The 57,671-nt window shown below is 58.1% G+C and carries 49 protein-coding genes and 3 pseudogenes (1 of these 52 running past the window's edge); 29 read left to right on the forward strand and 23 right to left on the reverse strand.

Annotated features, from left to right (window positions below; genetic code table 11):
• A pseudogene (locus tag KVT38_RS04275) lies at positions 1-221 on the reverse strand (LLM class flavin-dependent oxidoreductase); the annotation flags it as partial.
• Positions 222-645: 424 nt separating this feature from the next.
• The gene (gene hprK, locus KVT38_RS04280; protein ID WP_217592458.1) at positions 646-1,560 is read right to left on the reverse strand and encodes an HPr(Ser) kinase/phosphatase; all 915 of its coding nucleotides are present in this window, start codon (positions 1,558-1,560) and stop codon (positions 646-648) included.
• 217 nt (positions 1,561-1,777) lie between these two features.
• On the opposite strand from hprK, the gene KVT38_RS04285 reads away from it, so the two are divergent.
• A complete protein-coding gene (locus KVT38_RS04285; RefSeq protein ID WP_217592459.1) occupies positions 1,778-2,614 on the forward strand; it encodes an imm11 family protein in 837 nt (278 codons plus the stop codon).
• Between the two features lie 55 nt (positions 2,615-2,669).
• On the opposite strand, the gene KVT38_RS04290 is transcribed toward KVT38_RS04285, so the two are convergent.
• The 3 genes from KVT38_RS04290 to KVT38_RS04300 all read right to left on the reverse strand — a co-directional run bounded on the left by KVT38_RS04290 (position 2,670) and on the right by KVT38_RS04300 (position 5,504).
• Positions 2,670-3,941, reverse strand: coding sequence for an MFS transporter (locus tag KVT38_RS04290; RefSeq protein WP_254638982.1), 1,272 nt, complete (start codon positions 3,939-3,941; stop codon positions 2,670-2,672).
• A gap of 142 nt (positions 3,942-4,083) precedes the next feature.
• Positions 4,084-4,812 carry a glycosyltransferase family 2 protein gene (locus KVT38_RS04295; protein WP_217592460.1) on the reverse strand — a complete coding sequence of 243 codons (729 nt, stop codon included), beginning with the start codon at positions 4,810-4,812 and terminating at the stop codon, positions 4,084-4,086.
• Positions 4,812-5,504 (reverse strand): glycosyltransferase family 2 protein, encoded by a 693-nt coding sequence (locus tag KVT38_RS04300; protein WP_368859050.1) that lies wholly within the window; start codon positions 5,502-5,504, stop codon positions 4,812-4,814. The genes KVT38_RS04295 and KVT38_RS04300 overlap by 1 nt, the downstream gene beginning before the upstream one ends.
• Positions 5,505-5,893: 389 nt before the next feature.
• Here KVT38_RS04300 and KVT38_RS04305 point away from each other — a divergent pair, with 389 nt between their 5' ends.
• From KVT38_RS04305 to KVT38_RS04345, 9 genes are all read left to right on the forward strand, one after another.
• Positions 5,894-7,516, forward strand: coding sequence for an extracellular solute-binding protein (locus tag KVT38_RS04305; protein ID WP_217592462.1), 1,623 nt, complete (start codon positions 5,894-5,896; stop codon positions 7,514-7,516).
• 93 nt (positions 7,517-7,609) lie between these two features.
• The gene (locus KVT38_RS04310) at positions 7,610-8,515 is read left to right on the forward strand and encodes an ABC transporter permease (RefSeq protein ID WP_217592463.1); all 906 of its coding nucleotides are present in this window, start codon (positions 7,610-7,612) and stop codon (positions 8,513-8,515) included.
• On the forward strand, positions 8,509-9,372 hold the full coding sequence (locus KVT38_RS04315; RefSeq protein WP_217592464.1) for a carbohydrate ABC transporter permease: 864 nt from the start codon (positions 8,509-8,511) through the stop codon (positions 9,370-9,372). Before KVT38_RS04310 ends, KVT38_RS04315 begins: the two co-directional genes overlap by 7 nt.
• A gap of 47 nt (positions 9,373-9,419) precedes the next feature.
• Entirely contained in the window at positions 9,420-11,681 is a 2,262-nt protein-coding gene (locus KVT38_RS04320) for a helix-turn-helix domain-containing protein (protein ID WP_217592465.1), read from the forward strand.
• A gap of 80 nt (positions 11,682-11,761) precedes the next feature.
• Positions 11,762-12,763 (forward strand): zinc-dependent alcohol dehydrogenase, encoded by a 1,002-nt coding sequence (locus KVT38_RS04325; protein WP_217592466.1) that lies wholly within the window; start codon positions 11,762-11,764, stop codon positions 12,761-12,763.
• An 84-nt stretch (positions 12,764-12,847) separates the two neighbouring features.
• Positions 12,848-13,783, forward strand: coding sequence for an AraC family transcriptional regulator (locus tag KVT38_RS04330; protein ID WP_217592467.1), 936 nt, complete (start codon positions 12,848-12,850; stop codon positions 13,781-13,783).
• Positions 13,784-13,911: 128 nt separating this feature from the next.
• Positions 13,912-16,266 carry an alpha-L-rhamnosidase-related protein gene (locus KVT38_RS04335; protein ID WP_217592468.1) on the forward strand — a complete coding sequence of 785 codons (2,355 nt, stop codon included), beginning with the start codon at positions 13,912-13,914 and terminating at the stop codon, positions 16,264-16,266.
• Between the two features lie 207 nt (positions 16,267-16,473).
• The gene (locus tag KVT38_RS04340) at positions 16,474-17,052 is read left to right on the forward strand and encodes a TetR/AcrR family transcriptional regulator (protein WP_217592469.1); all 579 of its coding nucleotides are present in this window, start codon (positions 16,474-16,476) and stop codon (positions 17,050-17,052) included.
• A 106-nt stretch (positions 17,053-17,158) separates the two neighbouring features.
• Positions 17,159-18,283: an NADH-dependent flavin oxidoreductase gene (locus KVT38_RS04345; protein WP_217592470.1), complete on the forward strand. Its 1,125-nt coding sequence runs from the start codon at positions 17,159-17,161 to the stop codon at positions 18,281-18,283.
• Positions 18,284-18,321: 38 nt separating this feature from the next.
• On the opposite strand, the pseudogene KVT38_RS34650 reads toward KVT38_RS04345, so the two are convergent.
• The 4 genes and pseudogenes from KVT38_RS34650 to KVT38_RS04365 all read right to left on the reverse strand — a co-directional run.
• Positions 18,322-18,432, reverse strand: a pseudogene (locus KVT38_RS34650) (MFS transporter); the annotation flags it as partial.
• Between the two features lie 149 nt (positions 18,433-18,581).
• Positions 18,582-18,962: a hypothetical protein gene (locus tag KVT38_RS04355; protein ID WP_306795286.1), complete on the reverse strand. Its 381-nt coding sequence runs from the start codon at positions 18,960-18,962 to the stop codon at positions 18,582-18,584.
• Positions 18,963-19,163: 201 nt separating this feature from the next.
• Positions 19,164-20,021, reverse strand: a complete 858-nt coding sequence (locus tag KVT38_RS04360) for a hypothetical protein (protein ID WP_217592472.1) — start codon at positions 20,019-20,021, stop codon at positions 19,164-19,166.
• A gap of 63 nt (positions 20,022-20,084) precedes the next feature.
• Entirely contained in the window at positions 20,085-20,795 is a 711-nt protein-coding gene (locus KVT38_RS04365; protein WP_217592473.1) for a VOC family protein, read from the reverse strand.
• A 155-nt stretch (positions 20,796-20,950) separates the two neighbouring features.
• Here KVT38_RS04365 and KVT38_RS04370 point away from each other — a divergent pair, with 155 nt between their 5' ends.
• The 7 genes from KVT38_RS04370 to KVT38_RS04400 all read left to right on the forward strand — a co-directional run bounded on the left by KVT38_RS04370 (position 20,951) and on the right by KVT38_RS04400 (position 29,452).
• Positions 20,951-21,658 carry a MerR family transcriptional regulator gene (locus KVT38_RS04370; RefSeq protein WP_217592474.1) on the forward strand — a complete coding sequence of 236 codons (708 nt, stop codon included), beginning with the start codon at positions 20,951-20,953 and terminating at the stop codon, positions 21,656-21,658.
• A gap of 38 nt (positions 21,659-21,696) precedes the next feature.
• Positions 21,697-22,653 carry a helix-turn-helix transcriptional regulator gene (locus KVT38_RS04375; protein ID WP_217592475.1) on the forward strand — a complete coding sequence of 319 codons (957 nt, stop codon included), beginning with the start codon at positions 21,697-21,699 and terminating at the stop codon, positions 22,651-22,653.
• 63 nt (positions 22,654-22,716) lie between these two features.
• A complete protein-coding gene (locus tag KVT38_RS04380; protein ID WP_217592476.1) occupies positions 22,717-23,211 on the forward strand; it encodes a GyrI-like domain-containing protein in 495 nt (164 codons plus the stop codon).
• Positions 23,212-23,406: 195 nt separating this feature from the next.
• On the forward strand, positions 23,407-25,695 hold the full coding sequence (locus KVT38_RS04385; RefSeq protein WP_217592477.1) for a helix-turn-helix domain-containing protein: 2,289 nt from the start codon (positions 23,407-23,409) through the stop codon (positions 25,693-25,695).
• 144 nt (positions 25,696-25,839) lie between these two features.
• The gene (locus tag KVT38_RS04390; RefSeq protein ID WP_217592478.1) at positions 25,840-27,486 is read left to right on the forward strand and encodes a type 2 periplasmic-binding domain-containing protein; all 1,647 of its coding nucleotides are present in this window, start codon (positions 25,840-25,842) and stop codon (positions 27,484-27,486) included.
• 109 nt (positions 27,487-27,595) lie between these two features.
• Positions 27,596-28,561: an ABC transporter permease gene (locus KVT38_RS04395; protein WP_217592479.1), complete on the forward strand. Its 966-nt coding sequence runs from the start codon at positions 27,596-27,598 to the stop codon at positions 28,559-28,561.
• Positions 28,562-28,576: 15 nt separating this feature from the next.
• Positions 28,577-29,452, forward strand: coding sequence for a carbohydrate ABC transporter permease (locus KVT38_RS04400; protein ID WP_217592480.1), 876 nt, complete (start codon positions 28,577-28,579; stop codon positions 29,450-29,452).
• Between the two features lie 137 nt (positions 29,453-29,589).
• Here KVT38_RS04400 and KVT38_RS04405 read toward each other — a convergent pair whose 3' ends face one another.
• Both KVT38_RS04405 and KVT38_RS04410 read right to left on the reverse strand, forming a co-directional pair.
• Positions 29,590-30,000 (reverse strand): toxin-antitoxin system TumE family protein, encoded by a 411-nt coding sequence (locus KVT38_RS04405; RefSeq protein ID WP_217592481.1) that lies wholly within the window; start codon positions 29,998-30,000, stop codon positions 29,590-29,592.
• On the reverse strand, positions 30,000-30,683 hold the full coding sequence (locus KVT38_RS04410) for a helix-turn-helix domain-containing protein (RefSeq protein WP_254638994.1): 684 nt from the start codon (positions 30,681-30,683) through the stop codon (positions 30,000-30,002). The genes KVT38_RS04405 and KVT38_RS04410 overlap by 1 nt, the downstream gene beginning before the upstream one ends.
• Positions 30,684-31,002: 319 nt before the next feature.
• Between KVT38_RS04410 and KVT38_RS04415 the strand changes: the two genes are divergently transcribed.
• Entirely contained in the window at positions 31,003-31,578 is a 576-nt protein-coding gene (locus KVT38_RS04415; protein ID WP_217592483.1) for a riboflavin biosynthesis intermediates N-glycosidase, read from the forward strand.
• Positions 31,563-32,402 (forward strand): TIGR02452 family protein, encoded by an 840-nt coding sequence (locus KVT38_RS04420; RefSeq protein WP_217592484.1) that lies wholly within the window; start codon positions 31,563-31,565, stop codon positions 32,400-32,402. Before KVT38_RS04415 ends, KVT38_RS04420 begins: the two co-directional genes overlap by 16 nt.
• Positions 32,403-32,573: 171 nt before the next feature.
• Here KVT38_RS04420 and KVT38_RS04425 read toward each other — a convergent pair whose 3' ends face one another.
• From KVT38_RS04425 to KVT38_RS04455, 7 genes are all read right to left on the reverse strand, one after another.
• Positions 32,574-34,103, reverse strand: coding sequence for a vWA domain-containing protein (locus KVT38_RS04425; protein ID WP_217592485.1), 1,530 nt, complete (start codon positions 34,101-34,103; stop codon positions 32,574-32,576).
• 225 nt (positions 34,104-34,328) lie between these two features.
• Positions 34,329-36,092, reverse strand: coding sequence for a cache domain-containing sensor histidine kinase (locus KVT38_RS04430; RefSeq protein ID WP_217592486.1), 1,764 nt, complete (start codon positions 36,090-36,092; stop codon positions 34,329-34,331).
• 19 nt (positions 36,093-36,111) lie between these two features.
• Positions 36,112-36,909 carry a response regulator transcription factor gene (locus KVT38_RS04435; protein WP_217592487.1) on the reverse strand — a complete coding sequence of 266 codons (798 nt, stop codon included), beginning with the start codon at positions 36,907-36,909 and terminating at the stop codon, positions 36,112-36,114.
• 81 nt (positions 36,910-36,990) lie between these two features.
• Positions 36,991-38,616, reverse strand: coding sequence for an extracellular solute-binding protein (locus KVT38_RS04440; protein WP_483298158.1), 1,626 nt, complete (start codon positions 38,614-38,616; stop codon positions 36,991-36,993).
• Between the two features lie 24 nt (positions 38,617-38,640).
• On the reverse strand, positions 38,641-39,534 hold the full coding sequence (locus KVT38_RS04445; protein ID WP_217592488.1) for a carbohydrate ABC transporter permease: 894 nt from the start codon (positions 39,532-39,534) through the stop codon (positions 38,641-38,643).
• Positions 39,535-39,558: 24 nt separating this feature from the next.
• The gene (locus KVT38_RS04450; protein WP_217592604.1) at positions 39,559-40,419 is read right to left on the reverse strand and encodes an ABC transporter permease; all 861 of its coding nucleotides are present in this window, start codon (positions 40,417-40,419) and stop codon (positions 39,559-39,561) included.
• A 115-nt stretch (positions 40,420-40,534) separates the two neighbouring features.
• Positions 40,535-41,659 (reverse strand): family 10 glycosylhydrolase, encoded by a 1,125-nt coding sequence (locus KVT38_RS04455; RefSeq protein WP_217592489.1) that lies wholly within the window; start codon positions 41,657-41,659, stop codon positions 40,535-40,537.
• Between the two features lie 201 nt (positions 41,660-41,860).
• Here KVT38_RS04455 and KVT38_RS04460 point away from each other — a divergent pair, with 201 nt between their 5' ends.
• The 3 genes and pseudogenes from KVT38_RS04460 (at position 41,861) to KVT38_RS04470 (ending at position 43,592) form a co-directional block, all read left to right on the forward strand.
• Positions 41,861-42,355, forward strand: coding sequence for a MarR family winged helix-turn-helix transcriptional regulator (locus tag KVT38_RS04460; RefSeq protein ID WP_217592490.1), 495 nt, complete (start codon positions 41,861-41,863; stop codon positions 42,353-42,355).
• A gap of 41 nt (positions 42,356-42,396) precedes the next feature.
• Positions 42,397-43,158 (forward strand): annotated as a pseudogene (locus KVT38_RS04465) (SDR family NAD(P)-dependent oxidoreductase).
• On the forward strand, positions 43,155-43,592 hold the full coding sequence (locus tag KVT38_RS04470; protein WP_217592491.1) for a VOC family protein: 438 nt from the start codon (positions 43,155-43,157) through the stop codon (positions 43,590-43,592). Before KVT38_RS04465 ends, KVT38_RS04470 begins: the two are co-directional and overlap by 4 nt.
• 300 nt (positions 43,593-43,892) lie before the next feature.
• Here KVT38_RS04470 and KVT38_RS04475 read toward each other — a convergent pair whose 3' ends face one another.
• The 3 genes from KVT38_RS04475 to KVT38_RS04485 form a co-directional block, all read right to left on the reverse strand.
• On the reverse strand, positions 43,893-44,882 hold the full coding sequence (locus KVT38_RS04475; protein WP_217592492.1) for an aldo/keto reductase: 990 nt from the start codon (positions 44,880-44,882) through the stop codon (positions 43,893-43,895).
• A gap of 107 nt (positions 44,883-44,989) precedes the next feature.
• Positions 44,990-45,820, reverse strand: coding sequence for an AraC family transcriptional regulator (locus KVT38_RS04480; RefSeq protein WP_217592493.1), 831 nt, complete (start codon positions 45,818-45,820; stop codon positions 44,990-44,992).
• Positions 45,821-45,839: 19 nt separating this feature from the next.
• Positions 45,840-46,565, reverse strand: a complete 726-nt coding sequence (locus KVT38_RS04485; protein WP_217592494.1) for a 3-ketoacyl-ACP reductase — start codon at positions 46,563-46,565, stop codon at positions 45,840-45,842.
• A 198-nt stretch (positions 46,566-46,763) separates the two neighbouring features.
• Between KVT38_RS04485 and KVT38_RS04490 the strand changes: the two genes are divergently transcribed.
• From KVT38_RS04490 to KVT38_RS04510, 5 genes are read left to right on the forward strand one after another with little or no spacing between them, the layout of a single operon-like run.
• The gene (locus KVT38_RS04490; RefSeq protein ID WP_217592495.1) at positions 46,764-48,218 is read left to right on the forward strand and encodes a spore germination protein; all 1,455 of its coding nucleotides are present in this window, start codon (positions 46,764-46,766) and stop codon (positions 48,216-48,218) included.
• A 22-nt stretch (positions 48,219-48,240) separates the two neighbouring features.
• Positions 48,241-49,434, forward strand: coding sequence for a Ger(x)C family spore germination protein (locus KVT38_RS04495; RefSeq protein WP_217592496.1), 1,194 nt, complete (start codon positions 48,241-48,243; stop codon positions 49,432-49,434).
• On the forward strand, positions 49,434-49,667 hold the full coding sequence (locus tag KVT38_RS04500) for a hypothetical protein (RefSeq protein WP_217592497.1): 234 nt from the start codon (positions 49,434-49,436) through the stop codon (positions 49,665-49,667). Before KVT38_RS04495 ends, KVT38_RS04500 begins: the two co-directional genes overlap by 1 nt.
• A 12-nt stretch (positions 49,668-49,679) precedes the next feature.
• On the forward strand, positions 49,680-50,774 hold the full coding sequence (locus tag KVT38_RS04505) for a GerAB/ArcD/ProY family transporter (RefSeq protein ID WP_217592498.1): 1,095 nt from the start codon (positions 49,680-49,682) through the stop codon (positions 50,772-50,774).
• A 46-nt stretch (positions 50,775-50,820) separates the two neighbouring features.
• Positions 50,821-54,039, forward strand: coding sequence for an ATP-binding protein (locus KVT38_RS04510; RefSeq protein ID WP_217592499.1), 3,219 nt, complete (start codon positions 50,821-50,823; stop codon positions 54,037-54,039).
• Between the two features lie 171 nt (positions 54,040-54,210).
• Here KVT38_RS04510 and KVT38_RS04515 read toward each other — a convergent pair whose 3' ends face one another.
• On the reverse strand, positions 54,211-55,065 hold the full coding sequence (locus KVT38_RS04515) for an SDR family NAD(P)-dependent oxidoreductase (RefSeq protein ID WP_217592500.1): 855 nt from the start codon (positions 55,063-55,065) through the stop codon (positions 54,211-54,213).
• Positions 55,066-55,249: 184 nt separating this feature from the next.
• Here KVT38_RS04515 and KVT38_RS04520 point away from each other — a divergent pair, with 184 nt between their 5' ends.
• Positions 55,250-55,717, forward strand: coding sequence for a MerR family transcriptional regulator (locus KVT38_RS04520; RefSeq protein ID WP_217592501.1), 468 nt, complete (start codon positions 55,250-55,252; stop codon positions 55,715-55,717).
• A gap of 73 nt (positions 55,718-55,790) precedes the next feature.
• On the opposite strand, the gene KVT38_RS04525 is transcribed toward KVT38_RS04520, so the two are convergent.
• Positions 55,791-56,789: a phosphotransferase enzyme family protein gene (locus KVT38_RS04525; protein WP_217592502.1), complete on the reverse strand. Its 999-nt coding sequence runs from the start codon at positions 56,787-56,789 to the stop codon at positions 55,791-55,793.
• A 195-nt stretch (positions 56,790-56,984) separates the two neighbouring features.
• On the opposite strand from KVT38_RS04525, the gene KVT38_RS04530 reads away from it, so the two are divergent.
• Positions 56,985-57,671 carry the 5' portion of a class I SAM-dependent methyltransferase gene (locus KVT38_RS04530; protein ID WP_217592503.1) on the forward strand. The gene runs 63 nt beyond the window's last position, so only the first 687 of its 750 coding nucleotides appear in the window; its start codon is at positions 56,985-56,987; its stop codon lies off the right edge, out of view.

A 57,671-nucleotide genomic window follows, 5' to 3' on the forward strand; every position in this document is an offset into this window, starting at 1 on the left:
AAGCGGTACAGGAAGTGCGGGATCGACTTTTCGCTGATGGTGAGGCCGTCGGCGATGAAGATAAAGTCGAATTTGCCTTGCTCGGCCAACTGCGCCTGCTCCAGATAACGAGGCCAGTTGATGCTCGCGTCCGACGGAATGTCGGGATGCCTCCACGCCGACATGCTCGATCCTACACCATGCAGCACGGCGCCCAGCTTCAGTTGTCTGTTTTTTCCCATATTCGAATCCCCCTCGAGTTTAAAATTGATAATTCCAGTCTGTGAAGTCAGATTAATAGTTAATATAAGGGTTGAACGCGGATTTGCGTAATAGAAAAATCAAATCGGCGCATTCAATAAATCGATTCGAGGCGCCGAGCGAGGATACGGAGACAAAGAAGCCGCCCCGCAAATCCGTATGGATTGCGTGACGGCTTCTTCATTATGCGTGCGGTGCGGGAGGAGCGCTCTAACGTTCCTGAGTAGGAACGCTTGCGGTCGCGTTGGCCTAAATGCGCCCGATTGTTCTTGAATAGGAACGATTGAGATCCGCGGTTAATCCAGCACGATCAACTGTTCCTGAGCAGGAATGTTTGTGCTCCGTGGTGACTCAAGCGCAACCAAGTGTTCCTGAACAGCAGCACTTGCGATCCGCACGGGCTTCTCACTGCATGCTGTTATGGATCCGCTGCATGAACTCCTCCGCGGCGCTGTAGCCGAGCTGCTTGAGGTACCAGTTGTTCGCGGCGGCCTCGATGAGGCCGGCGACGTCGCGTCCGGGTTGCAGCTGGATCTCGATGTACGGGATCTGCACGCCCAGGTATTCGGAGAACTTCGGTTCGAGCTCCAGCGCGTTGCTGAGCTCGCCGTCCCGCCAGGTCGCGAGCTCGATGTCGAGCACGATGCGGGTCTCGTCCTGGAACGCCCGGCGGCCGTACTGCCGCACGACGTTGATCAGACCGACGCTGCGCAGCGCGAGGAACTCTCGCGTCGTCTCGTTGTGCGAGGCGAGCAGCAGCGACGGACCGAGCTTCTTGAGGACGACGACGTCGTCCGCCACGAGCCGGTGGCCCCTGCGGATGAGCGTGTGCGCCGTCTCGCTTTTGCCGATGCCGGACTTGCCCCGCAGCAGCACGCCGATGCCCGACACGTTCACGCAGACGCCGTGGATCGATTGCTCGGGCGCGAGCGCCTTGACCAGATAGCTGTCCAGCTTCGCGATGAACTCGGTCGTCGGCTCGCCCGTCCGCAGCAGCGGGATGCCCTCCTCGTCGCAGAACTTTTTCAGATAAGGAAGCTCCTGCTGACCCGCGGTCACGATGAAGCATGGCGGGTGATACTTGACGATGTTGCCGATATGAAGCAAGCGCTCTTCGACGCTAAGCTGCAGCAAATACGTAATCTCCTTGCGGCCGAGCACCTGTACGCGCTCCATCGGGAAAAACTCGAAGTAGCCGACGAACTCCAGGCCCGGACGATGCGCACGCGAGCGAGTGATCTCCCGGTCCAGGCGGCCGGCGCCGGCCAGCACCTCCAGCTTGAATTGATCCGCGAGACTCTGTACGGTGATGGACTTCACGCGGCAACCTCCTTTGAATGCGTCGTATATCATACTCTACCCGATGTATTCCCCGGCGGGAAGGGTTATTCCTGCGAAAGGCGGCAGAACGATAGGCATGAATATCGAAATTGAACATTTATTCGCTATTCCACTTTCGTCCGTAACCCGACAATAATATGAAAGGGTGTTGCAATTCGGTTACATGCAGTAAAAATGTACTGAAATGAGGAGTGTTTTGAGAGTCTACCAACTAAACTCAGACAATCAAGACCAACTATTTTACGATAATATGGAGCATAATTACCCCATTTACTTTGCAAATCAGTTTAATGGCGTGCCTGTTGAACGTTGGGGAGAATTGAAGTTCCACTCCACTAAAGGTCTAGATCTAGACATGATCGCTTTATCAGCCGGAACGCTGGCGCTCAGTAAGAAAGCCATAATGGCGACTCAGGATTTACTTGCTGATCAAGTCGAGACTCTTCCGCTCGAACATGACTCTCTGGAACTATTCGCTATCAATGTTTTAAATGTTGTTCCGGCACTGGATAGGAGCCGATCCGAGATCAGATTATGGCCGGATGGAGGGATAAGAATGATAACTCGGTACGCCTTTTCACAAGAAATGATCAAGGATTGTGCGATTTTTAAAGTCCCTGAATTTATATCGACTTACATCTTCGTTACCGAAGCTTTCCGCGAACGCGTTCTCCAGCACAACCTAACCGGCTTCCGCTTCATTGAGCTGTGGGACTCGGAAGCTAATCCAGCAGCCAAAGAGATGCAGCGCCAGCGTTACTTGGAGCGGCTCGCCGAGATCGAACGGACCAAGGGACCGGAATATAGCTTCGCCGAGGTCACAGAACGAATGCGTAAGGAAAACAAGGCTGCCATCAGCGGAAAGCAGAAACTCCAGTTGGACGAGAACGATTCCTTATTAATTGGAGACCTGCTGGAAGATACGCTGACTTACGCATGGATGGATCCTATTTATATCCCGCCGATATTTCTGGGTATGAAGTGGCATCTGGTAGAGAAAGAGCCTGAATTAAAGCTTGGCAGGCAGAAGTAAATGTTATAACCCGTTACGGGTTTCGTAACGGGTTTACCGATTCCTGCAAACCCCCCTACGCCCCCAACGAACGCCCCGCAGGGCGGGAACCGCCCCGGCGATACCAGAGCATCACGGGGAGCAGCAGCAGGGCCAGCGCGCCGCCCGCGAGCGAGAGTGCGGCGAAGCTCGACAGGGCGACGACCGCGCCGGACAGGGCGCCGCCGGCAGCGCCGGCGAGCGAGATGAGCACGTCGACGGTGCCCTGCGTCTTGGCGCGCGTGCCGAGAGTCGTCGCGTCGACGATGACGGCGGTGCCGCTGATGAGGCCGAAGTTCCAGCCGAGGCCGAGCAGCACCAGGCCGAAAATCATCCAGGCCGACGAATCGCCCGGCGCGAATGCGGTGACGAGCGCGGCGCAGAGCAGCGTCACCGCTCCGGCGCAGGACATCGCGATGCGCCCGACCTTGTCGACGAGCACGCCGGTCACGAGCGAGGGAAGGAACATCGCGGCGATATGCGCGCCGATCGTCAGTCCCACCATGTCGAGGCTGTGGCCGTGGTGCTTCATATGGAGCGGCGTCATCGTCATAACGGCGGTCATGACGATCTGGGTGATCAGCATAACCGCCGCGCCGACGACGATGCCCCGGCTGCCAGCGCGCTCGGCGGCGGCATCGGCAGCTCCGCTGCCCTCGGCCGCTGCGGGCGCCTCCGCGGCGCTCGCCCTGGCGACGAGGAACGGATCCGGCCGCAGCAGGATCGCGAACACGATGCCCGCGAGCGCGAACGCCGCCGCAGCCAGCATGAACGGCCCGGCCAGCGCCGGTATGCCCCAGTCGGACGCGAGCCTGCCCATCGGCGAGACCAGGTTCGGCCCGGCCACGGCGCCGAACGTCGTCGTGACCATCGCGATGCTGACCGCGCGGGCCCGCTGATGCGGCGCGGCCAGGTCCGTGCCGGCGTAGCGCGCCTGCAGGGTGGTGGAGGTGCCCGCGCCGTACACCAGCATCGCCAGCAGCAGCAGCGGCAGGCTGTCCCAGGCCGCCGCCGCGACGACGCCCAGCGCGCCGACCGCACCGGCGAGGAAGCCAGCCGTCAGCCCGGCCCGCCGGCCCAGCCGCTGGGTGAGGCGGCCGACCGCGAAGGCCGACAGCGCCGAGCCCAGCGTGAACAGCGTCGTCGACAGCCCGGCGAGGCCGTCCGAGCCCGTCATGTCCTGCGCCAGCAAGGCGCCGACGGTGATGCCCGACGCGAGCCCCGCGCCGCCGAACAGCTGCGCGATCACGACGATGACGAGCGTCCGCTTGTGGATGGCGCGCCGCTGCGCCTGCGTGTATGTATGCATTCGAACCTCCGATGGTGAGTCGTCTTTTTCTTTGCGACCATTGCGCTTTGTGTAAACGCGAATAGACGTATATGAAATGATACTATGAATCGGTGCCGGGCGTCAGGCGAATTTTGCACGAAAAAAAGTTCGCCCGCCTCGGCTAGCTTCGGCAGACGAACCTTCGTATGTTCTTGACGCGCAGAACCTTGGCGTGCCGGGTCATAAGGCGCTTGTCGCTGACGATCCAGGTGTGATCCCGCGACCCCGGCCTGCGCATGGCGATGAAGTCGCAGGGGCTTCCCGCATAAATCCTGTAGCCGCTCGCCCTCGCATCGCTGCAAAACCTCACGCACTCCCCGCGATTCAGGTCGCGGAAGGAGACACGATCCAGCACCTGCCGCCGGACGAGCAGCGTCGCGCCCTGAACCTGGTCGACGTACCGGTTCGCCCTGTCGTAGTACCGGTGCAGGAGCAGCTTGCTGCCGGTCAGATACATATAGTGCGCACGCTTGCCGACGATGTCGGCGCCGGTCGCGCGCAATATCCGCACACTCTCCGACAAGTACCCCGGTCCGTAATAATCGTCGTCGTCGAACTTCGCGACGAGCGGGTGCCGCGCCAGTCGGGCGCCGACGTTCAGGCAGCGGCCGAGCGACGCGCTCGCCGGCATCGCGAAGACGCGTACGCTGCCGTACCGCGCAGCGGCCCTCGCGTACGTGTCCGGCTGCTGATCCGCTCCGTTCAGGATTACGATCAGCTCCTTAGCCGGATAGCGCTGCCTGCCGTAGTTGCGCAGCAGCGTCTCCATATAAGCGGGCCGATTGGTGCAGGCCACGATGGACACCGCGAGCCGGTCTGCTGCCCCGCTCCTGCTCTCCCCACGCGACATTACCGGCCGCTCCGCGGTTTTCTGCGCACGTAGCGTTTGTAGTCGGCCACGTTCGGGATCGTCCGATTGTGCGCGAGCAGCTCCCGGTCCCCGATGATCCATGTGTGATTCGCCGAATTCTTCCTGCGGACGGCGACGAAGTTGAATCGGCCTCCCGAATAGACCCTGTAGCCCTGCCGCCTGCTGAGATCGCAGAACAGATCGTCCTCGCCGACGCTGCGGTCGGGGAAGCGGACCCGCTCGAACACGCGCTTGCGGAAGACGAGCGTGGCGCCCGGCAGCCTGCCGACGGGCTTGTTCTCGTCGCGGCCGAAACGAAGGATCAGCTTCCTCGCCCCTCGCAGGTACATATAGTGCGCGCGTTTGCCGACGACGTCGGCTTGGAAGGCGCGCAGCGCCCGCAGACTGTCGGTCAGATAGTAGGGCGCGTAATAATCGTCGTCGTCGAACTTGGCGATGCGGCCGTAGCGCGCCTTGCCGACGGCGAAGTTGAGGCAGGCGCCGAGCGAACGATGCCCCGGCATGCGATAGATGCTCACGTTGCGATGCTTGCCCGCCATCCGCCGGTATGGCGCGAGCGGAATGCGGTCGTTGTTGACGACGACGATCAGCTCCTTTTCCGCATGCGTTTGCCGAGCGTAGTTACGGAACAGGTTGTCCAGGTAATCGCGGCGTTTCGTGCAGGCAATCACGGTTACCCCCTGTCGTTCATGCAAGTTCAAAGAGCCGGTTGCCACGCTGATCGCTCCCTTGTCCGCGAAGATCGAGATATCGTTATAATTTATGAGAGCGGACGACCGACGCAACGGCTGAATCGAAAATACAGCATACGCACAGAACGGCGCCCGCGATTCGGCCGCGCCCCTCGGGAAATTCGTCCGATTGTTTACGGTTTTCTATCGCTTTAGCATTTTCCACATCGAAAAAACCCTTGCCAGGACTGGTGTTAAGCGCTTTCTACGTGGCGGGACCCGGAAAATATCAACCTCCGTCAAAACGCTGAATTTACGAGCTGGGGAATCGTCTCGTAGGATGGGGATTGCAAGGCTGCCTCACAAACCGATCTTGGGGAGGAAAGAAAATGGTCATGAAACGGATAAGCGGCGGCGTCGTTCTGGCGCTGACGGTCGCAACGCTTGCGGCCTGCGGAGGCAACAATGAAAACGGAGGGGCGTCGGGTTCCCCCGCGGCAAGTTCGCCGGCTGCGGGCGCTTCGGCAAGCAGCGCGGCAAGCGCATCCGCCGACTATGGAGATACGGGCGGGCTCAAGCTGCCGCTCGTCGACAAGCCGACGACGATCAATTGGATGCTGGTCGGCGATTCGCCGGTGAACGACAAGATGATCGTCAAGGAGATCGAGAAGCGCACGGGCATCACCGTTAATTTTCAGACCTACGCATCCTCTACCTACCAAGACAAGCTGAAGGTGACCGTCGCCTCCGGCAAGCTGCCCGATATCTTCCACGGACTGACGGCGGCCGAGCTCAAGAAGCTGGGCAAGCAGGGCGCGGTCGTCCCGATCAACGACTATGCCGACATGCTGCCGAACTTCAAGAAGCTGTATATGGAGGAGAACGACTGGGTCGTCAAATCCTACGGCGACGAGAGCGGCAAGATGTACACCTGGCCGATCTACGATATGAACCGGGCGGTTAACCATGGCTTCCTGTACCGCAAGGATATTTTCGAGAAAAACGGCATTCCGGAGTGGACCGATACGGAGGGCTTCTACCAGGCGCTGAAAAAGCTGAAGGAAATCTACCCGGATTCGTACCCGTACGCATCCAAGAGCACCGTCAATATCTTCAAGGACTTCGCGTACGGTTGGGGCATCGGCGGCGCGAACTATCCGGTCTACTACGACGAGGCGGCCAAGACGTGGAAGTTCGCCTCCACGCAGCCGGAGAGCAAGGAAATGCTGGACTTTATGAAAAAGCTGTATAACGAAAAGCTGCTCGACCCCGAATTCATCACCGATACGCAGGACTCCTGGACGTCCAAGATGACGTCGGGCAAATCGTTCGTCACCTTCGACTGGATCGGGCGTCTGGACCTCTTCTACAACCAGGTCAAGGATTCGAACCCCGAGTACGACCTGCGCTACGGCAATCCCGTCGGGCCGACCGGCCACGTCCGGTCGCTGCCGAAGATCGAAGCGGGGTGGTCGATCACGGTCGCGAACAACGCGAACAAGGAAGCGTCGCTCAAGCTGCTCGACTATTTGACCAGCCCGTCCGGCGCAGCGCTCATGACGCTCGGCGTAGAAGGCGAGACGTTCAACTTCGACGCGAACGGCAAGCCGGTGTATCCGGAGCTTGCGAACGAGCCGGCTGTCGACATCAAGGTGCTCGAGAACAAATACGGCATGTGGCTCGAAGGCGCGTATCTGCGGCCGGACCACCGGAGCGTGTACTTCAACTACACGGAGAAGGAGCAGGAGGCGCAGGACAAGATCACGAACGGGAACAAGTTCGAACCGCTGGACCCCGTCCTGAACTTCACCGACGACGAGACCGCGACGATCGCCGAGCTGCAGACTTCGCTGCAGAAGGCCGCAGAGGAGTTCAACACCCGCTACGTGCTCGACAAGAAATACGGCGACGCCGAGTGGGAAGCGTGGAAGACCAACGCCGACAAGCTTGGCGCGGCCAAGCTCGCCAAGATTTTTAACGAAGCGCAGCAGCGCTTCGACAGCGCCAAGTAACGCCGAATCAGGCTGCGTCACACCCGGCATCGCGGGGGACGGTGCGCGGGACGATCTTCCCGCGCCCGTCCTTCGCCGACAGGAGGGAACCTCATGCGAACGTTGCTCCGCAAAATCGCGCGCGACAGACAACTGCTCATCCTCTTTATTCCATGCATCGTCTTCTACGCTCTTTTCCGATATGGGCCGCTGTACGGCCTGATCATCGCCTTCAAGGATTACAGCGTGTACACGGGCATTCTGGACAGTCCCTGGGTCGGCTTCAAGCACTTCGAGCGTTTCTTTTCCGGACCGGACTTCTTCCTGCTGCTCCGCAACACGTTTTTGCTCGGCTTCTTCGCTCTCATATGCTCGTTCCCGTTCCCGATTCTGCTGGCGATTCTGCTGAACGAGGTTCGGGTCCGCTGGTTCAAGAAGTTCGTGCAGACGGCCAGCTACCTGCCGACCTTCCTGTCCGTCGTTATCATCAGCAGCATGATCATCGATTTTCTGTCCCCGAACAACGGCATCGTGAACAAGCTGCTGAACCAGCTGGGCTTCGAGTCCAAGTACTTCCTGATCGACCCGGCCTGGTTCCGCCCGATCTACGTGCTCTCGGACATCTGGGCCAATACGGGCTACGAAGCGATCATCTTCCTGGCGGCGATCGCCGGGATCAATCCGACGCTGTACGAAGCGGCGCGGGTGGACGGCGCGAGCCGGCTGCGCATGATGTGGCACGTCACGCTGCCGGGCCTACTGCCGACGATCCTCGTCGTGTTCATCCTGAAGACCGGATCGATGTTCCGCGTCGGCTACGAGAAGGTGCTGCTCCTGTACAATTCGATGACCTACGACGTCGCAGACGTCTTCTCGACGTTCGTGTACCGCAAGGGCCTGCTCGAGTCGAACTATAGCTACGGCGCGGCAGTAGGCCTGTTCGAGGCATTGGTCGCCATGGTCATGCTGCTCGGCGCGAATCTGATCAGCAAGCGGCTGGGAGGGAAGGGATTATGGTAGGACAACGCAGATTCACGGTGTTCGGTGTCGTCAACGCGCTGATCCTGATCGCCGTCGCGATCTCCACCCTGTACCCGCTTCTTTATATCACAGCCGTGTCGGTCAGCGATACCGCCAGCGTGACGAAGGGCGAGGTGTTCCTCTGGCCGCACGGCTTCAACCTGGAGGCGTACAAGGACGTTCTGTTCGATCCGAAAATTCCGAGAGCGTACCTGAACACGGTCTACTATACGTTTCTGGGTACGTTCATCAATCTGTTGTTCACGTCGGTGGCGGCCTATCCGCTGTCCCAGCCGCAGTTCGTCGGACGGAAGTTCTGGATGCTCGCGATCGTGCTGACGATGTTCCTGCAGCCGGGCATCATCCCGAACTTCCTGATCGTGCAGAAGCTTGGCCTGCTGGACTCCGTATGGGCGCTCGTCATCCCCAACGCGATCTGGACGTTCGAGCTGATCATCCTGAAGAGCTTCTATGAAAATATGTCGGCGCAAATTCGCGAAGCGGCGCTAATCGACGGAGCCTCGGAGTACCGCATCCTCTTCAACATCGTGCTGCCTCTCTCCAAGCCCGCGCTCGCGTCCGTCGGCCTGTTCTTTTTCATCGGCCACTGGAACAGCTTTTTTCTCCCGATGATCTATTTGAACGACCAGTGGAAATATCCGCTGCAGGTGGTGCTGAGAGGCATGCTGATCTTCCACGAAGGCAACTCGTCCTCGCTCGTCGACGCGTCCGCGCTGGCGCCGCAGGCGAAGAAAAACGCGACGATCATCCTCGCGATGATCCCGGTGCTGCTGATCTATCCGTTCGCGCAAAAGTACTTTGCCAAGGGCGTTATGCTGGGCGCGGAAAAGGGCTGATGGTAGAATAAGCGGATACACCTGTGACGCGAAGGATGATGACTATCATGAAGCGGATCGTGACGAACCTCGGCGTACTGCAAATCTTCTTTTCTCTGCTGCTCGTCATCGCGATTATGTTCGTATCCACTTATCTCATCTACCGCAACTCCATATCCGGTATTTACGACAAGGTCACGCAGAACAACACGCTCGTCTTCAAGTCGGTCGTCCAGTCGTTCGACGACAGCTTCCGGACGGTGGACAATATCATCCATTCGGTCCATAGCCTGCCGCCCTCGGACAATCTGATCTCGCCGGACGACGACAGCCTGGACATGACCAAGGTCTACACGCTGGTCAAAAACCTGTCCACGCTCATCTCTACGGTCGACTATATCGAGGAGGTCGTCGTCTTCTACGACGACGCGCGTCTCGCGATCACGTCCCAGGGGACGAGCGGCTTCGATCGGTTTTTCGACAGCAAGTATCGGCACGATACGTACAACGCGAGCTATTGGAAAACGTATGCAGCGACCAAGCACGCGTTTAAAATTTTTCCGGCGGACAGCTTCAAGGTGCTGGACATCAATCAGCAGCCGCGGTCCCGCAATTTGATGATCGCCTTCGGCGGCAACAAGCTCGCGACGTCCAGCAAAAACGTCATGATCATGATTGACGTGGCCGCGCTGCTCAAGCACGTGAACCAGCAGTCGGTCATTCCGGGCGCGTCGCTTATCCTGCTGGACCAGGACCGGAATATCATCTTCAGCACGGACAAGCAATGGGGACTCGTCGACGTGCTGAACGATGTCTACTTCAACGCGGACCAGGAGGCCTCGCTGACGCGCGAGAACTACGAATACAACTTCTACAAATCGGACTACAACGGATTTATTTATATCGACAAGGTGCCCTACCAGTTCCAGAACCTCAACCCGGTGACGCAGGCCAACGATTCGATCATGCTCACCGCGATCGTATGCGCCGTCGCGCTGTCCGTCTTCCTCAGCATCTACCTGAACCGGCCGGTCAAGCGGATCCTCCGGCTGCTCGGGGGCGGGCACAGCAAAGGCAACGACTTCCGGAAAATTTACAGCGGGATCGTCAAGCTGCAGGCGGACAACGAATTGTATCGGGATCAGCTGGCGTTTGCCGACAAGGAGCTGCGCAGGGGCGTGTTCCTGCAGGCGCTCGACGAGAGCGCGCATGCCAAGGCGCACGACATCCAGCTGCAAACCTACTATCCGGCTTTGTTCGGAGAGCACTGCTTCGTCATGGTGCTGTTCCAGGCGAGGCCGAGGCCGGATGCGGGAGAGGCGCCGCTGCCCGTCGAGACGATCGCAGACCGGCTGGAGGCGGGACTTCGGCGGGAAGGGGCGGAAGCCAGCGTCTTTCATGTGTCGCGCGCGGAATTTATCGCCGTCGTCGGCTTGTCGAAGCCCGATGAACGGGCGAGGCTGCTCAAGCGGCTGCGCGGATCCATCGCGGCGGCCGAGAAGGAAGCGCTGCTCGGCTACGACCTTTGGGCTTGCGTGAGCGAGGCGTATGCCTCGGAGATTAAAAATGCCAATCGCGGCTACCGCGACGTCATGAACGGCATGCTGTACCGCAACGTCGGAGACGCGGCGAGCGTGCTCGACGTCGAGGAGATCGAATATGTATGGAACGTCTACTTTCCGTTCGAGAAGCTCGAGAAGCTCTCGAATTACTTGCTGAACGGCAAGCTGCAGGAGAGCGTTCAAATCATCCGGGAGACGATGGGCGAGAATGCGGCGCGCAACGTCCACCGCCACCAGCTCGTTCATATCGCCAAGTCGATGCTCTTCTACATGCTCCGCTACGCCGGCAGTTCCGCGAATATGCGGGAGGAGCTGTACGCGATCGAGACCGAATTTTGCCGCCGCGCGGAGCAGACCTTCGACTATCGGGAGCTGGAGGAGGCGTTGGTCGCGGTAGCGGGCCGCCTGTCCGCTTATGGGCGAGCGGAGCCGAAGAACAAGCTGAACTCGGCCTTCATCTCGCAGTACATCGAGCTGCACTACATGGAAAATCTGTACCTGGACCAGATCGCGGCGGTCATGGAGACGACGCCCAAGTACTTTTCGAACTACTTCAAGAAGACGTTCGGCGTGAACTATGTCGAGTATCTGAACAAAGTGAGGCTGTCGCACGCGCGGGACCTGCTCCGAAGCACGAGCCTGTCGATCGCCGAGATCGGGGAGAAGACGGGATATTTGAACGCGTCGACGTTCACGACGACGTTCAAGAAGTATATGGGCGTGTCGCCGAGCGACTATCGCAAGCAGAACGATCAGCAGATCGTCTAGGCGTGAGGGCAATATGACGTGAGGGCAATAGAACAAGAACATAAAACGATCGGCGAATCGCCCAAGCGGGAGGGATATCTATGCGTGCCATTGTAACGCAGAGCGGGAACATCAAGGTGATCGAGCTTGAGCAGCCGGACCCGGCGCCGGGGCATGTGCTGGTCCGCACCGAGTACTCCGCGATCAGCCCGGGCACGGAGATGGGCTTCGTGGGCCGCGCCTCGGACGAGGCCGCGGCCATCGGCTACAGTGCCGTCGGCATCGTCGAAGCGCTCGGCGAGGGCGTGGCGGACCGCCGCGTCGGCGAGCGCGTGGCCTGCTACGGCGTGCCGTACGTGCGGCACGCGGAATGGCTGGCGGTGCCGACCAACCTGACGGCCGTCGTGCCGGACGGCGTGGCGCCGGAAGAGGCGGCCTTCGGTGGCCTGGGCGCCATCGCGGTCCACGCGCTGCGGGTCGCGGACCTGCGGTTCGGTGAATCCGCGGTCGTCGTGGGGCTGGGCATCCTGGGCAATCTCGTGGCCCAGATCGCCCATGCCGCCGCTTGCCGCGCGGTCGGCTACGATCTGAACGCCGAGCGCGCAGCCGGGCTGCGGCAGCTGGGAGGCGCGAGCGCGTACGCGGAGGCGGCCGCGCTGGAGGCGGCGCTGCCGGAGGCGACCGGCGGCGCGGGAGCGGACGCGGTGCTGCTGTGCGCCAGCGGGCCGGGCGAGCCGCTGATCAACAAGGCGCTCGAATGGGTCCGCGACCGGGGCAAAGTCGTCATCGTCGGCGATCTGACGATGAACTTCAGCCGCGGGCTCATGTTCGCCAAGGAAGCGCAGGTGCTCATCTCGCGCGCCGGCGGCCCCGGCCGGTACGACCCGTCGTACGAGCGGGACAACCGGGACTACCCGCTCGGCCATGTGCGATGGACCGAGGGACGGAATCTGGCGGCGTACATCCGCCTGCTGGCAGAGGGGCGAATCTCCGTGCGGCCGCTGATCACGGATGTCTACCCGCTCGAGCAGGCCGCCGAGGCATACGCGAACTACGCGAACAAGAGCGCGCGGACGATCGGGACGCTGATCCGGTACGGGTAGGGTTGGGGGAGCCCGTACAGGCACTGTTCCTTTGCGGATGGACACGGTACAATCATCTCATTCGAGACAGACAGGAGAATGACGATGCTCCCGTTCGTGCAGCTGGCGCAATTCCGCGATATCAGGCCTCATGTCCGCTTCGCCCACTTTACGGAGTACCCGATGAAGGTGCCTTCGCGTTATGTATTCGATCACGAAATCATTCTCGTCGAGCGCGGACGGGGCACCGTTTTTACGGAGATGGGCGCTTTTCCATACGGGGAGCGTTCGCTGCTGATGATTCCGCCGGGGGTCCTTCACTCGTTCAAGGACGATTCCGACGGGTCGCTCGGGCACGCGCATCGGGCGATTCATTTCGACTGGGAACCGCAAGCGGTAGACGGCCTCCTTCACATTGTCGGGGATCGGGAAGGGCCGATTTATCCGGAGGAGCTTCCGAGGGAAGCGGCCAGGCTGGCCTCGCTATGGCTGCCGAATATGGTGCGGATCGACGGGGCGAGCGAGGAGACCCTTGCGATTGTCGGGCAAGTCGTCGAAGCGTTCCGCCAAGACGGGCCGCTGCGGAAGCTGGAGCTGCAGGCCCTGTTTCTGCGGCTGCTGCTCGTCTTGTCACGGCAGCTTCAGGACGGGCACGTCGTCTGCACGCTGCTGACCGACCGGAAGACGGGCAGGCCGCGAGACCGATCGGATATTACGAAGTACATCTTGCGCATGCACGATGCCGTCGGACAAACCCCCGTTACCGATGACATTTTAAATCAGTGGCAGGAGACGGTGTTTTTCAGCGCGCCGCATTTTCACCGGTTATTTAAGGAGCAGGCAGGCTTCACGCTTCATGAATATTTCACCAAGCTTCGGATGGAGAAGGGGGCCATGCTGCTGCTAAGCACGGATCTCCTGATACAGGAAGTCGCATACGCTTGCGGCTATGAAGACAGCAGATATTTCAGCCGGCTTTTCCGCAAGCACGAAGGGGTCAGCCCGAATCAATACCGTCGCATTTTCCTCCATGGGGATTGACCGTCTCTCCTCGAATCCAATAACTGAAATGATTCATTTGTCCACCTAAAATGAAAGCTGCGGCCTCCTGCGTGCTTCCGTCCGGTTGATACAATCGGCATAAACAGACGACAAGGAGGCTGTTTGGCATGAAAAACGTGCCTTGTTTATGGCACCCATCGCCTTCCAGATCGCAAAATGTATACGTACTCTTCCAAACGGCGTTGGCGCTCGAGGAAAGCGACGATTGGCAGTTGAACGTGTTCGGCAGCAGCCTGTACCGCGTTTATGTAGACGGGGAGGAGATTGCGGAGGGGCCGGCGCGGTTTTCTCCCGAGCACCCGGAATACGACGTTCACACCGTGAGTCTGACGGCGGGACGACGCATTCTCTCGGTCATCGTGCACGATTACGGGGTGCATACGCGCATTCTGATGGGAGGCATCCATCCCTTTCTGCAGTGCCGGGCGACCGGGAAAAAAGGGCCGATTCGGCTGGCGTGGAGGTGCAAGGAGCTGGACGCCTTCGAGCCGATCGACCGGCGGGTCAACGGGCAGCTCGGCTGGATGGAAAGCTGCGACACCAGGCGGCTGCCGGATTTACGCTGCGCTTTCGACGGGGAGGGGTGGTCGGAGGCGCTCGAAATCGAGCATCCGCTCGGGGATGCCGCTTACCGTCCCGGCACGGTCGGCGCTTGCCTTCGTCTGCCGGTGGCGGCAGCCGAGATCGCGGGCGGCACGTATGCCGACCGATTCGGCTACGTGAACGACGATCCGCCGGTGCGATTCATGAGCCGGGACTTGCAGCCGCAATTGCCGGACGACGGCGTCTGGGCGCGGTTCGACCTCGGCAAGATCGGCTTGTACCGCCCATGCATCACGATCGATGTGCCGCAGGGGACGATCGTTGAAGCGGGCTACGCCGAATCGCTGACCGACGGGCGGGTATTCCCGGTCATCCCGCTGTCGGCCAGCACGTCCTGCCACGTCGACCGATGGATCGCCGCGGGCGGGCCGCAGCGGCTGCTCACGTTCGCGCCGCGCGGGTTCCGCTTTATCGAGGTCCATGTCGCCGCCGCCCCGCCCGACGTGAATTTGCTTCAAGCGGAAGGCTTGCAGCGCACTCGCTACGGCGAATCTGCCGGGACCTTCCATTGCAGCGACTCGCGGCTGAACGATATCTGGCGTCTGGGCGTAGATACGCTGCGCGCTTGCGCCGAGGACGCGCTGATCGATACGCCGACGAGAGAGCGGGGGCAATGGATCGGCGATGCCGCCGTCATCGGCATGGAGGTGCTTGGCGTCACCTTCGGTGATCTCGAGCTCGTTCACCGGGGGCTGCAGCAGGCATCCTACCGCCGCAGGCACGACGGATTGGCGGCGGGTCTCTGTCCGGGGCAGGAAGCTTATTTAACGACGTACGCACTTTATTGGATAGACGGTTGCTTTCGTTACGCCAGGCTGACCGGGGACGCCAGCCTGCTGGAAGAATGCTACGAGACGGCGGCACGCACGATCGATTACTTTTTCGCGCATATGACGCCGCGAGGCACGCTTCCTTCCGCAGACACCTGGGACTTCATCGACTGGGGACACGCCGTCGCGTCCGGCGAGATCAACGTCAGCCTGAATCTGACGCTGCTGAACACGCTGGGGCATATGGCGGCATGGGAGCAAGCGCGAGGATTGCACGACAAGGGGGAGAAGCGCAGGGAACAGCATGAAAAGATAGGCCGGATCGTGGCGGAGCACTATAGGTCGGCAGATGGGCTGCTGGCCAAATCGGTGCGGGCCGAGGCGCTTTCGTCGCCGGAAACGAGGGAGCCCGGATATCACGCTACCGTTCTCGGCTTGCTGTATGGCTTGTTCGACGAAGAGGCGAAGCCGCGCGCGGTCGCATTCATCAAGGCGCATATGCTGAGCTGCTTCCCGAACAATCCCGACGCGCCGCGGCTTGTGCACCCTTCGGCCAATCACGAGCGGCTCATCACCCCGAGCTTCTCCCACTTTTCCCTGCAGGCGTTGTGGGAGGCGGGGGAGGCAGACTTCGTACTGGAGCAGTACCGGACGTGCTGGGGGTGGATGCTGGACCAGGGCGTCACGACGCTGCTCGAGGTGTTCGATACCCGCTGGAGCCATTGCCATGCGTGGTCCGCTTCGCCGACCTGGCAGTTGTCGCGGTACGCGCTTGGTCTCATCCCGGAAGCGGGCGAAGACCCTTACCGTTACCGGCTGCGCTTTCAGCCGGGCACGCTGGCGTATGCCTCCGGCAGCGTGCCGCTGCTGGCGGAGAAGGGCATGGTCCATGTCGAATGGAAACGGACCGCGCCGGGAGCATGGGAATACGAGCTGCGCACGGATCGTCCGATTCGCGTGTCGCTCGAAGGGGCGCACGCAATCTCGCTTATGGCGCTGGACGGCAAAGAGACCGCGCCGAATACGCTGCTCGAGGTGCAGCAGCGCTTGGTGCTGAAGTATACCGACGTTAATGGACGATCATCTTGACTCGGTTGCGAAGGCAAAGTTACCAAGCTTGAACCCGCCTGCCTCATAATGGATTGAAGCCGTAATATCGCCAATGTATTGAGGCTCCGCAAGGCCGTCGATCGATAGACCGATCGAGGCCTTCAACTTGATACAGAGACATGCATAAATGGTTATGGACTAAACAGTCCATAATGGTGTATACTGCTGCTTAAGAGGTGATGCAGGATGGCCCGTCCGCGCAATTTCGATGAGGAAGACGTGCTAAGGAAGGCTATGGCGCTATTTTGGTCAAAAGGCTATGAATCCACCTCGCTGGCCGAATTGCTTCAAACGACGGGGCTTAGCAAGAGCAGCCTGTACGAAACGTTCGGAAGCAAGCGCGAGCTGTTTCTCCGGGCATTCCAGCTGTATAAAAAGGATCGTATGGACGGTTTGACCGAAGGCTTAAGTCACCCTGATGCTTACCTGGCGCTCACGAACGCATTTAAGACGGTGCTGGACGGCAAGGGAAGTCAGATGGGCTGCATGACCGCGAATGAAGCCATTGAGTTGGCTCCCCATGACCCCAAGCTGCAAGAGATGGTGGAGAGCGACTTTTACAATATCGAGGAGGTTTTCCGGCAGACCATCGAGCGAGGCAAAGAGAACGGTTCGCTCCGCGCCGGACTTGATGCTCGCAAAATCGCTCGCTTCCTTACGGTATCTCTGCAAGGCATTAACGTTATGATTCGAGCGCAAGCCAAGCGAGAGGTCTTGGAGGATTTCATATCCGTTGTGCTGGAAAAGCTGAACGAACGCGAATGAGGGTTCGTTTTCTTTTTCGCCATTATGGACCTTGTGGTCCGTAATTACGATGCTTATTATGGACCGATCGGTCCTTAATAATACAACCTTTAAAAGGAGAATGAACATGAACAAATCTTACGAAACGCTATTCGCATCCTTCCGTTTCCCTTCGGGCGTAACCGTCGACAATCGAGTGACGATGGCGCCGATGACCCTTATGGCATCCGCCGTTAACGGAGAAGTGACGGACGACGAACTGGCATATTACGAGCGCCGTTCCCGCGGAATCGGCACGCTGTTCACCTCCAGCGCGCTCGTGTCGCAATCCGGCAAGCTAGGGGAAAACCTATTCGCTATCGACAACGACGACTTGCTGCCGGGATTGACGAAATTGGCGTCCGTCATCCGGAAAAATGGAACCAAGGCGTTCATTCAACTTTTTCATGGTGGCCGGTTGAGCAATCCTGCCTTGCTCCCGGGCGGTCAAGCGCTTGGCGCCAGCGCAGTCGCGGCAGAGCGCGAGGGGGCGGCCGTACCCAAGGCCATGACGGAGGCGGAAATCGAATCTGTCATCGATGATTTCGCCCAGGCCGCCCGCAGAGCGATTGAAGCGGGCTTTGACGGGGTCGAGATTCATGGCGCCAACGGCTTTTTGCTTCAGCAATTTTTCTCGCCGCATTCCAACCGCAGGGAAGACAAGTGGGGCGGTACGTTGGAGAAGCGCATGAACTTCCCGCTCGAAGTGATTAGACGGGTGAAGGATACGGTTGTTAAGCACGCTTCATCGCCGTTCGCCGTCGGATATCGCTTGTCTCCCGAAGAGAATGAGAACCCGGGAATTACGATGGCCGATACGCTTCAATTTGTGGATGTGCTGGCGGAACAAGGCTTGGATTTTATACATGTATCCGTGGATCGCTTCTGGGCCGGTCCGAGGAGAGAGGAGAACAACGCGAAGTCGAGGGTCGTCATGATCCAGGAACGAGTGGGAGCGCGCGTGCCCGTTATCGGCGTCGGCGGCTTATGGACGCCGGAAGATGTCGTTCAAGCGCTCGGAACCGGCATTCCGTTAGTGGGGCTCGGCCATGCCATGCTGCTGAATCCGGATTGGATCGAAAAGGTTCGGTCCGGTCGCGAAGCGGATATCACGACGCTGCTCTCGCGCTCCTCGCAAAAGGAGCTGCAGATTCCGGATAAGATGTGGGGGATGATCACCAACGTCCCGGGGTGGTTTAACGTCGTGGATTAACGACATCTTACGGACGGGGAATTTCATTTTCTGGGCCAGCCGGCATAGCGCGCCTGGAGGTTAGTGGAGGTGCCCGCGCCGTACACCAGCATCCCGAGGAGCAGTAGCGGCAGACTGTCCCTGATCGCCGCGGAGACGACGCCAAGCGCGCGCCGATCGCGCCCGCCCACCGTCAATCGGCCTCGCTTACCGCGCAAAAGTGCACGATCGCCGTCCCCACCATTCCAACGCCTCGTCTACCGCGCAAAAGTGCACGATTTACTCCCGAAACACACCAGTTCTCTTCTGGAAAGCGAATCTACCGCGCACTTTTGCACGGTAGATCGCCTGAATTCGCCTTTTTGGCCATCGCCGTCAGGAAAGTTTCCCGATTTAATTCGTTGCAGTATTTCCTCCTCTCCATGTCCCTGACATGTGGACCGAATCCTTTGATCTCGATGACGAGTCTCACCGCCGGGTGGATCCAGACGAAGTCGCAGAAATACGACAGCCCGCGCCAATCCGTCACCTCATACTCAGGATGCAGCCCGTCGAAGCTGCCGCGAAGCTTCCACCATTCATTTTGACAAAACAGCCGCTCGGCCTCGCGGTGTCCGCGCTCCAGCCGTCCTCTGCGTTCACCGCTCCTCCGGGCCAAATGGGATTGGATAAATTCAGCATGCACCTGATCAAAGTTCATCTTCCTCGACCCCCTAAAAAATAAAAAACGCCCCGTCTGCATTCTCAAGGAATGCAGAGGGACGTGCTTCGTCTCGTAAGAAGAGTATACGTCAACCGGCAGATATCGTCCATACGCGAACGTAAAGCGTGATCGTAAAGCGTGATCGTAAAGCCCCAGTTATGTGAGGGCACCCCTGTCAGTGGTTCTGTCAGTGAATCGTCACTCGGCAGCAAAGGCAAAATTGCCGAGCTTGAACTTGCCCGCATCATAGCTGACCGAAGCCGTAATATTACCGACATATTGAGGCTCCGCAAAGCCGTCGATCCTTAGCCCGACCGCTGCCTGAAAGGTCAGCCCCTCATCCTCTGTCCGGAAATACACGATAGCGCCGTACCCCAACTCTTCCCCGATTGCATCGGCGCCGTGTTCGCGAACGAAAGCTTCCAGATCGACTTCGTACGTCCGGTCCCCGATCGCGATCTCGCCGAACCATTTCCCGTCCTTGTCGACCTTCTCGAACGAGAACGCGTCCCCGAGCTGCGCCAAGTAGTCTTCCTCCTGAAACACATGGTCGGCAAAAGGCCGCTCGCCCGATGCGCCCGTCGCTGTTCCCATCAGCTCTACGACATGCAGCTCGTCTATCAACAGTCCCGTCCCTGAGCCAAGCTCAAGCACGACCGCCAGCTCGTCGTCGCCGTCATGATCGTAGTCGCCAAGGCTAAGCGCCGGCATAACGCCCCGGACCGTCGAGTACGTCCAATTCATCGTCTGCCGCGCCTCTCCGACGGCGAGAACCGCGGTCTTTTCCGTCTCGGCATAAAGGTAAACGTCTTTTTCCGGTATGGAGGCGACTGGCTGCTCTCCCTCGCTTTTGCCTTTCGGCGAAGCGGAGACTTCCGGCGCGTTGCTCGCGTCCATGCCGCCGTTTGCCGAGGCGGAGGGTGAGGCTGCGCTATGCCGATCGTCCGTCGTTTCTCGCCCTGGCGCCTCCGCCGTCGAGCATGCGGCCAGTAGCATTAAGATCGCAACCGCACTGCCTAACCCTTTCCAACCCGCTTTGTAATCGAATCCAACCATCTTTTTCCCTCCTTGGTGCCTCACATATAGACGAACCGGAGCGGGGATGCGTTCAAACGCTTGCTATTCGCCGTCGATAATATCGCGATACTGATTCAAGATTTTACTCCAATCCGGGCTATCGGTGTCATGCGCGTTACATAGCTGCTGAAGCTTATCGCTAATGCCCGGGTTCACTACGTGATCGCGTTGTAAATGAATGTCCAAAGCAACCAGCAGGATTTTGGCCAGATCCAAGTCCCCCACCTGTTCCGAATCATAGTCCTCCGCAGGGAAGAATTTTTCCAGCATATTAAACGACGAACGAATGTCCTCTTTTGAATAGGTTAAATCGTATAGCGTCTCGAATTTATCGGCATACGCCGCGTTCTCAAGAGTTCTATAGAAAGCGGGATCGGCGTGCGGCATTCCGATGTAAAACGTATTTCCGCCCAAATCCGTCATCGTAAATCTTCGGTCCTCCGCCAGATGCTTTATTTTCGATATTCGCGGGATGCCGGAACGAGGGACTTTTCCGGTGCATCGTTTTAAGCCGGCAGTGAATGCCTCATGCACCCCCTCCAGATCGTCAACCTCGATATAGCAGATCTGAGGGTTTTCGTGCGGGGTTATTCGTTTGGTTCCATAGAAGTGCAATTCGAGCGAATCGTAACGGACAACGGCATACGGATTTGGCCGCGTATAAATCCGTACGGTTGTAAAGCCCAGACTCTCATAAAAGGAAACCTGATCCTTTATGGACGGACACGGTAAAATGGGCCTGATTTTAAACATGCTGGACACCTCTCTCTCAAAAATGAACCTTGCACATCCAGCGTATCAAATTCGTGCAAATGATAAGGTTTTCCGGAACTTATGGCGTGTTAAAATGACTGAAGCGCCTAAAGCCGTCATGTGCTTTAATTTGTAGGTTTAAACGAGGGGTTGTAATGAAAGGAAACGAGATCGCCAAAAAATTAAATATAAGTACGAGCTTATTGAGACATTACGAAGCTTGGGGACTCGTTCCCGATGTCGGGAGAGCGGCCAACGGCTATCGCATATATACAAAGGAGCATGAAGCGTATTTCCGATGTATCCGCGCGATGAATGCCGGTTTTGGAATGGGGTTGATTCGGGAAGTGATGCCGCGCATCATTCGCGGAGAGATACTGGATGCCTTATGGCTCATCAACAAGGCTCAGGTCCGTCTGCATAGCGAAAAAGAAACCGTGCAACGAACGGTCGATATGCTCGATTTGAAAGAGCTGAACGATCTGCCAAAGTACCGCAATATAAAGGCATTTACGATCGGCGAGGTCGCCGAAGAAGCGAACGTATCGACTTCCGCGATCCGGCATTGGGAGAAAGAGGGGCTGCTCGCGCCCGAGCGTCAACAAGAGAGCGGGTTCCGAATCTATAGCGCTTCGGATATTCGTAAAGTGCTGATCATCCGCACTGTTCAAAGAGTGGCGTATTCCTTGGATACCGTTCGCGAAGTGTTGTCGGAGCTGGATAAGCATAATGTGGCCCAGGCCAAGGAAATTGCGCTTAAGGCTCTTCAATATATCGACCGTGCGCTGGTAGAGCAAGTGAGAGGCGTCGCCAGTGTGCAGAATCTGCTGGACGTTGTTTCCTCATCATCCTATTCCAAATAGAATAGATAAGAGACGAGCTCGCTACAGGAGGGGATGCAGTGAAGCTGGAAAGACTTTTGTCCATCATCATCCTGCTGATGAATCGCCGGATGGTGCAAGCCAAGGAGCTCGCGGAGCGGTTCGAGGTGTCTATTCGGACGATATACCGGGATGTTGAAGCGATCCATGCGGCCGGCATCCCCGTCGTCACCTACCAGGGGACGAACGGCGGCATCGGGTTGACGGAAGGCTATCGTCTGGATCGCAACGTAATGACCAATGACGAGCTTGCCGCCATCGTCACCGCGCTTAGAAGCATCTCGACCTCGTACGGCAGCGAGCGGCATCTCAGGCTCATGGAGAAGATCAACAGCGTTGTTTCGCCCGACTACGCCGAGCAATTCAACCATAAAACAAGCAGCGTCCGGATCGATTACGCGCCTTGGGACGGCAACGAGCGGCTGCAGCCCAAATTGCAGCTGGTAAAGGAAGCGATAGATGACAGCCTAGTCTTGGGGCTGACCTATTCCAACGCAGAAGGCGAGCTGTCGCGCAGGCAGATCGAGCCGCATACGCTTATTCTCAAGGGAAGACATTGGTATGTTCAAGCCTACTGTCTCGAGAAGGAGCAGTTCAGGCTGTTCAAGTTGATGCGAATAAAGGACCTTGAGATCGCTCCGGGGCGGACCTTCATCCGCCGGACGCTTCCGGCGCAACCGTCAGGCACAGCCGGAAGCTCTAGTAACGAGCTGCCTCAAGTGCAGGAGATTGTCCTGTGCTTCGACGACGATGCCCGTCATCTGGCGGAGGAGTGGTTCGGCATCGAGGAACTCTCGCGGGCGGCGGACGGCAGATGGCAGGTGAAGAAGGCATACCCGGAAGACGAATGGCTGTACCGGTTCATTCTCGGCTTGGGTCATCGCGTAGAGGTGATGGCGCCTGCCCATCTGCGCGAGATCATCGCCGGCCGCGCAGCGCATATTGCACAAAAATATAAAAGCCGCACGCCAACCTGACAGAAAGCTGTCAGGTTGGTTTCTTTATAATGGGCGCATGCACATAAAGGAGAGTGATTGACGATGAATCAACAACCTGTTCGGATCGAAGAACGACCATCCTTCCTCTTGGCCGGGATCAGCACCGTCACGACAAACGAGGCGGAACTAAGCGGTGCAGGCAAAATAGGGAAGCTGTATGAACGGTTTTACGCGAATCGGATCGAAGCGCAACTGGGCGGGCATATTTTATCTCCGGGCCTCTACGGTTGCTACTTCAATTATGAGCAGGGCCACCTCGGAACGTATGAAGTCATGGTCGGCGTGCACGTGGGGGAGTCAATGCCTATTATACATATGGAGTCGGTTAAAACCTTTGTCGTACCTGCTGCCAAATACGCCGTGTTCGTCACGGAAAGAGGGACGGTCATCGAGGCGGTGCAGCGGACATGGGGAGAGATCTGGCAATGGTCGCAGCAGGCAGGCAACGAGCGGACATTTACGGGCGATTTTGAGTATTATGACCCTCAGGTCGATCCGAACGACGGACAGGCGGAGATTTATATCGCGATACGTTAAACGGCCGAAGCCAAAGGGAATGGCAAATCACTTTCGGCAGATCGCCCGTCGGGCAGAGCACGGCGCATCTAGCGTCGGCGCTCTGCCTCTTTATATGCCCGATAACCTATCCACGCCCGGTATCCTATGTTACACTTTTTCCCATCGTATACTTTCCGGTGGCTGTGCCATTCCGTATCCGAGGGAGGAGTCGCGGTGCTGCGCAATCGCAAAAGTGTTTTTTTGACGCTATGGCTCTCGTACATCGTCATTTTGATCATTCCGGTCTCTTTCTCCGCCGTCTTGTACACGCGGATGGAGACCCGGATGATCGAGAATGCGAGCCGTTCGAATCTGGCGATGCTGGAGCAGGTCCGGCAGGTGGCCGACAATCGGCTGATGGATATCGATCAGTTGATCGTGCAGGTCGCGACGCATCCCAAACTGCAGACGATGTGGACGATCGAAGAGAGCGGCAAGTATGTTCAGTACCAAGAGGCGGTGCAGGCGCTCAAAAACATTCGCAGCGGCACCGGCATCGTCGACGATTTCTTCATCCATTTGCGCGAGCAGGACGTCATTTTAACGCCATCTATGAAAACGGATACAAACCTGTACTTCAACAATCTGTACGCGTTCCCCGGGATGAGCATGAGCAGGATCCGTTCGGAGCTGCTGGGGGACTATCACTTCAAGACATTCTGGCCGGTCCAGCAGCTGAAGGTGGATGCGTCGACGGAGAACGTCATTCTCTGTGCGGTATCCCTGCCGCTGGGGGACGAGCAGCATATCTGGGGCACCTTGGTGATGATGATCGAGGATCGGCAGTTCTTCGATCTGCTGAAGCAGATCGAATGGGCGAACAGCGGCTCCATGTTTATATTGGACGAGAACGACAGGGTCATTCTGTCTACGTCTGGCAGCGGGCAGCTGCCGGAAGGATTCAAGGACGAATGGCTCCGGGAGGGCAACGGTTATAAGAAGGACGACGCGGACCTGATCTCGTTTACGACGGGAAAAAGCGGCTGGAAGTACATATCGATCGTGCCCGAAAAGGTCGTGCTGGCCCGGGTGAACGATATTAAAGTATGGGCCTTGGTGCTGCTGGGGCTTGCCGTAGGGGCGGGGACGTTGGCCGCTTATTGGATGGCGTATCGGAGCTACAGCCCGATCAAGGATATGATGTACGCCCTGATGAAGGGGAAAAACGCGGAGCGGCCCGCTCAGTTGAACGAATATGAATTCATCAAGACGTCGATCGCCCAGACGTTGGCGGATAGCGAGGAAGCCAAGGAGCAGCTGAACGCGTACATTCCCGTCGTACGCGCCCACTTTCTCTCCCGGCTGCTGAAGGGGCAGGCGGAGGCGGCTGCTTTGACGAAGGAGTCGCTGGCCTTTATGGGCATCCGTTTTCCTCATGAGGAGGTAAGGGTGATGCTCGTCGAACTGGACGAGAACGGCGAATTCACGCGCGAAGGCGGCGAATGGGACTGGGCGCTCGTGCGGTTTCTTTTTAACGTGAGCAGCGACTTTATCGGGGAGAGCGGCTACGCGGCCGAGATGGAGCTGAACCGGCTGGCGCTGCTGCTGAGCGTGCCGGAAAGCGGGGAGAACCTGGGCGAGCTGGTCGATAGTCTGAAAAGGGTCGTCGAAGAGCGATTCCATATGAACATCGCGATCGGGATCAGCTCGGTCCGTTCCGGCCTGCGGGAGGCGAGCCGTTGCTATACGGAAGCGGTAAACGCGCTGGACTACCGGATCATCCACGGGGCGGATTCGGTCATTTATTACGAGCAGATCGACAGGAGCGGACGGAGCTACTACGACTATCCGATGGAGATCGAATCCCAGCTCATCAACTATATGAAAAGCGGCGCCTGCGACGACGCCCTGCGGCTGCTCGACGAATTGTACGAGACGAACATGGGGAGCGGGGCGATCACGCCGGAGATGGGCAAGGCGCTCTTCTTCGATCTGCTCAGCACGATGCTGAAGGTCATTCACGCGCTGAAGCTCGGCGAAGAGCAGTTGCCGGCTGCCGTCAGCAATCCGGCCCGATTCGTCGCGGCAGGCAAATCCGCCGAGGATATGCTCAGCCGGCTCAAGTCGCTCTGCCGGGCCGTCTGCGACAGCGTGCTGGAGGCGAGGACGGATCAAAAGGACCGTCTCAATGAAAGCCTCAAGCAATACATCGTCGACAACAGCGGAAACAACGGGCTCAGCCTGACCTCGATCGCCGATCACTTCGGCATGACGCCGCAGTATATCTCCGGTTTTTTCAAAAAGCAGAACGGCGTGAACTTGACCGACTATATGACGGAGATCCGCATTCGGCAGGCGAAGCGTCTGCTCGCCGAGTCCGACCTGTCCGTCCTTCAGGTGGCCCGGCAAGTCGGGTACGCGACCGATATCGGCTTCATCCGGGTATTCAAAAAGCTGGAAGGCATCACCCCCGGAAAGTACCGGGAAACCGCGCAGCGAGCGGATTTTCCGAAGAACGGTTAGTTCACATGAAGATCGGTTGGTCACCCATATGAAGAGCGGTTGGGACTTCAGTCAACGGACTGTAGGCAGACCGCTCTTGTTCTAATTAGAGTGAAATGGCGGGGCTCGCAAGCCGCAAACGAAACATACGGGAGGGTTCATGGAATGAAGAATGTTCTGAAAGTGCTTACAGCTTCAGTAGCGGCAGCTTCATTGATGACAGCGTTATTGACCGGGTGCAACGGAAAAGAAGCTTCCCCCGACGCTTCGACGGCGGCAGCGGCCGCGGGGACAACGGCAGCGTCCAAGGGAGCGGAGCCGGCCAAGGAAGTCGGATTTCCGAAATCGCTTACTTATTGGGTGTCGCTCAACCCGAACGTAGCCGCCACCATGAAAAACTATAATGAGATCGCCGCATACAAGGAAATGGAAAAGATCACGGGCACGAAGGTGGATTTCCAGCATCCGCCGGTCGGCCAGGAGCTCGATCAGTTCAACCTGATGCTCGCCTCGGGCAAGCTGCCGGACGTGATCGAATTCGGATGGGCCGGCGCCGCCAAAGGACCGGACAGCCTGATTAAGGACAAACAGATCCTCCGGCTCAACGAGCTGATCGAGCAGAACGCGCCGAATCTGTCCAAAGTGCTGGCGGAAAATCCGGAGTTTCGCAAGCTGGTCACGACGGACGAAGGCAACATCTACGTCATGCCGTTCCTGCTCGGAGATCCCATCCTCGCCGTCGTCAACGGTCCGGTGCTGCGCAAGGACTGGCTGGATAAGCTGGGCCTTGCGGTTCCGAAGACGCTGGCGGAGTGGGAGACGGTCCTCACGGCTTTCCGCGACAAAGACCCGAACGGCAACGGCGAGAAGGACGAGATCCCTTATTTGTTCTCGATCGCGGATATGGACTTCAACCACTTGTTCGTAGGGGCATGGGGCATCGGCTCCGACTTCTACAACGACAACGGCACGATCAAGTACGGCCCGGTCGAGCCGCAGTTCAAACAATTCCTGGCTACGATGGCCAAATGGTACAAGGAAGGCCTGATCGATCAGGATTATGCGACGACCGACGGCAAGCTGAAGGACGCCAAGGTCACGAACAACCAGCTCGGCGCGCTGTCCGCGTATCCCGGCAGCGGCATCTCCCGCTATACCTCTCTTACCCAGGCGAATACGCCAGGCTTCAAGCTCGTCGGCGCGCCTTATCCGGGGCTGCAAGCGGGCGACAAGGTGATGGGGCAATACACGATGCCGTTCACGGGCATCGGCGCGGCGATCACGACCTCGGCGAAGAATCCGGCGGAGATCGTCAAGTGGCTCGATTACAAATACGGCGAGGAAGGCCATATGCTGTTCAACTTCGGCATCGAGGGCGAGAGCTATAAGATGGACAACGGCTATCCGAAATACACGGATCTGATCATGAACAATCCGGATAAGCTGCCGGTCACGCAAGCGATGGCCAAATACTTCCTTGCTAGCTTCAACGGTCCAATGGTGCAGGATAAGCGCTACATCGAGCAGTACTTCACGATGCCGGAGCAGCGCGAGGCGCAGCAGGTCTGGTCGCAGGCGGATCACAGCAAGGAGATGCCGCTGGTCACTCTCACGGCGGACGAGAGCTCCAAGACGTCCTCGATCATGAACGACGTCAAAACGTACCGGGACGAGATGATCAACAAGTTTATCATGGGCACCGAGCCGATCGATAACTTCGACAAGTTCGTCGACACGATCAAGGGAATGGGCATCGACGAGGCGATCAAGGTTCGTCAGGCGGCGCTCGACCGTTTCAATAAACGGCAATAAATAGCGGCCAAGCGGAAAATGGGGAGGGGGAAGGTCTGTCCTCTCCCTGCCGTCGGCGGCTAGGAGTGCCGGGCGGGATCGCCACAGGAGACGAAAGGAGGGCATGCGAATGTCCCTGATGCTTAAGCGGGAATCCGGTACGGCGAAGCCGGCGGCCAAGAAGGAGGGCTGGAAATACGGCACCCTACGCGATCTCCGGATCAACAAATATATTTACATCATGCTTGTGCCGGTCGTCGCTTATTACGTTCTGTTCTATTATGTGCCCATGTATGGCTTGCAGATCGCATTCAAGGATTATTCCCCCGGCCTGGGCATGTGGGGGAGCGATTGGGTCGGCTTTCGGTATTTTAACGACTTCTTCAACAGCTACTACTTCTGGCGGCTGCTTCGCAATACGCTGCTGCTCAGCTTTTACGAGCTGCTGTTCGGCTTTCCCGCCTCGATCATCCTCGCTCTTCTGCTGAATGAGCTTCGCAGCTCCCGGCTGAAGCGATTCGTGCAAACGGTAACGTACATGCCTCACTTCATCTCGCTGGTCGTCGTCGCCGGGATGCTGGTGGACTTCCTGGCCAGAGACGGCCTCATCAACAACGTGCTGTCGTGGTTCGGCGCGGAGCCGGTTGCCTTCCTGCGCGAGAGCGGCTGGTTCCGGACGATCTTCATCTCGTCGAACGTCTGGCAGAGCGTAGGCTGGGGCTCCATCATCTATCTGTCCGCGATGTCCGGCATCGATCCTTCTCTGTACGAAGCCTCGCGCGTCGACGGCGCCAGCCGCTGGAGGCAGACGCTGAGCGTCACGCTGCCGGGGATCATGCCGACGGTCGTCATCCTGCTCATCCTCCAGATCGGTCACTTCATGAGCGTAGGCACGGATAAGATCCTGCTCCTGTACAACAGCTCGACCTACGAGACGGCCGACGTCATCGGCACCTTCGTGTACCGGAAGGGTATTCTTGAATCCAACTTCAGCTACAGCTCCGCTGTCGGCTTGTTTAACGCGCTCATCAACTTTACGCTGCTCGTGCTGGCCAACGCTATCAGCCGCCGGACCAGCGAAAACAAGCTTTGGTAAGGAGGTGGGGCTCTCATGAAACGCAGCTTTGGAGAACGCCTTTTCGACGGCTCGAACGTCGTGCTCATGCTCCTGCTTTCCGCGGTTACCCTCTATCCGTTCCTCTACGTCCTGATCGCCTCGATCAGTGATCCCGCATGGGTGGTGAAGATGCGCGGCCTCATCTGGTATCCGCACGGCTTTTCGCTGGAGTCGTATAAGCTCGTGTTCGACAATCCCGCGATCTTGACCGGTTACGGGAACACACTGCTCTACGTCGTCGCCGGCACCGCGTTGAACATTTTCATGACGTCGCTGGGGGCGTACGCGCTCTCGAGACAGAGCGTGAAGTGGAAAAATCCGGTCATGTTCATGATCGTGTTCACGATGTTTTTTAACGGCGGCCTGATCCCGACGTACCTGCTCATCAACAACCTCGGCATGCTCGACAGCCGCTGGGCGCTCATCATCCCGAGCGCGATGAGCGCCTACAACCTGATCATCATGCGGACGGCCTTTCAGAGCGTGCCGGTCAGCCTGGAGGAATCGGCGAAGCTGGACGGCGCGAATGATTTTACCGTCTTGTTCCGCATCATATTGCCGTTGTCCATGCCGGTCGTGGCGGTCATGATCCTGTTCTACGGCGTCAGCCATTGGAACAGCTGGTTCAATGCGCTGATCTACTTGCGTACCCGGGAGCTGTATCCGCTGCAGCTCATTCTGCGGGAGATCCTCATCACGAACAGCACGGATTCGATGATGACAGGCGTCGGCGGCGCAGACAAGATGCCGATCGGAGAGACGATCAAATACGCCGCGATCATCGTGGCGACAGTGCCGATCCTGCTGCTGTACCCGTTTCTGCAAAAATACTTCGTCAAAGGCGTGATGATCGGAGCGGTGAAGGGGTAGCCGGGAAAGGGCGGGCATACTTTGAAACATCGGTTAATTCCGTGTGCGCCCATCCCGATCATTCCCTTGGGCAAGCAGAAGGCTGTAGTCGCAATTCCTACAGCTTTCTCGTCCCTTTACTCTTCTATTAGCAGGAATCAGACCTTTTTCTGGGCAAGCAGCGCCAAAAAAATATGCTCCATGATCGCAGGAAGTTCCTGATGGTGGAAGTTGGGGAATCGGGTTCGATTGGTCAACGTGGATTGTGCTGGAGGATGAATGTGATGCGGCTCAGTGGCCGTCTGGTAACGAGAGTCGCCGTCATGGGACTCGCTGTGGAATTTCAAGATGTCTTGTCCATCTTGGTTGACCCAGTTGTAGTAAGAAACCTCAATAAGTCCGCCACTCAATTCCTCCGTGACTAAAAGCCGTGAGCCATCCTTGAAGATGAATGTATGGCGTGTGACTCGGATGCTTGTTAGTAGCCCGGTCCCGTCCCCATCGCGTGAATCTAGAAGGACAGCGTCAAAGTCCCTCTCGAGTTGACTAATGTTGGAGGGGAAGCGCATTACCGGTCCTCCCGCTTTTCTATGAATCTTAGCAGGTTAATCCATTGCTCCGCATCTCGCGCTTCGCCGGGCGTAAGGTCCGATTTCTTTGCCAATGTCTCTTCCCACGTGCCACCGTATTTCTCCTCAAAATAAACGACGGTATTCAAACGATCGGCCAGTTCTTCGGCAGCCGTCATGGGTTTGTTTCTTCCCAAGCGTGCTTGCTCCAACTCATAGCGCTGTGCAACTTCTGCGACCGTAGAGTTTGCGCCTGTTGGGGCTGTGTACACAGCGTTCTCCGGAATGCGCGCCTGCTTGAACCGCTCCCCCTTTTCCACGCCTTGGAACCGCCCTTGGTTGATCCAGTTGTTAATCGTGGCTACGCTGACTCCAAAAAAACGGGCTGCTTCTCCTGTCGTGAACGTCCGAAATGAAACGGGAGCGGAGTCGACGCCGAGCGTGACCATGTAGAGAAGGGCGCGTTGGAGCGCTTGCGGCGTATTGCCCGTCGTCAGTAACTGCTCGATGGACTGAAGGACGTCCGTCGTGTCTTTTGTGGACGACCGCTCGATATAATTAGCCAGCGCTTTGACGAGAAGCGCCGCTTTTTCAGAATTCTCTAATTTTAGATATGGCTTCATGTTTTCCGACAATGCGATGGCTTGAGCAATGGCCATTTCCTTCTCAATCACGTCAAACATATACACTCACCTCACCTCCAGTCTAGCAGTTACTTCTTAAAACTTCAATTAAATTAAATTAACCTTTAACGAACAATAATTAAACTTATAACGGTTATTCCTCATTATAGACTACTGACAAAAGAGTTATTCCATGAGCTTTCCGAGGTGAGTCGCCTGGCGATGTTTTTACGCTGCCTATAATTTCTCACCCCGACAGTGCAGAACGTTTAAAAGAAATGGATTGACAAATCGAATCAATAATATTAAATTAATATTATCAAATTGATAATAATAAGCGATCGATCGGGTATACACCGATGAAAGTGGGAAATCTTTTATGAATCTTAAACTAGAACAATTGCGACGCTCATACAACGCTGGCGAGAAGCTGCAGTTTTTGTTTTTCTGGGGACATACGCCGCCGGCGGACGGAAGCGTAAATCAGAGCTGTTTGAGCCAATGGTGGATGTCCAGATTCGAAATCGAGGATGTCGTCTACTCGTGCACGGAACAGTATATGATGGCGGAAAAGGCGCGGCTTTTCGATGATGGTGACTCGCTTTGCAAAATTATGAATGCCTCGCAGCCAAAAGAAATGAAGGCCCTGGGTCGGGCGGTCAAAAATTTTAAAAATGCGCTTTGGGAGCAGAACTGCTATGAGATTGTGAAGAGAGGCAACTTCGCAAAGTTCTCGCAGGACCGCAAGCTAGGGGCATACCTAAAGTCGACGCAAAATCGAATACTGGTAGAAGCAAGTCCGTATGATCGGATATGGGGAATCGGGTTGGAACAGAGCCATCCGGATGCAAAAAATCCTTTAAAATGGCGTGGTTTGAATTTGCTGGGGTTTGCATTGACTGAGGTTAGGGACGGCTTGTTAGAGGGGGAGAATTCGACGTGGACCGAAAATTAATAGCACAAGATACGCTCAAATATATGCAGCAAGGATATTATACGATTAACGGAAATCAAGTGAATATCGCTGAAAAACAGAAATACGCGGAAGATCGTAGCGTACTGACCACGCCGGAGCAAGCCGAAGCGGAAGTAAAGCATATTCGCGTTCATTCGGAAGGTCCGTTGGCTGATTGTTCGGTAGAGAATGTGGCGACCGTCAAAGCGATTCTGAACTTGGCTCGGTCGGGAAAAGAGCATGTAGGCGTTCTTAACTTTGCCAGCGCCAAAAATCCGGGAGGCGGATTTTTAAACGGAGCCATGGCACAAGAGGAAAGTCTGGCTGCGTCAAGCGGTTTATACGGTACGCAACTTCGGCACGAACGATTCTATAAGGCCAATCGCGCATGCGGTTCAATGATGTATACTCACCATGCGATCTACTCTCCGAACGTCGTTTTTTTTAGAGATGAGAAGTTTAACCTTCTGGCCGAGCCCGTCACGGCTTCGGTGCTGACACTGCCCGCCGTTAATTACGGCCAGGTCGTATTAAAGGGAGAAGATACCGAGCAGGCGTTGCGCGTCATGAAGGAACGAATGCGAATTGCGTTGGCGCTGTTCGCTAAAAATGGAGACAAGAATCTTATTCTGGGGGCATTTGGCTGCGGCGTTTTTAAGAACGATCCAGTAAAAGTCGCAGGCTGGTGGAGAGCGCTTTTGGTTGAAGAACGCTATGGTTCGCTTTTTGAACATATTACTTTTGCGGTGCTGGACGGTTCGAAGAATCGTGCGTGCATCAAGGCTTTTGAAGACGCATTTGGCAAGGAAAACCATCATAAATAGATCAACAAGCTGTGTCGTACGACCTTGTTCAATGGCTCACCAACGAGGAAAACAATAACAAACCTTGAAAGAAGGCCAGCCGTCCTGGGGGACGCTGGCCTTTTGACGTTTGCGAGGTCTGCCAACTTATGAGGAAAGCCGCCCACCTAAGGAGAGACCCCTCTTTGCCCTTTATTTGCTCTGAAGCGCTATGAATTCTCGCACCAACGCCCCGAACTCCTCCTGCCGCTCGCTGGCGGCGTGCTTCTCCGCCATTGTGAGCACGTTTTGCAGCCGGCTCTCCCCGACGCCTTCGCTGTCCTTCATGATCTTGGCGAATTCGGCGACGGCGGCGATGAATAGGGTAGCATCGGACAACTCGCCCGAAGGGCCGATCGAGGCGGCAGACTCCCGCGACCGATTGTTGTCGTCCACGTCCTTGTACCGGACCGTAACCTTTCCCCACGGCTTGGACGAGGACGCGCCGTCCTTCAATTGAAGCTCGTAGAGCGCGGTGACGGAATGCCCGGCCCCGATCTCCCCGCCGTCTACTTTGTTGTTGCGGAAATCCTCATCGGCGACCGCGCGATTCTCATAGCCCAGCAGCCGGTAGCCCTTCACTTGCGCGGGATCGAAGTCCACCTGAATCTTGGCATCCTTGGCGATCGTCTGCAGCGTCTCCGTTAACTGCTCCTGGAAGATCTTCTTCGCTTCGTCGATGTCGTCGATATAGGCGTAAGCGCCGTTGCCTTTGTCGGCGAGCTGCTCCATCAGCACGTCATTATAATTGTCCATGCCGAAGCCGAAGGTGCTAAGGTACAGATTCCGCCCGGCGTAGTCTTCGATCGTGCGGAGTATGCCATCGGGACCGGTCTCGCCGATGTTGGCCACGCCGTCGGAGCACAGGACGACGCGGTTGATCGCGTTCTCGTCGTCATTGAACCTGCTTGCTATTTTATAGCCCAACAAAAGTCCTGCCTCCGCATTCGTCGAACCCTCAATTTGAAGCTCCTCGATGGCGGACAGAATCGTATGCTCATCCTCGACAGCAGTCGGCTCCAGCACCGTGCGCGCCGTTGAGCCGTACACGACGATGCCGACCCGGTCGTCAGGCTTCAGCTGATTGACCAGAAGCGCCAGGCTTCGCTTGACCAATCCGATCCGATTGTCCTGGTTCATAGAGCCGGACACGTCGATTACGAACGTCAGATTCGCTCTTTTCCGTTCCGCCGATTCGATCTCCTTGCCTTTGATGCCGATTCGCACGAGCTGCGTGCCGGCTTCCCCGAATGGTGAAGAGCCGGCGTCCACATGGATGGCGAACTTGCCGTCCTTGGGCGGCGCGTCGTTCAGGTCGAAGTAATTAACGAACTCCTCCAGGCGGATCGCTTCCTGCGGCGGCACGTTCCCGTCCTCGATATAGCTTCTCGCCAAGGTGTACGAGCCGGTATCGACATCCATCGCGAACGTCGACAGCCGATCGTCCGCGGTAGACACGTAGGGGTTGGTGCCGTAATCTTCAAAAAACATATCGTCGGGTGCCGAGGATCTCGGGACTGTTGTGCCGGACTCTACCGCCTTCGAATCTTTCCCGCTTGATGCGGCTTCGGATACCGACTGGGGCGCGCTGTCGTTCGACGAATCGTTATCGCTGCTCGAGCTGCAGCCTGCGACAATCGCACCAAGCAAAAGCACGAACCCCAAACTCACCCTTCTTCTCATCCTCGACACCCCCGATTAATTGTGCAGCGCTTTCGTTTTATTCCATGCGGTTCCATCGCTTTTTGTTACAGGAATATTACATACCTATTTCTATCGTGTAACGAAGCGATTGGTAGTTAGACGATCCAAGGCAAGTTAATGTTGCAAGCGTTGTAAAAATTATCCGCATAAAAAGTCAAAGTCCCGGCCATCGACTGGCCGGGACATAAATAGCTGATGCCGTCTTCAAGCCCCCACCCGCTGCCCGCCAACCGCCGGCGTACGGATCTCCACACACGTGCCGCTCCCCAGCTTGCTTGTGATGTTCACGCCGTATTGCGGGCCGAAGTAGAGCTTGATGCGCTGCGCCACGTTGCGGATGCCGTAGCCGAGATACACGCCGTCGTTCGGCGTGAGGATCTGGGCGATCGTCTCTTCGGTCATGCCGCAGCCGTCGTCGCGTATGCGGAACACGACGTAGTCGTCCTCCAACGCCGCTTCGATCGTGACGCGGATGAAGCCTTCGCCGCTCCAGGCGTGCTCGATGACGTTCTCGACGAAGGGCTGCAGGATCAGCTTGACCGTGTGGAAGCGGCGTACGGACGGATCGATGGCGAACTCGGCCGACAGCCGGTCCCTGAACTTGATGCGCTGGATGTCGATGTACGCCTTCACCTGCCCCAGCTCGTTTTCGACCGAGATGAACGTCTCGCCGTTGTTGAGCGAATTGCGGTAGAACTTGGAGAGCGCCATGACCATAAGCTGCAGCTTGTCGACCTCGCCGAACTGGGCGAGCCGGCTGATGGAGGACAGCGTGTTGTACAGGAAATGGGGGTTGATCTGCGCCTGCAGCAGCTTCAGCTCCAGCTCCTGCTCTTCGATCTTGGTCAGGTAGGTCTCCTTGATCATCCGGTTCATATGCTCGCCGAGCTGGTTGAGCGCGGAGGCGATAAAGGCGAACTCGTCCTCGCCCCGGTACCGGATCCGCCTGTCGTACTCTCCCTCCTGAAACAGGCGCAGCTGGGACACGATCTTGCCGACGCGCTTCGAGAACACACGGGAGATGAACAGGCTGGCGACGACGCAGACGACGATACTGACGAGGCTTAAGAGGATGGTTAGGTTCGTGAGGCTCTTCGCTTTATTTTCCAGCGCATGCGTCGGCACGACAGCGATCAGCTTCATATCGATGCCCTGCAGCGATTGGGAGATGACGATCTTGTTCGCCGAAGACTCGTCCCGCCAATCGCGCTGGATGATCCCGTCGTCCGAGGAATACATGACTTGCTCCCGGTCGTCGACCGCATACACGATCGTCCCGGTCCCGAGCTTGCGGTAGTCGAGACTCTGGAAGATGCCGGAGATCTTCGTCGCGATGCGGACGAAGCCGATCTGCTCCGGCGCGAACGGATCGCTGGAATCGACGAGCCGCCGTAGGAAGGAGATGTTGCCGTGCGCGCGGTCGTCTTCGATCTGCTGCCAGGACATGGTGACGCCGTACTGCTCCTTGGGGAAATCGCGGTACCACGCCTCGTTTTCGATGCGGCTCAGATTGAACATCTCGAAGGACTTCTTCTGCGATACCAGCGGATCGATCTTCGAATCGGACTTGCCGTACAGCTCGGGAAACGCCGGATTGTTGATATAGACGGTCAGCTTGATGTCCTGTCCGGTGGCGCTGATCGTGCTCTGGAATTTGGGAATGACGTATTTGACGGTACTCTCGTAGCTCTCCCAACCCATGTTGAAGTTCTGAATATCGGAGGCGAGCGTGTAGTCGTTGTACAACAGGTCGGAGATCCGTCGAATGTCCTCCAGCTTCATGGAGACGTTGTCTCCGATCTGCCGGAGCGTGTCGTTCATGTTGTCCCGGGCCTGCTCCTTTGCGGCGCTTACGTAGGTGAAGTAGGAGACCAGGCCGATGACGATGATCGGAATGAGACAGATCAGCATATACGAGACCAGCAGCTTGTAGCCGAACGGAATGTAGCGTTTGGGTTTATCGGTCATATGCGTCGCCTTCTTCCGCTTAGCTGAGCCTTCTGTATTCGAGGGGAGACAATCCGAAGCCGTCCTTGAACTGCTTGCTGAAGTAGTTCAGGTTCCGGTAGCCGACCTGATCCGCGATTTCGTAGATTTTGAGATTCGTATGCTTGAGCAATTCCTTAGCCTTCTCCAGACGCGCTTGAACGACATAATCGGAAAAGGAGATACCCGTCTCTTCTTTGAAGATGAGGCCGAGATAGTTGGGCGTATAGGAAAAAGCGTTGGCCGCGTTGCGCAAGGTGATCACCTCGTGCATGTGCGCGTGTATGTAGGCGACGATATCTTGGGCGAGCTTGCGGTTTTTCTTAAAAGTCAGCGAGGGGGAGGGCGGGAGCGTCTCCGGCCGGGCGTCCTGCCGCTTGACCATTTCCCGGTAGGCCTGCTCGGTCTCCTTCATCCCGCGCGCATAGTCCAGCTGTGCCTTCGCCTTGGCCAGTGCATCGTATACCTCATCATCGTTGACCGGCTTCAGGATGTAGGAGCATGCATTCAGGCTGAGCGCCTGCTTGGCATAGGAGAAGTCTTCGTAGCCGCTGATGAAGACGATCCGCAGGCCGTCGTTCTTCTCCTGGGCCAGCTTCGCCAGCTCCAGCCCGGACATGAGCGGCATGCGAATGTCGGTCACGAGCACGTCGAGCTCCGCCTCGGCGGCGTACTTCGCGGCGGCCACCGCGCTGTTCATCGCGCCGACGACCTGCATGTCCAGCCGCTGCCAGGGGATGAAGCGCTGCAGCGCCTCCAGATCCAGATCCTCGTCGTCCACCAACAGCACCTTGTACATTCGCGCTTCCCCCGTCCATGATGATGCAGAAAAGAGTACACTGTTTTTTCAGTATACTCTCTCCGGCTTGCGATTGGGCTTTTATTGACCGCTGATTTTCTTCAGGTTCTCCTGCCATCTGGCGGTCTCGTAGTCGAGCAGCTTCTGATAGCCGGCTTTGTTCGCCGAGGCTTCGCCGTCCGCGATGATCTTCTCGACCTCTGCGTTGCTGCCCGCGTAGAGCGCTTTGGCGATGACACTCGTCTCGATGTCCGCGACCTTCTGCAGCGCCTTGCCTTCTTCGGTCGACGAATCCGGTGCGAGGTTGGAAAATTGCGTCGTATTGTACGATGTCTTCCACGCGATCGTCAGCTGGGCTTCGGCGGCCCAGTCCCGTTGATCCTCGGGCAGCTTCATGTTGTTGGCCGCTTTGGAGCCGTCGATGAAGCTCGTATTGCCCGCCCATTGGAAGCTGTCCGTGATCGCCATGAACTTCGTCCGCTCTTCCACGTCGGTCTTGAACTTCTCCGTCCAGTTCGGCGCGCCGTTCTCGTCGACGCCGTCCCAGTACAGGCCTTCGGGTCCCCAGAAAATGACGCGCTCGCCCTCTTCCCCGGTGAGCCAGTCCAGGTAGGCGAAGATGCCCTCGGGATTTTCGGCTTCGGTCGTGATGACGTTGACGTTCCAGCCGATGCTGTCATAGTTGTTCGGGTATACCTTTTTCGGATCGACGCCTTCCTTGTGCAGCGGCCAGATCATCTTGTAGCCGGCTTCGGGATCGCTTTTCTTCAGCTCGGTCGTCGCCTGGCTGCCGAGGTCCGACGTGTCGTAGGAGGCATAGACCGCGACCTTGCCCGTGTTCAGCTTTTCGACGACCTGATCCTTCGTCTGGGTCAGCGCGTCCTGCGTGATGAGCTTGTCGCGGAACAACGAGCTGGCGAACGTGAGCGTCTCCTTGAACGTAGGGTCGGAGAACAGCGAAGTCAGCTTGTCCCCGTTCGGCACGAATCCGTAGGACGTGAAGGCGCCCGTGCGGTCCTCGCCGAAGCCGGAGAAGAGGATGCTGATGCCCTGTGTGCCGAAGCCGATATCGAAGGGCACGACGTCAGGGAACTTCTCCTTCACCTGCTTGAGGTAGACGCGCAGATCCTCGAACGTCTCAAGCTTGGGCGAGCCAAGCGCCGCGTAGATTTTTTTGTTGATCATATAGCCGCCGTTGCCCATCGGCGTGGACGTGTACCAGTTCGGGAACTGATAGAGCTTGCCGTCCTCGGAACGGAGCATGTTGAGCGTCTCTTCGCCGGCGTACTTCTTCAGGTTCGGATACTTGTCGAGATACGGGTCGAGGGCGACGAGCTTACCGGCTTTGCGCAGCTTCTCCACGAGCGGTCCGCGGTCCATGAACAGGACGTCCGGCAGATCGTCGGAGGCGACCATCGTATTGAACTTCTGGACGGAAGCGCCTTGCGCCGCGACGGGCGTCACGGTCACCCTTTTATTTTCCTGAATCCACTTGGTGGCGGGATCGCCGCCCCACGGCTGCATGGTGTACCAGTCATAGTTGCCGTAAAAAGAGAAGTTCACCGGCGTCTCGCCGAACACGAATCCGCTGGAGGCGGGAGGGGAAGCGGTATTTTCTTGTTTATTGTCGTTCGAGCAGCCTGAGACGGCGACGGCGCCGAGCGTCAGGGCCAGCACGCCGGCCATCATTCTATTTTTCTTCAACAGCGATCCCCTCGATTCTCTAGGTTATTATTCTTTTAACGAACCGACCATAACGCCTTTCACGAAGTACTTCTGCACGAAAGGGTAGACGAGAATGATCGGGATCGTGGCGACCATCATGGTGGCCATCGTGAGCGACTTGGTCGTGACCGAACGCGCCGAAGCGATATGGCTTTGCGCGGCCGCGCTGGTCTGCATCATCTGCTCGGACATAATGTTGGAGCTCAGAATCTGCTGCAGCAGCGTCTGGATCGGAAGCAGCTTCGTATCGGAGATGTACAGCGTCGCCGTGAACCAATCGTTCCAATGCCCGACGGCCGAGAAGAGCGCCAGCGTGGCGACGACCGGTCCCGAGAGCGGGAGCACGATCCGGAAGAGCGTCTGCCAGTAGCCGCATCCGTCGATTTTAGCGGATTCTTCAAGGTTGTGCGGCAGCTGTTGGAAAAAAGTGCGGAAGACGATCATGTTCCAAATGCTGATGAGACCGGGGATGACCATGACCCAGAACGAGTTCATGAGGCCGAGCGACCGGATCAGCATATAAGAGGGGATCAGTCCGCCGTCGAAGTACAACGGGATGATGCAGAAAATCATGTAATACTTGCGCCCGACCAGCTCCTTCTTTGACATCCCGTAAGCGAAGACGGCGGTCGCCGCGATCGACAGCACGGTGCCGATCACCGTGCGCAGGACGGAGATCAGAAAGGCGTGAACCAGGCGTTTGTCCTGGAAGACGATCTCGTAGTTGTCCAGCGTGAACGCTCTCGGCCAGAAGGTGATGCCCCCGAGCGAGGTGTCGGCGCCGGTGTTGAACGAGATGACGGCCGAATTCCAGAACGGATAAAAGGTTACGAACGCGAGCAGCGCCAGAAGCGCGTAGATGATGCCGGACGTGAGGCGGTCACCGTAGGATATTTTCATAGAGAGCTCTCCGCATCTGTATTTCTACCATAGACTGTTGCCGGATCTCCGGGCAAGGGCGTTCGCGAACGTCAGCAGGACGACGCTGATGACTGCCTTGAACAGGCCGACCGCGGCGGCATAGGAGAACAGCGAGTTCTTGATGCCGATCCGGTATACGTAGGTGTCCAGCACGTCGGAGACGTCGCGGACGATGTCGTTCTGCAGCAGCAGGATGTCCTCGAAGCCCGCGCTCAGCAGGTCGCCGATCGCGAGGATGAGGAAGATCGAGACGACCGGGAGAATGCACGGCAGCGTGATCGAGAAGATCTTGCGGAGCCGGCCCGCGCCGTCGATGTCTGCGGCCTCGTACAGATCGGGATTGACGCCCGAGATGGCGGCGAGATAGACGATCGATCCGAAGCCGATCCCTTTCCAAAGGCCGGTCGCGATGAGGATCCCCCAGAAGTAGTTCGGGATCGTCAGCCAGTTGACGGGCTCGTCGATCAGGTGCAGCTTCTCCAGGGCGATGTTCAGGCTGCCGTAGTCGGAGGAGAGCATGGTGAGCACGAAGCCGGACACGATGACCCACGACAGGAAGTGGGGCAGGTAGCTGATCGTCTGCACGATCCGCTTGAAGATCGGGATCCGGACCTCGTTCAGCATGAGCGCCAGCAGGATCGGAGCGGGGAAGCCGATCACCAGCTTCAGGAAGCTGATGGCGAGCGTGTTGCGCATGACCGTCCTGAACTCCTCCGCGCGGAGGAACTCCTTGAAGTTGTCCAGCCCGACCCAGGGGCTCGCGTTCAAACCTTGGAAAATGTCGTAGTCCTTGAACGCGATTACAATTCCGTACATCGGGACGTAGCTAAAGATAAAAATAAAGATCAGAGCCGGGATGACCATTAATTGCAGGTCCCACTGACGGAGCAGCAGTCTCTTCACGGCGGCGGGGCCTCCTTGAGCGGCGCATCCCGCGTCGCCGGGCGGCCGGCGCGCAGGACGCGTGCGATGATGGGTGTTACCAGTTCTTGCGGCTGTCTATTTTCTTAAGGTCGTTGTCCGTCCACTTGCCGTAGAGGAAAAAGGCGAGGTTCTGGACCTCCGGCTGCTCGGACCGGATGCCGGCATAGATCTGGCGGTACTCCGCGTTGGACCACCAGACGTCGAGACCCGGGATGATCTCTTTGTCGCCGATCTTGGCTCTCGTCTGGGAGAGAATGCCCGCGGCGTCGTACACCCAGGACGGCATGAATCCCCAGTCCGCGAAGTAGGCCATCGGGGAGACGAAGTCCACATGATTCTTGAATTTGGCCGCGTCCTGGCCGACTTCGGTGAATTCCGGCGGCAGAATGTACACGCCCGTAAACAGGTCGGGCACGATGCCGTCGATGTCGGCCGCCACGTCTCTGACGTAGTTGCCGATCTGCGTCGTTCGCCAGTCGTTCCACTGCCGTCTCTTGGCATTGTCGGTCGTGAAGTCGATCGTGGCGGGATCATAGCCGTAGAGGGAGCTGTATTTTTGCCGCGTATACGTGCCCATGTCCATGTTGTAGTCGTCGAAGCGAAGCCAGTCCAGGACCACGCCGTCCACGTCGTAGTTGGACACGATCTCCCGGATGATCGAGCGCTCGTACGCCTGAACGCCGGGATGGATCGGGTTCACGAAGTACTCGTTGCCGTTTGCGCCCGTGAATGGCGCGATCTGGCCGTTTTTAAGCGCCATCATTTTCCACGAGGCGTCATGGTCGAACGCGGCTTTGTCGTGGAATTGGGGGATCCAGGCACGGACTTGAATGCCTCTGGCGTGCGCTTCGGCGATGACGTCGGCCAACGCGTCGAACTGTTCGTAGCCCGGCGCGATCGGGGCGATCGCGCTGTCGTAGAATACATAGCCGGAAGGAACCGTATCGTCCTCGTCTTCCTTCACGTTCAGGTTGATGACCGAGACATGCCGGGTTGCCGCGCTATTCATGAACTTCACGACATCCGTGTGGTTGTGAAAATTCTCGACGGTCCGCACGATCACTTCGGTCACGAACGCACCGCTCGCGGCCTGGGCCGACTGCTCCTCCGAAATGGCGGTACCGCTGGCCAACAGGACGGCGGCCAAGGCCAAGCCGTGCTTGGCGGACTTTTTGAACATGGCTGGACTCCCTCTCCCCAATGATCTTCGACCGGTCGTTGCATTTAATTGTAGGGGGAAGGCGGGGATAAAAACACAATACGGATCAACGATAATTGCAAGAAATCAATGGAGAGTATATGCTTAGGTTACCTATTTAGTTGGTAACCGAATTACTTGGTGACCAATATGTTATGAAGGCCTAATCAAGGAGTGAGGACCTTGTCGAACGAGCAAAAGGAAATCGCAAAGCGATTGATGGCATCGTACTTCGAATCGCAAGCCAGCGGCAACATCATGCAGAATCGCGCCGTGCACAATCAAAAGCCGGGCGAGATTATGGTTCTCTATTTCATCAACAGGAATGTCAAGGACGACGGTCCGGGGTTGATGGTGTCGGAGATAAGCGGAAAACTGAATGTGACTTCGCCGACGGTAACGCAGCATATCAACAGTCTGGAGGCGCAAGAGCTTGTCGAGCGCCAGGCCGATCCAACCGATCGGCGGGTCGTCAGAATCCGGCTTACGGAGAAAGGCAATTCGTATATTCAACGCATCAATGAGGCGCGCCTTCAGATGTTCGTTGATCTCGTGGACCATCTGGGAGAAGAAGAAAGCGTACGCTTTGCCGAGATGATGAAGAAAGCCTCGGACTATATGCGTAAACAACAGGAGTTTTACTTTCGGAGTTTGTCTGCGGATGCACCTCAGGAATGAATCGGGGGAAAACGTTCGATTAAATTTCGGGAAGGAAGGTTATGAAGTATACGGTAATTACGGGAGCCAGCTCGGGAATCGGGTATGAGACGGCACTCGCTTTTGCAGCGCGCGGGAAAAACCTCATCTTAGCTGCTCGCAGAACGGAGGAGCTGGAAAAGTTAAAATCGGCAGTGGCCGGTATGAATCCGGAGCTGGATGTCGTCATTCGAACCGTTGACTTATCCGTTGCGACAGACGTTTATTCCTTTTACGATAGTCTTAGTGATTATCGAATCGAGACCTGGATCAATAATGCCGGATCGGGAAGCTTTGCATCCGTCGGGGAGCAAAATCTAGACAAAGTGACGACGATGCTCCACTTGAATATAGAAGCCTTAACCATACTGACTTCTCTCTATGCGCGCGATTATGCGGGTGTCGAAGGGACGCAGCTCATCAACGTTACTTCGGGCGGGGGCTACCAGCTCGTCGGCAATTCGGTTGCCTACTGCGCGACGAAGTTCTATGTTAGCGCTTTTACAGTAGGCATCGCACAAGAGTTGAAGGGAAAAGGAGCCGCCATACAAGTAAAAGTCCTGGCTCCTTCCGCAACGGTGACTTAGTTTATTAAAAACGCGTTGGATTTAGAAGCGTTTCACTATGAAGGCGTCGTTCCCAAATACCATACGGCTAAAGAAATGGCTGCGATTATGCTCGATCTTTACGACAGCGATCAAGTTGTCGGTATCGTAAATGGAAGTACGTACGATTTTGAATTGAGAGATCCCATTTATCCATATGCGGGGAGGCAAACAAAATGAAAATCCAACGCATCGACCACATCGGCATCAACGTCAGCGACCTCGACGCGGCCAAAACGTTTTTTCTCGAATTCGGACTCGAGGTGCACGGAGAATGGGAAGCGGAAGGAGCTTGGCTGGACGAGATCGTCGGGCTTGAAAAAGTGAAAACATCCTGTGTCGCATTGCGCTCGTCGGATGGCGAGACGTGGCTGGAGCTGGTCAAGTATATCGCGCCTTCGGACAAAAACGGTGTTCAGCAGACGCATTCGAATACGCTAGGCATCCGACATATTTGCTTTGCCGTCGACGATATCGATGCGCTGGTCGACAAGATGAAAAAGAAAGGCATGGAAACGTTCAGCGACATCCAAAACTACAAAGATATGTATAAGATGTGCTACGTGCGCGGGCCGGAGGGCATTATTTTGGAATTGGCAGAGCGGATCGGGTAAATGCGGATTGCTGTGACGAGTCGGGACTAATTGGTTTGGCGTCCAGCCGCCGCCGCAAGCGATAAAAGCAACGCTACAGGAGCGACGAAGGCGCCGGACCGTGCTGCAAGCGAGAAAAGCGCGGCTACAGCGGAATGCCGTCGCTGCAAGCGCCAAAAGCAACGTTACTGAAGTGACGAAGGCGCCGGACCGTGCTGTAAGCGACAAAAACGCGGTTACGGAGGAAAGCCGGGCCGGCCATGTATGCAAAGAAGGGAACGCCAGGGAGCTATGCGCTCCGGACGTTCCCTTCTTAACGGTCTATGCCAGGATCCGGTCGATCCGATCCAGCTCCGCCTGCGTGAACGACGGCTGGGCGAGCGCGCCGACTGCGTCTTCGATCTGCTCGACCTTGCTCGCGCCGATGAGCGCGGACGTGACGCGGCCGCCGCGCAGCACCCAGGCCAGCGCCATCTGCGACAGCTTCTGCCCGCGTTCGGCAGCCAGCTCGTTCAGCTGCCGAACCTTCGCGATGAGCGCCTCGTCGATGCCTTCGGCGCGCAGGAACACACTTGGTCCCGCCGCACGCGAGTCGGGGGCGATGCCGTTCAGGTAACGGTCGGTGAGGATGCCCTGATTCAGCGGCGAGAATACGATCGAGCCGATGCCCTCTTCGTCGAGCACGTCCTGCAGTCCGTCCTCGATCCACCGCGACATCATGGAATAGTTCGGCTGGTGGATCAGGCAAGGCGTCCCCAGCCGCTTCAGAATGCGCGAAGCCTCGCGTGTCTGCTCGGGCCTATAGTTGGAAAGGCCAACGTACAGCGCTTTGCCCTGGCGGACGACGAGATCGAGTGCCGCCATCGTCTCTTCCAGCGGGGTGTCCGGATCGGGACGGTGATGGTAGTAAATGTCGACGTAATCGAGGCCCATCCGCTTGAGGCTCTGATCCAGGCTGGCGACGAGGCCTTTCTTGGAGCCCCATTCGCCGTAAGGACCGGGCCACATATAATAGCCGGCCTTCGTAGAGATGATCAGCTCGTCCCGGTAAGGACGCAGGTCGTCCTTCAGCATGCGGCCGAACGACTCCTCCGCGGATCCGGCAGGCGGGCCGTAGTTGTTCGCCAGGTCGAAGTGCGTGATGCCGAGGTCGAACGCGCGTCTGACGAGCGCCCTGCCATTTTCGTACGTATTAATGCCGCCGAAGTTATGCCACAGGCCGAGCGAGATGGCCGGCAGCTTCAAGCCGCTCCTGCCGCTGCGATTGTATGTCATCGCGTCGTACCGGTCTTGCCTTGCCAAAAAGGTCACTTTGAGCACTCCTTCTCATGAGATTAGGCTCATTATAGTTCGTCCGAGGAAATGAGCCTATGTCTGCATGGAAGGAAAATATGTCATAATGTCTGATTTTGACGGAACTAGCGATATTGTTTGGGCGGCACGCCTTTCAGCTTTTTGAACATTTTGGAGAACAGCAGCGCATCCCGGTATCCGACCGAGCGCGCCACTTCTCCGACCGTGTACTGTCCTTTTCTGAGCAGTTCGCCGGCCCGTTCCATCCGGTAATGAAGCAAATATTGCTGCGGGGGCAGACCGGTGGCTTCCTTGAAGATGACCGACAAATATTTGCGGTCCAGCCCGAGCGTCGCCGCCAGCTGCTCGACCGTGATCGGCTCGCAGAAGTGGCAGTGGAGGAAGTCCAGGCTGCGGTGTACGTAGGCATCCTGCTTGCGGACGGGCAGGACGAAGCCGCTTCCCGCATCCGCGGACGCCGGCATTTGCTCGACGATCGACGTGAGCACGTCGATCAGCAGCGACGTGAGCCGAAGGTCGCGGTTGACCGGCCGGCCCTCCGCTTCCCGCAGCAGCTCGTACAAATTCGGCATCAGCCGCATATCCATCGGGAATACGGGCGCTTCCGGCGTCAGCCGCGTTCTCGCGAGCACGTCCGCCACCTGATCGCCGCGAAATCCGATCCACGAATATGTCCACGGTTCAACGTGATCCGCCTGGTAAAAGATGACCTTGTCCGGATAGGCGAGGAAGGCTTGTCCAGGCGCCAGCCTGTACGTCTGGCCGCCGGCCTGCACGATGCCGGTTCCCCGGTGCACGAAGTGGATCTTGTAATGATCGCGCACGCCGGGTCCGAAGGCATGGCCGGGGTCGCAATCCTCTTTGCCGAAGTGGGTTACGTAAAAATCCGGATTGTCCCGGAACGGGCGGTCGGGATTGTCATGAAGTGCTCTCATCGGCGTCCGCTTCCCGTTCTTAATACGGATTCGTATTCAACATGCTCGCCGTCTTGATGTACATGCGCTGAGGCAGCTTCAACTGGGCGACGATGTATTCGGCCATGTCCTCCGGGTGCATATACTGCGCTTCCTTGCCTTCCGCGATCAGAGACGAGCTCTTGGCCAGGTCGGTCGCGATCGTGCTTGGCGTCAGCGCGGTCACACGGATATTGTTGCGGCGTACTTCCTGCGCGAGCGACTCGGTCAGACCGATGACGCCGAACTTCGAAGCGCTGTAGGCGCTCGAGCCGGGCGCGCCGTTGAGCCCGTTCGTCGAGGAGATGTTGATGATGTCTCCGGCGTTTTTGGCGATGAGCTGCGGGAGGACGGTGCGCGTCACGTAGAAGGTTCCGAGCAGATTCACTTCGATGATTTTTTTCCAATGCTCGGGGTCCATCTCGACCAACTTCTCGAACGTGCCGATCCCGGCGTTGTTGATCAAGATGTCGGCGTCGCCGATCTCTCCAACGATCTTGCCGACCGCATGCTCGACCTGCGCGAGAGAAGACACGTCCGCCGCCGCATAAGCGACCTTGACGCCGAGCGCTTCGATATCGCGCGCGACGCCCAGCAGATCGTTCTCCGTACGGGCGATCAGGCCGACATGAACGCCTTCCCGAGCGAGCTCGAGCGCCACCGCCTTGCCGATCCCCTTGCCGGCCCCGGTCACGATCGCTACTTTTCCTTTGATGATCTGCGCCAAGATAGACACTCCTTCATTTGCGAATGGGTACATGCTACTGCAATTATATCGGATTCGTCCGGGCATCCCAAATCGATGCGTACAGAGGAGCGATCTCCGGCGGCAAGCATCCGTTCCTGCATAAAATTGGTTCCCGCTTGGAAAACCATACATAAACCGATTCGCTGGTCGGAGGTGGTATGCATCGCTGGGGAACGAATGTCCAAATCGCTGACCGTCAATCTCGATCGGCTGCGTGACGTCTACAAGCAATGCGGCGATCTGGAGGTCAAGGAGTGGCGGTACGGGCCGGACCTGAAGCACCGGGCCGCCTCCGTGCACTTCAACACGTTGGCGGACAACGACATGAATTATATGAAAAGCGTCCTGCAGGATCTGTCGAACCATACGATCGGGCCTGGGCTCGACGTCACGCCGGAGATGATCCGCCTTTTTTTCGGCGCGCAGGGCGTATCCGCGAAAAGCGCGAGCATGGAGCGCGATTGGACGGCTGCCGACCGACTCCTGCTGCAAGGCTACGCGGCACTGTTCGTCGACGGCTGGGATCAGGCGCTCTGCTTCGAGACGAAAAGACTGGAGGCCCGTCCGGTCGGGGAGCCGGAGACCGAGCCGGTCGTCCAGGGTCCGCGCGAGGGCACGGTCGAGGATCTGCAGAAAAACGTCGGCATGATCCGCATGCGGCTGCAGACGCCGGCGCTGAAGTTTCAATTTTTCAGAGCGGGCGGGCACTCCAGCACGAAAATCGGCTACGGGTACCTGGACAGCGTCGTCGATCCCAACCTGCTTGCCGAATTCGAGCGAAGGCTGCAGATCTGCAAAGGAAAGGGCGACATCATCGATACGTCCTTTATCGAGGAACTGATCGAGGATCGCCCGCTGTCGCCGTTTCCCCAGTTCCGGTATACGGAGCGGACAGACGTAGCCGCAGCTTCCATGCTGAACGGCAAGATCGTTCTGCTGGTCGAGGGCTCCGGCTCGATTCTAATCTGTCCGGGTCTGTTCTTCGATCTGATGCAATCGAGCGAAGACTACTATCAGCGCGTGCTCGTCTCGAACTTTATCCGCTGGCTTCGCTTCGTCGCCTTTTTGATCGCCATCTCGCTGCCCAGTCTGTACATCGCGGTCTCGACGTTTCACACCGAGCTGATCCCGACCGTTCTGCTGCTCGCGATCGTCGACTCGCGCGAAGGCATTCCGTTCGGAGCTTTCGTCGAAGCCGTCATCATGGTGTTTTTCTTCGAGCTGCTCAAGGAGGCGGGCATCCGCCTGCCGAGAAACGTCGGTTCGGCGGTAAGCATCGTCGGCGCGTTGGTCATCGGGGAGGCCGCCATCAACGCGGGCATCGCGTCGCCGATCATGGTCGTCGTCGTCGCGCTGACGGGGATCGCCTCGTTCTCGCTGCCCCAGTACAACCTGTCTATCGCCCTGAGGCTGATTCAGTTCCCGCTGATGGCGCTCGCTTCGATGCTCGGCGGCTTCGGCATTTTGCTCGGCTACCTGTTCATCTGGCTCCATCTGGTCACCCTGACCTCGCTGAACATACCCTATCTGACGCCGCTCGCGCCCTGGAAGGCAGACCAGTTCCGCGATTCGCTCGTTCGCACCAGGCTGCCCGCGCTCATCCGGCGGCCGAGGCCGCCTCGTTCCACCTAATCTTCCGCCGCGGAGGTGCCGCATGATACGCCGATACGCGACCTTGGGACGACTCCTCCTCCTCGCATCCATGCTCGGTCTGACGCTGACCGGCTGCGGCGACCGGGCCGAGATTCCGCAGAAAGGCTTCGTGATGGGGCTCGCGCTGGACGAGGCGCCCGGGGAGGCCATCGGGCTGACCGTGCAGATCTTCAAGCCCTCCCAGAACATCGTGGGGCGGGGCAAGCCGGACAAGGCCTACATCAATATCAAAACCGACGACGAGTCGGTGATCGAAGCGATGAGAGACATTACGATTCATCTCGGGCGAAAAGCCCAGTGGAGCCATATGCGGATCATCCTGGTGAGCGAGGCGCTCGCGCGCAAGCAATCGCTTCTGCGGCTGCTCGACTTTTTGTACCGCGATCACGAGCCCAGACTGACCACCCACCTGCTCGTCACCAAAGGAGAAGCGGCCGCTTACATGGAGACGGCGCCTTACATCGAGAACTCGGTCAGTCAGCAATACTTCCTGAGCGAACAATCCTCGCACAAGATGACGGGCAAGTCGGTCTCTGCCAATCTGCTGCAGCTTGCGCTTCAATCCCGCAGTCCATCGGCGGTCGCGATGATCCCCTACCTGTACGAGCGGGATTCGCGCGGCGAATCGGCGCCTACCGTCGCCGGCGCGGCGATTCTCGTCGACGGACGGCTGCGGGAGGTCGTCCCGGCCGGGCTGCTCGAAGGCGTTCAAATGCTCGACGATGGCTACCAGAACGGGATCGTAGAGGTGCCTTGCTCTACCGATCCGAGCGCTCAACGCGCTCAACGGGAGGACTCGGTGGAGGTGCTGTCGACCAAGACAGAGATGCGGGTCCAGCCTGCTGGAGACCATCTCCATCTGATCTTCCGGCTGAAGGCCGTCACTGCGCTCTCGGAGCTCGTTTGCGGGCGGACGCTCGCACAGGAGCAGGAGCAAGCACTTGAGCGGCGGATCGAAAAAGCGATGGTGCAAACGATGAGCGAGAGCATGGATTGGCTTCTGCAAAAGCAGCTGGACGTTGTCGGCGCGGGAGACCGGCTGTTCGAGCGCCATACCGGGCTGTGGCGGCAATGGAAGCCGGATTGGCCGCGGCGGTTCGCCCGCTCTACGTACGAGGTGCACGCGGAAGCCACCATCCTTACCTCGGGCACCAACATCGGCAAGCCGATCGACGACAGAATGGGTGATTCGTAATGCGGTTGCTGCTGTTTGCGGCGCTCGTCGGCTTTCTGGCGCACGATTGGACGGTCGGCGGACTGCGAAGCGCGAGACCGCGGGTCAAGCTCGTCTATGCGCTGCTGCTGGCGGCCGCCGGCTACCACATGCTGATCGTCATGGGGACGATTAACGCGCCGTCCTACTACGACCTCTTCGTGCGAATCTACGGCGGGGGCGCGAAGCGCATCATCGCTCATCTCAAGCCGTAAGGAGGATCCTATGTGAAAAACGCGATAACGCCGAAGCAGATCGCCGTGCTGCTGTTCGTTTTTTTGACGGGCTCCTCTATCATCAATATTCCGGCACCGCTCATCCTGCTCAGCGGCAACGAGGCCTGGATCTGCCTGCTCGCGGCCGCGGGGCTCGGAATGCTCCTTCTGATCCCGCTCGTCGGCCTCGCCCGCCGGTTCCCCGGCATGGACTTCGTCGAGTACGGCTCCAAGCTGCTGACGCGGCCTGTAGCCGTCGCGCTCGGCCTTCTGCTCCTGATGCTGCAGATTCACACGGTGGCGGGCATCGTCACGGATATATCCATGTTTCTCAAGAGCTCGATGATGCGCAATACGTTTTTTGGCTACTTTACGATCCTGACCTCGCTCGCTGTGGCGCTCACGGCCCGAGTCGGCGTCGGCCGGTTCGCCGGCATGTTCGGCTTGCTGATGATCTCCGTCATGCTGTTCGTCGTTTTTAATATATCGTTGGCTTCGCCGGGCGTTCACCCGAACTTTTTGCTCCCGATTCTCGACGAGGGGGTTAAGCCGGTCTTGCACGGCATTTATTTTATTTACGGTTTTCCGTACGGGGAGCTGGCCTTGTTCTGCATGCTGCTGCCGTATGTGCGATTCGGGGACAAGGACCGCATCGGGGCGAAAATGACGCTGGCCGTCGCGCTGAACGCGGCTTCGCTGCTCGCCGTCACGCTGGCTACCGTGCTCGTCTTCGGTCCGATCGCGGGGGAGCGCAAGTATTCGATGTTCGAGGTCGCGCGCACGGTCTATGTGACCGAGATCTTCGAGCGGCTGGAGGCGCTGATGGGTTATTCCATGATCGTCGCGTCCTTCATGAAGGCGACCATCGTGCTCTTCACCGCCCATCTGACCTTGAACAGCGTGCTCAAGCTGCCCCGGGACAATCGCCAGCTGCTGTTTCCGCTCGCCTTTTTTACGGCGCTCATCTCGCTCGCAGCCGGCTTTCGCGGCGAAGCGTACTGGAACTTCATCGTCTCCGGCATACATCCGTTGTGGGTGCTCACTTGCGGCACGGTGCCGCTGCTCGTCGCGTACGCAGTATCGCTTGCGCGCAGGCGGGCGGCCTGATCGCTTCGGTAGAGGAATTTCGCGCTTTTTGTCGAACCCGTATCCTATGATGAAAAAAAGAACCATTCTGGCCGCCGTCGGGCTGTTCCTGATCGTACTGACGGGGATTCGTCTCGCCTGGATCGGCCTGCAGACGAACGACGCGCGAGCGGAGGCCGTTAACGGCCTGCTGGACCTAACCGACTGGGACCCGGCGTCCAAGCCGACATTTTCCTTGTCCGGACGATGGACGTTCTATCCCTCGCAGCTCGTCGTGACCGGCTTCGAGGGCGCGTCCGAGCCGGAGGACGAAGCCGCCCGAACGTTAAAGGTGCCGGGCAGCTGGAAGAAGGCGTTCGGGCTTTCAAACGAAGATATTGTCGGGTATGGAACCTACCGGCTGCGCATCCTGCTGCCGCCCGGCGGCCTGCCGGGGCAGGAACTGACGGTCCGCGTGCCCGGGATCTCCTCGTCGTCGGCGCTATACGTGAACGGGCTCCTGAGAGGCAGCTCGGGACGACCGGCGGATCGCGCCGCTGATTACACCGCAGGCATCGTACCTTATTCCGTCACGTTCGCCGCCGCTGGCGACGTGCTGGATCTCGCGCTTCAGGCGGCCAATTACGACGACCGCGTCAGAGGCGGCTTGATGGAGGCCGTCCGGTTCGGCACCGCCCAAGCGATGAGCCGAACGCAGCGCGTGACCGACGGCGTCCAAGCTGCATTGATTCTGCTGGCGGCGATGCATGCCTTGTACGCGATCGCGCTCTACTTCATCGGGGCGCGGCAGCGAGCGCTTCTGCTCTTTTCCCTGCTGAACCTTTGCGGCGCGCTCTCCATCCTGTGCAACGAAGACCGGCTGCTGTCCGTCTGGTTCGGAGTCGGCTTCGAGGCGACCTACAAAGTTTTCTACTTGTCGTACCTGTGCGCAGCTGCGCTTCTGTTGCAATACCTGCGAAGTCTGCTGCCCGAATTCCGGATTCTTCGGCATGTTCGCTGGCACTTCGCCGCATGCGTCCTCTTCGGGGCCTTCGTGCTGGCCGCTCCGGTTCGGATTTTCACCTCCCCGCTGGCCGACGGCCTCCATACCGTACTGCTTCTCGCTGCATTCGTTACCGCCCCGATCGTCATCTATCTCGCGGTTCGCCAAGGGGCGCCGGACGCCGTCTATCTGCTGCTTGCCGCGGTCGCGATCGCCTGGAATCTCGCTTGGGGGATTTTCGGCTATACGTTCTCGCTGGACAGCGGTTATTATCCGTTCGACCTGCTCGCCTTTTTCGTAATGCTCGCGCTCTATTGGTTCAAGCGGTACTTCCGCAATGCCGCCGAGACTGTCCGATTGGCCGAGCGTCTCCGGGCAGCCGACAAACGCAAGGACGAATTCCTCGTCCACACCTCGCACGAGCTGCGCAACCCGCTGCACGGCATGCTGAACATGGCCCAGGCCGTGCTCGACAGCGGCGAGCGGACCGGAGAGGCCGCCAATCGGGACCGCCTTGCTCTGCTTGTCGCGATGGGCAAGCGGATGTCGATCCTTTTGGGCGACCTTATCGATCTCAACCGGCTGCGGGAGGACCGCCTGTCGGTGAACCCCGCGCCGCTCCGGCTGCAGACGGAAGCCGCGGGCGTGCTGGACATGGTCCGGTTCATGGCGGCAGGCAAGCCTGTCTTGCTTGAGAACCGGGTGCCGGATTCGCTGCCGGCGGCGCTGGCGGACGAGAACCGCCTGGTGCAGATCTTGTTTAATCTGCTGCATAATGCGGTCAAATTCACGAACGAGGGCCGCGTCTGGATCGAAGCGGACGTCGAGGGCGACGAGATCGTCGTGCGGGTCGCAGATACCGGTATCGGGATGGACGCGGACACGGCTGCGCGCATCTTCCAGCCTTACGAGCAAGGCGCGCTCCAGCCGGATACGAACGCGGCGGGGTTCGGATTGGGGCTTGCGATCAGCAAGCGATTGGTGGAGCTTCACGGCGGACGGTTGACGGTCGATTCGGCGCCAGGCGTCGGCTCGGTATTCCGGTTTGCGCTGCCCGTTGCGGAGCTGGCATCTTCAGCCGGTATCTTGTCGAACCGGCTGAGCACGGACCGCGGCAACGCTGGCCCGGCGCACGTGGAAGACGGCTCCTCGGGCACGGATCGCGCCTACTCGGCGCAGCTCGAAGTCGCAGCGGCTCTGCAGGCCCAGGAGGCGGCGGAGGCCAAGACCATCGCGACGGCGACTGACGCTTCTACTGAAGCGCCTCCGCGCGGCGATCGCGCCCGCATCCTTGCCGTCGACGACGATCCGGTCAATCTGCGTGTGCTCGAGCATGCGCTGCCCGCCGCGCTTTACGAGATCAAGACGACGACGAGCGGCGCGGAAGCGCTGGCTCTTTTGAACGCAGGTCCCTGGGATTTGTTGATCGCGGACGTCATGATGCCCGACATCTCGGGCTACGAGGTCGCGCGTTCCGTCCGCCATATTTTTTCGCCGTCCGAGCTGCCGATATTGCTGCTCACGGCGCGCTATCGTCCCGAAGATATCGAGGCGGGCTATCTGGCGGAAGCCAACGACTACGTCGTCAAGCCCGCCGATGCGAAGGAGCTGCGGATGCGGGTCAAGGCGCTCACCGATGTGGCGCGGGCCGCCCGGGAGCAGAAACGTCTCGAGGCGGCTTGGCTGCAGGCGCAAATACAGCCGCATTTCCTGTTCAATACGCTTAACTCCATCGCCGCGCTCGCGGACGTCGATACGGAGCGTATGCGCGACCTGCTGTCCGCGTTCGGGGACTACCTGCGGGCCAGCTTCGACTCCGCGAACTCGGATCGGCTCGTACCGCTCGGCAAGGAGCTGGACCTCGTTCGGGCCTATCTATACATCGAAAAGGAGCGATTCGGCGACCGGATTCGCATCGTCTGGGAGACGGAGGACCATCTACATCTGCTTATTCCCCCATTGTCCGTTCAGCCGCTGGTCGAGAATGCCGTTCGGCACGGCGCGCTGAGACGCTCCGAGGGCGGCACCGTCTGCATTCGAATCCGGGAGATCGGGGGCGCGGTCGAAATCTCGATCGAGGACGATGGAGCGGGGATGACGCCCGATAGGCTACTGGGTGCGCAACAGCACGGGGGATTACCCGACGGGACTTCGGGACGTCCGGCCGGTATCGGCTTGGCCAATACCGATCGTCGTCTGAAGCAGCTCTACGGCAAGGGCCTGCTTGTTCGCAGCCGTCCCGGCGGCGGGACGATCGTCTCGTTCGTCGTGCCTAAGCCCGCGCGCCGGCTTGCAGCGGAGTAGCCGTCGCGGCACTGGTGCCGCGGGTATAAGACGCCGGCGCATTTTTATTCCGCCGCGCACCGCCGTTCTCTCGCGCTTAAGCCGCCAGCGCATCGTTATTCCACCGCACACAGCCGCACACAGCCGACCGCCCCCGCTCTCAGAGCGACCGGTCTTCTCCCACCCGCGCCATCAACCCTGTGCGAGATACTCCCCTTCATAAATCGCCTTCACGCGATCCAGCACAGCTTGGGCTTGCTCTTGAAACTTCAATTCCTTTACGCGGCCCTTCTCCAGATAGACGCCCGTCTCCGCGCGATGCTCCCCGAACGCGCCCTCGTACAAGCGATCGGCGCCGAGGGTAGGCGGGGAGAAGAACAGCTTCATGAGGTATTTTACGACGAGGGGAAGCCCGGATTGTTTCCCCTTTCGAAGCGTATTGTTGCTGCCCGGATCGACGCTGCGAATCCGGATGCCGTCCTTCAGCAGCCGCGGGGCGGCCGCTTGCGTCCAGAGCGAGAGCGCGAGCTTGGAGGCGGCGTAAGGCCCGAGCAGCTTGCGGAAGGTCTTGGGACGTTCCAGCGATTCGATGCTCAACGCCTTCACGTACTTAAACGCCGTGGACGAGGTATTGATCACCGTTTTAAGGCTGCCTTGCTCTAAACTCCCCATGAGCTCCATCGTAATGATATAAGGAACGACGGTCATCAGCTCGTAATGCCGCTCCCGTCCTTGCGCCGAATAGCTCAGCTCGGGAAAGGACCCGCCGGCGTTGTTGAACAACACGTCGATCCGCGGCTCCTTGGCTTTAATCTCTTCCAGAACCCGCCGCAAGCCGGCAAAATCGGCGAGGTCCGCCGTTTGATACACGCGAAGCTGTCCGCGTCGCAAGGCTTCCCGGATATTCGGATCGTCCGCGGGGAAGTTGGAACGGATGACAGCCGCGACCTGCCAGTTTTCCGCCAGCAGTTTCCTCGTTAATTCCAGGCCGATTCCAGCGCCTGCGCCCGTAACCAGCGCAATATTTTCTCGTTTATCATTGTTCATTCGTCGTACGCCTCCTTCGGATGCCGGGGCGCCGTTCGCCCCATTAGCGCACATTTTAAAAGTTGGAGTCGACTCCAAGTCAAGCGTGTCGCCATCAAGCTCCGACCTTCGTTCGACTCGCTTGACTTGGAGCCAGCTCCAAGATGTACAATGCAAGCAGAAGCAACTTCCGGGAGGGGTTTGGATGAAAACAGAGCTTGCCTATACGATCAAGCAGACTGCGGATCAGACCGGCGTCTCCGAGGACACGATTCGATACTATGAGAAGATCGCGCTGCTGCCCAGGGCGGAGCGAAGGGACAACGGTCATCGCGTCTACAGAGAAGAGGACCTTCGCACGATCCGGCTGCTCTCTTGCCTGAAAAAAACGGGGATGCCGCTGGAGGAGATGCGGCCGTTCCTGGCGGTGTCGGTCGACGCCGATCCCGCGGATTATCCCGAGCTGGTCGCCCATTTAAAAAGCCATCGGGAAAATATCGTCAACCAGATCGCATCGCTGCAGCAGGTCGTCGACTTCATCGACATAAAGCTGGCACAGGGGCGATACCGTGGGGAATGCGATGGCGAAGAGCGGGAGGGGACGAAAAAGAAGCCCGTCTCCCCGATGGAGATGAGCCACTTTTCCGCGGCAAGCAAGCAGGGCAAGTCTTGACCTAAGCATGAGCGAGCTTAACGTTGCCTCGCGATCGTTCGTTCGCGCACGACTTCCCGTTCGTTATGATCGATCAGGAACGCCATGATCTTATTGGCCGGTAATTGCTGCGAATTCGCTCGTTTATGCCCAGCAGCTTATCGTTGAGCGCGATCGCCCATGCCGGCGAGCCGCTTGCGTCAAACTCTTCGACGCTGCGGACAATCCGCGCAAACCGATACAGGTCCGCGAACTTCTGGAACAAAGCGAACTGACGCACCTCATCTTCGTCCAACGTCTTGATCGAACGGTAGCCGGTCAGAAAATGCGCGATTTTCCGCTTCGCGACGGTATCGTCTTCCTCCATGAGATCGGAGATCGCGGATGCGACGTCCATCGCGTACCAATGGTACATCGCGTCGTCGAAGTCGATGGCATAGAATCGCGAGCCTTCCGCCTCGTAGAAGACGTTGTCCGTTTCGAAATCGTAATGAATCAAACCGACCTTGCCGACACCGGCAGGAAGCGCGGAGAACCGCTCTCTTAATCGTGCGAGCTCCTGCCGCGCACCGACCTCCCGGGGGTGCCGATCCAATATGGACGATATGAACGTCAGCGCATCCTGCCAGCTTCCTCGCCTGGTCTCGCCGGGCATGTAAGATTCGGATAATCGGTGCAAACAACCGAGCGCCGCTCCCCAAGCTTCCGCCTGTCGGTCCGTCATTTGATCCAGCGATACATCGCTTCCCCTGGTCTGCTCGAAGACGACGCCATAGTAGCGGCCATCCTCTTCGCTCTGGACCGCCTCGATCCAGTTGCCGTCTGCGGAGCGGATCGGAGATACGGTTGGATAGCCATGCTCGATCAGATACAGCATGAAGTCGAGCTCCGACTGAATGCGGTCGATCGCATTGTCTTCTTCGTGGATAAAACGAAGGAACTGCCGAACGCCGTCTCTCTCAAACGTATAGACGAAGTTGCTGCTGGCCCGCCAAAACTTCAGCGTTTGCGGATCGTGCTCCCAATGCCGGATGAACTGCCTGGCCACGGTATCGTTCTCCATGCCGCGCACCATGTTTTTTAAATGCATCATTTAGCCGGTCGGCCTCCCATGGCCCGATGAGAGGTCCGGTCGTTTTAACGGCAGCGACCTCTCACGGGCTTATTCGTATGGCGGTTCGTATTCAAACACCATCACTCCTTTTGCGAGGAATTTACCTACACATCCATTTTCGGTTAAATTTGAATAAGGAACAAGAGGGAGCTTCATCCGAAAGGCGGATCAATCGTGAAAGAAGAAGATTACAAAGCGTTCTACGATCGCGTCGGGCAGTCGAACGGCTGGGACTTCAGCAAGCTCAAGGTGATGACGGAGGGGGCGCAGGCGGACCTCTACGAAGAAGTCAGGCAGGCGTGCAAGCCCTCCGATCTGTTGCTGGACATCGGCACCGGAGGCGGCGAGGCCGTGCTGGCCATTCGCGATTCGGCGCTGCTGCTGGTGGGGATCGACCGTTCGCCCGGCATGATCCGGACGGCGCAAGCGAACTTGGCGAAGTCCGGAGCTTCCAACGTACGTTTTGTCGAAATGGACGCCGAGCGGCTCGATTTTCCCGAGCGCTTCTTCAACATCGTGACCTGCCGGCATGCGGGGTTCAGCGCGAAGCAAGTGGCCAAGGTGCTTGGCCAAGGCGGCCTGTTCCTCACCCAGCAGGTCGCCGAGGGCGACAAGCTCAATCTGAAGCAGACCTTCGGCCGAGGCCAGAGCTACGGGGAACCGGATGGAGCGTTATTGCAGCGATACAAGCTGGAATTGGCGGAAGCTGGATTTTCGGACATTCAGGCCGCGGAATTCGATACGGTGGAGTACTACCGGACGCCGGAGGATCTGATCTTCCTTTTGAAGCATACGCCCATCATTCCCGACTTTGGCCTGGAGCCGGGGGACTTTGAGATGCTTCGCGCATTTACGGAAAAG

Origin of the sequence: Cohnella sp. GbtcB17, assembly GCF_019091135.1 — a bacterium.
Classification (GTDB): domain Bacteria; phylum Bacillota; class Bacilli; order Paenibacillales; family Paenibacillaceae; genus Cohnella.

What these genes read in the sequence shown, in the direction of transcription:
- KVT38_RS04425 (WP_217592485.1), bottom strand. Translation starts at nt 34,103, where the DNA reads ATGAGAAGAAGGGTGAGTTTGGGGTTCGTGCTTTTGCTTGGTGCGATT.
- KVT38_RS04515 (WP_217592500.1), bottom strand. Translation starts at nt 55,065, where the DNA reads ATGAACAATGATAAACGAGAAAATATTGCGCTGGTTACGGGCGCAGGC.
- KVT38_RS04360 (WP_217592472.1), bottom strand. Translation starts at nt 20,021, where the DNA reads ATGGTTGGATTCGATTACAAAGCGGGTTGGAAAGGGTTAGGCAGTGCG.
- KVT38_RS04480 (WP_217592493.1), bottom strand. Translation starts at nt 45,820, where the DNA reads ATGAGAGCACTTCATGACAATCCCGACCGCCCGTTCCGGGACAATCCG.
- KVT38_RS04495 (WP_217592496.1), top strand. Translation starts at nt 48,241, where the DNA reads ATGATACGCCGATACGCGACCTTGGGACGACTCCTCCTCCTCGCATCC.
- KVT38_RS04410 (WP_254638994.1), bottom strand. Translation starts at nt 30,683, where the DNA reads ATGTTTGACGTGATTGAGAAGGAAATGGCCATTGCTCAAGCCATCGCA.
- KVT38_RS04325 (WP_217592466.1), top strand. Translation starts at nt 11,762, where the DNA reads ATGCGTGCCATTGTAACGCAGAGCGGGAACATCAAGGTGATCGAGCTT.
- KVT38_RS04330 (WP_217592467.1), top strand. Translation starts at nt 12,848, where the DNA reads ATGCTCCCGTTCGTGCAGCTGGCGCAATTCCGCGATATCAGGCCTCAT.
- KVT38_RS04450 (WP_217592604.1), bottom strand. Translation starts at nt 40,419, where the DNA reads ATGGTCATCCCGGCTCTGATCTTTATTTTTATCTTTAGCTACGTCCCG.
- KVT38_RS04400 (WP_217592480.1), top strand. Translation starts at nt 28,577, where the DNA reads ATGAAACGCAGCTTTGGAGAACGCCTTTTCGACGGCTCGAACGTCGTG.
- KVT38_RS04310 (WP_217592463.1), top strand. Translation starts at nt 7,610, where the DNA reads ATGCGAACGTTGCTCCGCAAAATCGCGCGCGACAGACAACTGCTCATC.
- KVT38_RS04335 (WP_217592468.1), top strand. Translation starts at nt 13,912, where the DNA reads ATGAAAAACGTGCCTTGTTTATGGCACCCATCGCCTTCCAGATCGCAA.
- KVT38_RS04315 (WP_217592464.1), top strand. Translation starts at nt 8,509, where the DNA reads ATGGTAGGACAACGCAGATTCACGGTGTTCGGTGTCGTCAACGCGCTG.
- KVT38_RS04430 (WP_217592486.1), bottom strand. Translation starts at nt 36,092, where the DNA reads ATGACCGATAAACCCAAACGCTACATTCCGTTCGGCTACAAGCTGCTG.
- KVT38_RS04455 (WP_217592489.1), bottom strand. Translation starts at nt 41,659, where the DNA reads ATGTTCAAAAAGTCCGCCAAGCACGGCTTGGCCTTGGCCGCCGTCCTG.
- KVT38_RS04500 (WP_217592497.1), top strand. Translation starts at nt 49,434, where the DNA reads ATGCGGTTGCTGCTGTTTGCGGCGCTCGTCGGCTTTCTGGCGCACGAT.
- KVT38_RS04365 (WP_217592473.1), bottom strand. Translation starts at nt 20,795, where the DNA reads ATGTTTAAAATCAGGCCCATTTTACCGTGTCCGTCCATAAAGGATCAG.
- KVT38_RS04345 (WP_217592470.1), top strand. Translation starts at nt 17,159, where the DNA reads ATGAACAAATCTTACGAAACGCTATTCGCATCCTTCCGTTTCCCTTCG.
- KVT38_RS04380 (WP_217592476.1), top strand. Translation starts at nt 22,717, where the DNA reads ATGAATCAACAACCTGTTCGGATCGAAGAACGACCATCCTTCCTCTTG.
- KVT38_RS04490 (WP_217592495.1), top strand. Translation starts at nt 46,764, where the DNA reads ATGTCCAAATCGCTGACCGTCAATCTCGATCGGCTGCGTGACGTCTAC.
- KVT38_RS04510 (WP_217592499.1), top strand. Translation starts at nt 50,821, where the DNA reads ATGATGAAAAAAAGAACCATTCTGGCCGCCGTCGGGCTGTTCCTGATC.
- KVT38_RS04445 (WP_217592488.1), bottom strand. Translation starts at nt 39,534, where the DNA reads ATGAAAATATCCTACGGTGACCGCCTCACGTCCGGCATCATCTACGCG.
- KVT38_RS04295 (WP_217592460.1), bottom strand. Translation starts at nt 4,812, where the DNA reads ATGTCGCGTGGGGAGAGCAGGAGCGGGGCAGCAGACCGGCTCGCGGTG.
- KVT38_RS04525 (WP_217592502.1), bottom strand. Translation starts at nt 56,789, where the DNA reads ATGATGCATTTAAAAAACATGGTGCGCGGCATGGAGAACGATACCGTG.
- KVT38_RS04370 (WP_217592474.1), top strand. Translation starts at nt 20,951, where the DNA reads ATGAAAGGAAACGAGATCGCCAAAAAATTAAATATAAGTACGAGCTTA.
- KVT38_RS04320 (WP_217592465.1), top strand. Translation starts at nt 9,420, where the DNA reads ATGAAGCGGATCGTGACGAACCTCGGCGTACTGCAAATCTTCTTTTCT.
- KVT38_RS04395 (WP_217592479.1), top strand. Translation starts at nt 27,596, where the DNA reads ATGTCCCTGATGCTTAAGCGGGAATCCGGTACGGCGAAGCCGGCGGCC.
- KVT38_RS04470 (WP_217592491.1), top strand. Translation starts at nt 43,155, where the DNA reads ATGAAAATCCAACGCATCGACCACATCGGCATCAACGTCAGCGACCTC.
- KVT38_RS04305 (WP_217592462.1), top strand. Translation starts at nt 5,894, where the DNA reads ATGGTCATGAAACGGATAAGCGGCGGCGTCGTTCTGGCGCTGACGGTC.
- KVT38_RS04405 (WP_217592481.1), bottom strand. Translation starts at nt 30,000, where the DNA reads ATGCGCTTCCCCTCCAACATTAGTCAACTCGAGAGGGACTTTGACGCT.
- KVT38_RS04520 (WP_217592501.1), top strand. Translation starts at nt 55,250, where the DNA reads ATGAAAACAGAGCTTGCCTATACGATCAAGCAGACTGCGGATCAGACC.
- KVT38_RS04290 (WP_254638982.1), bottom strand. Translation starts at nt 3,941, where the DNA reads ATGCATACATACACGCAGGCGCAGCGGCGCGCCATCCACAAGCGGACG.
- KVT38_RS04390 (WP_217592478.1), top strand. Translation starts at nt 25,840, where the DNA reads ATGAAGAATGTTCTGAAAGTGCTTACAGCTTCAGTAGCGGCAGCTTCA.
- KVT38_RS04355 (WP_306795286.1), bottom strand. Translation starts at nt 18,962, where the DNA reads ATGAACTTTGATCAGGTGCATGCTGAATTTATCCAATCCCATTTGGCC.
- KVT38_RS04435 (WP_217592487.1), bottom strand. Translation starts at nt 36,909, where the DNA reads ATGTACAAGGTGCTGTTGGTGGACGACGAGGATCTGGATCTGGAGGCG.
- KVT38_RS04415 (WP_217592483.1), top strand. Translation starts at nt 31,003, where the DNA reads ATGAATCTTAAACTAGAACAATTGCGACGCTCATACAACGCTGGCGAG.
- KVT38_RS04340 (WP_217592469.1), top strand. Translation starts at nt 16,474, where the DNA reads ATGGCCCGTCCGCGCAATTTCGATGAGGAAGACGTGCTAAGGAAGGCT.